This is a genomic window from Moraxella sp. 179-F 1C4 NHS (genome assembly GCF_045370505.1).
Taxonomy (GTDB): domain Bacteria; phylum Pseudomonadota; class Gammaproteobacteria; order Pseudomonadales; family Moraxellaceae; genus Faucicola; species Faucicola tetraodonis.
Map to the genome: position 1 here is coordinate 1 of NZ_JBIQEC010000005.1, position 57,671 is coordinate 57,671.

At 43.8% G+C, this 57,671-nt stretch carries 44 protein-coding genes and 1 pseudogene (1 of these 45 running past the window's edge); 20 read left to right on the plus strand and 25 right to left on the minus strand.

Translation table 11 applies throughout. The features are described 5' to 3' along the window. Nucleotides 1-189: 189 nt before the first annotated feature. Nucleotides 190-1,854: a fatty acid--CoA ligase gene (locus ACH0AB_RS03510; protein WP_406877195.1), complete on the minus strand. Its 1,665-nt coding sequence runs from the start codon at nucleotides 1,852-1,854 to the stop codon at nucleotides 190-192. Between the two features lie 273 nt (nucleotides 1,855-2,127). Between ACH0AB_RS03510 and ACH0AB_RS03515 the strand changes: the two genes are divergently transcribed. The 3 genes from ACH0AB_RS03515 to ACH0AB_RS03525 all read left to right on the plus strand — a co-directional run bounded on the left by ACH0AB_RS03515 (nucleotide 2,128) and on the right by ACH0AB_RS03525 (nucleotide 4,637). Further along, a complete protein-coding gene (locus ACH0AB_RS03515; RefSeq protein WP_406877196.1) occupies nucleotides 2,128-3,315 on the plus strand; it encodes a JmjC domain-containing protein in 1,188 nt (395 codons plus the stop codon). Between the two features lie 12 nt (nucleotides 3,316-3,327). After that, nucleotides 3,328-3,999 carry a hypothetical protein gene (locus ACH0AB_RS03520; RefSeq protein ID WP_406877197.1) on the plus strand — a complete coding sequence of 224 codons (672 nt, stop codon included), beginning with the start codon at nucleotides 3,328-3,330 and terminating at the stop codon, nucleotides 3,997-3,999. 80 nt (nucleotides 4,000-4,079) lie between these two features. Continuing rightward, nucleotides 4,080-4,637, plus strand: coding sequence for a hypoxanthine-guanine phosphoribosyltransferase (locus ACH0AB_RS03525; RefSeq protein ID WP_135889207.1), 558 nt, complete (start codon nucleotides 4,080-4,082; stop codon nucleotides 4,635-4,637). Between the two features lie 100 nt (nucleotides 4,638-4,737). On the opposite strand, the gene recD is transcribed toward ACH0AB_RS03525, so the two are convergent. Genes recD through ACH0AB_RS03540 form a run of 3 tightly spaced genes read right to left on the minus strand, consistent with a single transcriptional unit; the run spans nucleotide 4,738 to nucleotide 15,810 of the window. Further along, nucleotides 4,738-6,702 carry an exodeoxyribonuclease V subunit alpha gene (gene recD / locus ACH0AB_RS03530; RefSeq protein WP_406877198.1) on the minus strand — a complete coding sequence of 655 codons (1,965 nt, stop codon included), beginning with the start codon at nucleotides 6,700-6,702 and terminating at the stop codon, nucleotides 4,738-4,740. A 29-nt stretch (nucleotides 6,703-6,731) separates the two neighbouring features. Then, nucleotides 6,732-11,207, minus strand: a complete 4,476-nt coding sequence (locus ACH0AB_RS03535) for a UvrD-helicase domain-containing protein (RefSeq protein WP_406877199.1) — start codon at nucleotides 11,205-11,207, stop codon at nucleotides 6,732-6,734. Nucleotides 11,208-11,232: 25 nt separating this feature from the next. Then, nucleotides 11,233-15,810 carry an exodeoxyribonuclease V subunit gamma gene (locus tag ACH0AB_RS03540; protein ID WP_406877200.1) on the minus strand — a complete coding sequence of 1,526 codons (4,578 nt, stop codon included), beginning with the start codon at nucleotides 15,808-15,810 and terminating at the stop codon, nucleotides 11,233-11,235. Between the two features lie 360 nt (nucleotides 15,811-16,170). On the opposite strand from ACH0AB_RS03540, the gene ACH0AB_RS03545 reads away from it, so the two are divergent. Then, nucleotides 16,171-16,377, plus strand: a complete 207-nt coding sequence (locus ACH0AB_RS03545) for a hypothetical protein (protein ID WP_188874220.1) — start codon at nucleotides 16,171-16,173, stop codon at nucleotides 16,375-16,377. Between the two features lie 24 nt (nucleotides 16,378-16,401). Here the strand turns inward: ACH0AB_RS03545 and ACH0AB_RS03550 are convergent, their stop codons facing one another. Together ACH0AB_RS03550 and ACH0AB_RS03555 are read right to left on the minus strand one after the other, a co-directional pair. Further along, on the minus strand, nucleotides 16,402-17,073 hold the full coding sequence (locus ACH0AB_RS03550; RefSeq protein ID WP_096488953.1) for a YoaK family protein: 672 nt from the start codon (nucleotides 17,071-17,073) through the stop codon (nucleotides 16,402-16,404). A gap of 188 nt (nucleotides 17,074-17,261) precedes the next feature. Continuing rightward, a complete protein-coding gene (locus ACH0AB_RS03555; protein ID WP_219332845.1) occupies nucleotides 17,262-18,065 on the minus strand; it encodes an enoyl-ACP reductase FabI in 804 nt (267 codons plus the stop codon). Between the two features lie 190 nt (nucleotides 18,066-18,255). Here ACH0AB_RS03555 and folE point away from each other — a divergent pair, with 190 nt between their 5' ends. Together folE and ACH0AB_RS03565 are read left to right on the plus strand one after the other, a co-directional pair. Next, nucleotides 18,256-18,834: a GTP cyclohydrolase I FolE gene (folE, locus tag ACH0AB_RS03560; RefSeq protein ID WP_007115330.1), complete on the plus strand. Its 579-nt coding sequence runs from the start codon at nucleotides 18,256-18,258 to the stop codon at nucleotides 18,832-18,834. A 230-nt stretch (nucleotides 18,835-19,064) separates the two neighbouring features. Then, a complete protein-coding gene (locus tag ACH0AB_RS03565; RefSeq protein WP_406877201.1) occupies nucleotides 19,065-20,123 on the plus strand; it encodes an NAD(P)H-dependent flavin oxidoreductase in 1,059 nt (352 codons plus the stop codon). A 79-nt stretch (nucleotides 20,124-20,202) separates the two neighbouring features. Here the strand turns inward: ACH0AB_RS03565 and ggt are convergent, their stop codons facing one another. From ggt to ACH0AB_RS03590, 5 genes are all read right to left on the minus strand, one after another. Beyond that, nucleotides 20,203-21,972: a gamma-glutamyltransferase gene (gene ggt / locus ACH0AB_RS03570; RefSeq protein ID WP_406877202.1), complete on the minus strand. Its 1,770-nt coding sequence runs from the start codon at nucleotides 21,970-21,972 to the stop codon at nucleotides 20,203-20,205. 223 nt (nucleotides 21,973-22,195) lie between these two features. Then, entirely contained in the window at nucleotides 22,196-23,596 is a 1,401-nt protein-coding gene (gene cysG / locus ACH0AB_RS03575; RefSeq protein ID WP_406877203.1) for a siroheme synthase CysG, read from the minus strand. Nucleotides 23,597-23,684: 88 nt separating this feature from the next. After that, a complete protein-coding gene (locus ACH0AB_RS03580) occupies nucleotides 23,685-24,320 on the minus strand; it encodes a phosphoadenosine phosphosulfate reductase domain-containing protein (protein WP_007115334.1) in 636 nt (211 codons plus the stop codon). Nucleotides 24,321-24,543: 223 nt separating this feature from the next. Then, a complete protein-coding gene (locus tag ACH0AB_RS03585) occupies nucleotides 24,544-25,119 on the minus strand; it encodes a DUF934 domain-containing protein (protein ID WP_406877204.1) in 576 nt (191 codons plus the stop codon). Nucleotides 25,120-25,122: 3 nt separating this feature from the next. Continuing rightward, nucleotides 25,123-26,832: a nitrite/sulfite reductase gene (locus ACH0AB_RS03590; protein WP_406877205.1), complete on the minus strand. Its 1,710-nt coding sequence runs from the start codon at nucleotides 26,830-26,832 to the stop codon at nucleotides 25,123-25,125. Between the two features lie 267 nt (nucleotides 26,833-27,099). Here ACH0AB_RS03590 and sat point away from each other — a divergent pair, with 267 nt between their 5' ends. Beyond that, complete coding sequence (sat, locus tag ACH0AB_RS03595) at nucleotides 27,100-28,356, plus strand: sulfate adenylyltransferase (protein WP_406877206.1); 1,257 nt, start codon at nucleotides 27,100-27,102, stop codon at nucleotides 28,354-28,356. 177 nt (nucleotides 28,357-28,533) lie between these two features. On the opposite strand, the pseudogene ACH0AB_RS03600 reads toward sat, so the two are convergent. From ACH0AB_RS03600 to ACH0AB_RS03615, 4 genes and pseudogenes are all read right to left on the minus strand, one after another. Beyond that, nucleotides 28,534-29,244: pseudogene (locus tag ACH0AB_RS03600) on the minus strand (sulfate/molybdate ABC transporter ATP-binding protein); the annotation flags it as partial. Between the two features lie 41 nt (nucleotides 29,245-29,285). Further along, nucleotides 29,286-30,140 (minus strand): sulfate ABC transporter permease subunit CysW, encoded by an 855-nt coding sequence (gene cysW / locus ACH0AB_RS03605; protein WP_076776614.1) that lies wholly within the window; start codon nucleotides 30,138-30,140, stop codon nucleotides 29,286-29,288. Next, nucleotides 30,137-31,048, minus strand: a complete 912-nt coding sequence (gene cysT, locus ACH0AB_RS03610) for a sulfate ABC transporter permease subunit CysT (protein ID WP_198001245.1) — start codon at nucleotides 31,046-31,048, stop codon at nucleotides 30,137-30,139. The genes cysW and cysT overlap by 4 nt, the downstream gene beginning before the upstream one ends. Nucleotides 31,049-31,281: 233 nt before the next feature. Continuing rightward, a complete protein-coding gene (locus tag ACH0AB_RS03615; protein ID WP_406877207.1) occupies nucleotides 31,282-32,430 on the minus strand; it encodes a sulfate ABC transporter substrate-binding protein in 1,149 nt (382 codons plus the stop codon). A 277-nt stretch (nucleotides 32,431-32,707) separates the two neighbouring features. On the opposite strand from ACH0AB_RS03615, the gene xseA reads away from it, so the two are divergent. Continuing rightward, entirely contained in the window at nucleotides 32,708-34,225 is a 1,518-nt protein-coding gene (gene xseA, locus ACH0AB_RS03620) for an exodeoxyribonuclease VII large subunit (protein ID WP_406877208.1), read from the plus strand. 21 nt (nucleotides 34,226-34,246) lie between these two features. After that, nucleotides 34,247-34,441, plus strand: a complete 195-nt coding sequence (gene xseB / locus ACH0AB_RS03625) for an exodeoxyribonuclease VII small subunit (protein ID WP_076776608.1) — start codon at nucleotides 34,247-34,249, stop codon at nucleotides 34,439-34,441. A 69-nt stretch (nucleotides 34,442-34,510) separates the two neighbouring features. Here the strand turns inward: xseB and ACH0AB_RS03630 are convergent, their stop codons facing one another. Further along, complete coding sequence (locus tag ACH0AB_RS03630) at nucleotides 34,511-36,559, minus strand: potassium transporter Kup (protein ID WP_007115344.1); 2,049 nt, start codon at nucleotides 36,557-36,559, stop codon at nucleotides 34,511-34,513. Nucleotides 36,560-37,058: 499 nt separating this feature from the next. Here ACH0AB_RS03630 and ACH0AB_RS03635 point away from each other — a divergent pair, with 499 nt between their 5' ends. Then, nucleotides 37,059-37,616: a TetR/AcrR family transcriptional regulator gene (locus tag ACH0AB_RS03635; RefSeq protein WP_060995771.1), complete on the plus strand. Its 558-nt coding sequence runs from the start codon at nucleotides 37,059-37,061 to the stop codon at nucleotides 37,614-37,616. Between the two features lie 22 nt (nucleotides 37,617-37,638). Here the strand turns inward: ACH0AB_RS03635 and ACH0AB_RS03640 are convergent, their stop codons facing one another. After that, a complete protein-coding gene (locus tag ACH0AB_RS03640; RefSeq protein ID WP_406877209.1) occupies nucleotides 37,639-38,751 on the minus strand; it encodes a metallophosphoesterase in 1,113 nt (370 codons plus the stop codon). A gap of 271 nt (nucleotides 38,752-39,022) precedes the next feature. Here ACH0AB_RS03640 and mnmA point away from each other — a divergent pair, with 271 nt between their 5' ends. Beyond that, nucleotides 39,023-40,198 carry a tRNA 2-thiouridine(34) synthase MnmA gene (mnmA, locus tag ACH0AB_RS03645; RefSeq protein WP_406877210.1) on the plus strand — a complete coding sequence of 392 codons (1,176 nt, stop codon included), beginning with the start codon at nucleotides 39,023-39,025 and terminating at the stop codon, nucleotides 40,196-40,198. 83 nt (nucleotides 40,199-40,281) lie between these two features. On the opposite strand, the gene ACH0AB_RS03650 is transcribed toward mnmA, so the two are convergent. The 3 genes from ACH0AB_RS03650 to ACH0AB_RS03660 all read right to left on the minus strand — a co-directional run bounded on the left by ACH0AB_RS03650 (nucleotide 40,282) and on the right by ACH0AB_RS03660 (nucleotide 43,384). After that, entirely contained in the window at nucleotides 40,282-41,160 is an 879-nt protein-coding gene (locus tag ACH0AB_RS03650) for a metal ABC transporter permease (protein ID WP_007115351.1), read from the minus strand. 63 nt (nucleotides 41,161-41,223) lie between these two features. After that, a complete protein-coding gene (locus ACH0AB_RS03655) occupies nucleotides 41,224-42,018 on the minus strand; it encodes a metal ABC transporter ATP-binding protein (protein ID WP_406877211.1) in 795 nt (264 codons plus the stop codon). Between the two features lie 202 nt (nucleotides 42,019-42,220). Continuing rightward, nucleotides 42,221-43,384, minus strand: coding sequence for a metal ABC transporter solute-binding protein, Zn/Mn family (locus ACH0AB_RS03660; RefSeq protein ID WP_406877212.1), 1,164 nt, complete (start codon nucleotides 43,382-43,384; stop codon nucleotides 42,221-42,223). 262 nt (nucleotides 43,385-43,646) lie between these two features. Here ACH0AB_RS03660 and ACH0AB_RS03665 point away from each other — a divergent pair, with 262 nt between their 5' ends. Continuing rightward, on the plus strand, nucleotides 43,647-44,417 hold the full coding sequence (locus tag ACH0AB_RS03665) for a MipA/OmpV family protein (RefSeq protein ID WP_406877213.1): 771 nt from the start codon (nucleotides 43,647-43,649) through the stop codon (nucleotides 44,415-44,417). A 79-nt stretch (nucleotides 44,418-44,496) separates the two neighbouring features. Here the strand turns inward: ACH0AB_RS03665 and ACH0AB_RS03670 are convergent, their stop codons facing one another. Beyond that, nucleotides 44,497-44,766, minus strand: coding sequence for a hypothetical protein (locus tag ACH0AB_RS03670; protein WP_096488973.1), 270 nt, complete (start codon nucleotides 44,764-44,766; stop codon nucleotides 44,497-44,499). Between the two features lie 44 nt (nucleotides 44,767-44,810). Further along, nucleotides 44,811-45,686: a DNA/RNA non-specific endonuclease gene (locus ACH0AB_RS03675; protein WP_406877214.1), complete on the minus strand. Its 876-nt coding sequence runs from the start codon at nucleotides 45,684-45,686 to the stop codon at nucleotides 44,811-44,813. 278 nt (nucleotides 45,687-45,964) lie between these two features. On the opposite strand from ACH0AB_RS03675, the gene queC reads away from it, so the two are divergent. The 5 genes from queC (at nucleotide 45,965) to rlmKL (ending at nucleotide 51,264) form a co-directional block, all read left to right on the plus strand. After that, a complete protein-coding gene (queC, locus tag ACH0AB_RS03680; protein WP_219299395.1) occupies nucleotides 45,965-46,675 on the plus strand; it encodes a 7-cyano-7-deazaguanine synthase QueC in 711 nt (236 codons plus the stop codon). 107 nt (nucleotides 46,676-46,782) lie between these two features. Beyond that, a complete protein-coding gene (locus ACH0AB_RS03685) occupies nucleotides 46,783-47,097 on the plus strand; it encodes a hypothetical protein (protein ID WP_036589692.1) in 315 nt (104 codons plus the stop codon). Between the two features lie 145 nt (nucleotides 47,098-47,242). Next, the gene (locus ACH0AB_RS03690) at nucleotides 47,243-47,743 is read left to right on the plus strand and encodes a peroxiredoxin (RefSeq protein WP_406877215.1); all 501 of its coding nucleotides are present in this window, start codon (nucleotides 47,243-47,245) and stop codon (nucleotides 47,741-47,743) included. Nucleotides 47,744-47,813: 70 nt separating this feature from the next. Beyond that, on the plus strand, nucleotides 47,814-48,935 hold the full coding sequence (locus ACH0AB_RS03695; protein ID WP_406877216.1) for a mechanosensitive ion channel family protein: 1,122 nt from the start codon (nucleotides 47,814-47,816) through the stop codon (nucleotides 48,933-48,935). A gap of 82 nt (nucleotides 48,936-49,017) precedes the next feature. Continuing rightward, a complete protein-coding gene (gene rlmKL / locus ACH0AB_RS03700) occupies nucleotides 49,018-51,264 on the plus strand; it encodes a bifunctional 23S rRNA (guanine(2069)-N(7))-methyltransferase RlmK/23S rRNA (guanine(2445)-N(2))-methyltransferase RlmL (protein ID WP_406877217.1) in 2,247 nt (748 codons plus the stop codon). Between the two features lie 57 nt (nucleotides 51,265-51,321). On the opposite strand, the gene ACH0AB_RS03705 is transcribed toward rlmKL, so the two are convergent. The 3 genes from ACH0AB_RS03705 to dusB form a co-directional block, all read right to left on the minus strand. Next, nucleotides 51,322-52,176 carry an META domain-containing protein gene (locus ACH0AB_RS03705; protein WP_406877218.1) on the minus strand — a complete coding sequence of 285 codons (855 nt, stop codon included), beginning with the start codon at nucleotides 52,174-52,176 and terminating at the stop codon, nucleotides 51,322-51,324. Nucleotides 52,177-52,357: 181 nt separating this feature from the next. Then, entirely contained in the window at nucleotides 52,358-52,996 is a 639-nt protein-coding gene (locus ACH0AB_RS03710) for a peroxiredoxin (protein WP_095355362.1), read from the minus strand. 172 nt (nucleotides 52,997-53,168) lie between these two features. Further along, entirely contained in the window at nucleotides 53,169-54,167 is a 999-nt protein-coding gene (gene dusB / locus ACH0AB_RS03715; RefSeq protein WP_406877219.1) for a tRNA dihydrouridine synthase DusB, read from the minus strand. A gap of 609 nt (nucleotides 54,168-54,776) precedes the next feature. Here dusB and rlmN point away from each other — a divergent pair. From rlmN to ACH0AB_RS03730, 3 genes are all read left to right on the plus strand, one after another. After that, on the plus strand, nucleotides 54,777-55,976 hold the full coding sequence (gene rlmN / locus ACH0AB_RS03720) for a dual-specificity RNA methyltransferase RlmN (protein ID WP_406877220.1): 1,200 nt from the start codon (nucleotides 54,777-54,779) through the stop codon (nucleotides 55,974-55,976). Nucleotides 55,977-56,285: 309 nt separating this feature from the next. Further along, complete coding sequence (pilW, locus tag ACH0AB_RS03725) at nucleotides 56,286-57,143, plus strand: type IV pilus biogenesis/stability protein PilW (RefSeq protein WP_406877221.1); 858 nt, start codon at nucleotides 56,286-56,288, stop codon at nucleotides 57,141-57,143. A gap of 1 nt (nucleotide 57,144) precedes the next feature. Beyond that, nucleotides 57,145-57,671 carry the 5' portion of a helix-turn-helix domain-containing protein gene (locus ACH0AB_RS03730; RefSeq protein ID WP_099808110.1) on the plus strand. 382 nt of this gene lie beyond the right edge of the window, so the window shows 527 of its 909 coding nt (coding positions 1-527); the start codon lies at nucleotides 57,145-57,147; its stop codon lies off the right edge, out of view.

A 57,671-nucleotide genomic window follows, 5' to 3' on the forward strand; every position in this document is an offset into this window, starting at 1 on the left:
TGTCCAGTATCATTTGTCGGTAGTCGGTTGAGTATGCCATTTTGTTATTGTAGCACTTCTATATTTCTTTAACTATAGTTTGATGGATTGCTTGATTATTTGATTGCTTGGATAATAAAAAAGGTAGAAAAAATTCTACCTTTTTTACTTTTACGCTGTTTTTACCCTGTCATCGTTGAGAAAAACAGTCTAAGCAAATAACCCTTGGGCATATTGATCGCGGATGACTTTTTTGTCAATTTTACCCACGCTGGTTTTTGGTAATTCCGTGATAAATTTCACGTCCTGCGGAATGCCGTATTTTGGCAAATGACCGCGCTCATACGCTTGCTGCGCAATCGCGATGATGTCTTCAGCTTTGGTGTCTTGATAATCGGGTTTCAGCACAATCAGCGCCATCGGACGCTCACCCCAGCGCGCATCAGGAATCGCAATCACAGCAATGTCGGCAACGCTTGGGTGTAATGACATAATGGTTTCTACTTCAAGCGAAGAGATCCATTCGCCCCCCGATTTGATGACATCTTTTAGACGGTCGGTGATTTTGACGTTGCCTTTTGCGTCCATCCAACCGATATCTTGGGTATGCAGATAACCACCTTCCCACAGCTCGTTGCCTGCGTCTTGGTTTTTGTAATAACTCTGCGTCAACCAAGGTGAACGCACCACGATTTCGCCTGTGGATGTGCCATCGTTTGGCATACGTTTGCCATTATGCCAGATTTGCAAATCGACCAATGGCACTGGTGAGCCAGACAAGCAGCGATGCTCAATTTGTTGTTCTTCACTCATGTGTTGGAATGTTTCATCAAATTTGACAATGCTGATAATAGGACAAGTCTCTGACATGCCATAACCCGTAGACACTTCGATGCCGCTGGCTACAGCCATTTTGGCAAGCCCTTGATTGAGTTTAGAGCCACCGACGACCATTTTTAAGCCGTTGAATTTTTCTTGGCGTTTGTTGATTTCACCCAGTAGCATTTGCAAAATCGTTGGCACCCCATGGGTGATGGTGACATTGTGTTTTTTTACCAAGTCAACCATGGTGGAAGGCACATAGCGACCTGGATAGATTTGCTCCAGCCCGAGCATGGTTGCGACAAATGGAAACCCCCAAGCATGGACATGGAACATAGGCGTCATTGGCATATAGACATCTGAATAGCGCACCCCTTGACCTTCGACATTCAGCGCACAGCCAATTGCGACGACGAGCGTATGCAGGACGATTTGACGATGGCTAAAAAATACGCCTTTGGGATTGCCGGTTGTACCGCTGGTATAGAAGGTTGTGGCAATGGTGTTTTCATCAAAATCTTCAAACTCGTACTCATCGCTGGCTTGTGCTAGCATGGCTTCATATTCGCCTTGGGCGTATGATGGCATTGGCGTGTTGTTATCATCTAACCAAATCACATGCTCGACCGATGGCGCATCTTGGGTGTGGCTTTTAATCATCGGTGAAAATTCTGAATTTAACAGTAGCGCTTTTGGTTTGGCATGATTGATGGTATATAGCACTTTGTCTTCTGACAAACGCACATTGACGGTTTGCAAGATATAGCCACACATCGGGATGGCAAAATAACATTCCAAATAACGGTGTGTATCCCAATCCATGACCGCAACCACATCGCCTTTTTGTAGATTTAAGCCTTTTAAGACATTGGCTAAGCGATTGACACGTTTGAAAAACTCTTGATAGGTGTAACTGGTTTTGTCAGCGTAATGGATTTTTTTGTCGCCAGAGACCACTTTGGCGCGAGACAATAAATTTTTGATAAGCAAGGGAAAACCATAAGCTTGGTCGGCTTGTAGGTAGTTTTCGTGCTGATTTAAAATAGCTGTCATAGAACATTCCTTTGTTGTGGTATAACTGTTGTTGTATAAACAACGAGTCAATCAAATATTGCTCGTCTAACTTTCCTGTGAGTACTTCCTTGTGAGTATTGACTATATACGAGCGTTATAACCAATACAACAAAAAATATGAAACTTTCCAGTTCAATATGTTTCATATTTTTACGCTTTTTTTACACTTTGGTGAAATAATTTTTATTATAGGATTTTGTTATACTGCCTTTGCTATAATGCGCGTTACATCTCCCCACTGAATGAAAAAATATGACCCAGCATTTTTGTTTGCCTAGCGATATCAGCCCCGAACAATTTTTGAGCGAATACTGGCAAAAAAAACCACTGCTAATCAAGCAGGGCTTGCCGCAATTGGTTGGTATGTTTGAGCCAGACGATATCATCGGACTTGCCCAAGATGAAGACGCCACTGCCCGACTCATCAGCGAAAATAACCAGCAATGGTCACTTAAAACCAGCCCTCTTACCGCCAAAGACTTTCAAAAACCGCCAAAACATTGGACGGTGCTGGTGCAAAATATGGAACAATGGTCGCCAGCGCTTGGCAACCTATGGCATGCGTTTGATTTTATTCCGCAGTGGCAACGTGATGACATCATGGTGTCGTATGCGCCCTCAGGTGGCAGCGTTGGCAAGCATTATGACAATTACGATGTCTTTTTGGCGCAAGGGTACGGCAAACGCCATTGGCAATTGGGCAAGTATTGTGACCAAACCACCCAATTTGAAGCAGGTCAACCGATTCGTTTGATGAATGAGATGGGCGAGCTGATATTTGATGAGGTGCTTGAGCCGGGCGATGTGCTGTATGTACCGACCAATCTATCCCATTATGGGGTCGCCGTTGAGGATTGTTTGACTTTTTCTTTTGGCTTTAGGCGACCTACCCCATTACAGCTGCTCGATAGTTTGGCAGATGTGGCTACCCATTTTGATGATTTAGCCATTCCCCTCAAAATCAACCAACCGACGGCAGTTGCAGGCGAGCTGTCGATAGCAAGCATTCAAGATATCAAAGCGCAGCTGATTGCGCTGCTAAACTCTGAACTTGGCGATGAAATAATCACTCAAGCGATTAGCGAAACGGTAAGCAAACGTCAATATGAGCTGATGCTCCCTGACGCGTATGCCGATATTGATGAGATACAAAGCGCCTTGGCAGCGGGTGCAGTCATCAGACAAGACATGTCTAGCCGCATTATCTTTACCCAAACCCAAGCGGATTTAAAAACTCAGATAAAAATTTATGTCAATGGCTGTGCCATTGACGCGGATGATATACCCGCTAATGCGCAATCACTCCTCATTCGGCTCGCCAATGGCGAATCAATCGATGAGCAAATTTTGCAAGCATCCCATGTCGAAACTGATATAATTTGTGATTGGATAGAAAATGGCTGGGTAATGCTTGATTACCCTGAAGACATCATTGGATAACGAAAAAATATTATGAGCTATTATTTTGGGTTTACCCCTTCCGTAGAATTGAGCGCTACCATTGATAAGGCGTATGAGCTGATTGCTAGCAAAAGCAGCGAACGTTATGACGTTTATCGCGATAAAATCACCCAGTTGACCAGTAAAGAGCTGATGGATGCGCTACTGATTAAATTAATCGAATCGCTACCGGATGATTCAGAACGAAAAGCGCATTTGATTAAAACCGCAGAAACCATTGAAGCGACTAGCGATAAACTCATTAACACACTGTTAAGCCCTACAAAAAATGAAGATGTGTTACCTAGCTTTGATTTTTTTGACCAAAAAGTATTAAAAAACACCCAATCGGGTGAACGTCGTATCTCAGTGCCACTCACTGACGAGCTAGCAAAGAATTTACTGGCTACCATAGAAAACGTTCAAGCAGGTAACGGGCTTGAAGAGCAGCAAAATTTGATTCGGTTATTTGGCGAGCTAACCAAAGCCTGTTTGCAGCATTTTTTGGTCGACTTTACCAAAACGCTCAATTTAAATATGCTGAAACGTGCGGCAATTCCAGTGACCGATGGCGTCATCGTCAAAGTAATTGATATCGCCCTACGCCGTTTAATCCCACAAATGCCGCAAGAATCACTTGAGCGTTTTACCAAACATTACCAAGCGTTAATATTTAACGATTAGGTATTGCTAACCGTTATTATTCAATTAGCTAAAACTGCGTTACAATAGCCCACTTATTTTTTTAAATTAATAGGTCCACCATGAATCAACTTAGCAATCAGCAAATCGAAGAAGCGCTACGCAATTCTGAATGTCTTATCAGTAGTTTTGAAGTGAGTAGTGCTTACGAGCGTTTGGCAGCCAGTGTCAACCTGCACTATGCAGGTCAAAATCCCATTGTGATGGTGGTGATGAATGGCGGGTTGATTCCAGCAGGTCAACTGCTTACCCAGTTTACTTTTTATCATCGTATGTACTATATCCATGCGACCCGCTATCGCAACAACCAAGGCACCAATGAACTTGAGTGGAAATTCAAACCTGATATTGATTTGGCGGGCGAAGATATTTTATTGATTGATGATATTTTTGATGAAGGCATTACCCTAAAAGCGGTGGTGGATGAGCTGGCAAAAGAAAATCCAAAATCTATCCGCACCTGTGTGCTACTCAATAAACTCCATGACCGAAAAGTTCAAGAGTTTAAAGTCGATTTTGTGGGTCTAGATGTGGCAGATCGTTATGTGTATGGCTGCGGTATGGACTATCACGGCTATCTACGCCATATGCCAGGGATATATGCGTTAAAAAATGTGTAAAACTGCTTGTCATAAATAAAAAGGTATCGTTGGATACCTTTTTTTATGGCGTATTTTTTAGAAGATATCTTTTTATAATGCCTGTTTTATGACCTATCCTTTATGGCATGTTGTTGAGATGCTCAAATTGTAATTGCAAACCAGTTTGCCGCACCGCTTTTTGCGTCACAGCTAACTCAAAATTCTCTTTAGCGCTATATATGGATAAAGCGGATTTACTGCGCGTCACCGCTGTATAAATCAGCGCTTGGCTTAGTAGCCTTGTATGCGCTTTATCAATACAAATGGCGACCGTATGAAACTCTGAGCCTTGTGACTTATGAATGGTCATCGCATAGGCATAGTCGCAACTTTCACGGCTTAACCGCTGAATAGGTATCACTTTTTCTGCAAAACACGCGTATAGCTGCCCTTGATACAACAGACAAATCGCAATATCGCCATTAAATAACCCCAACTGATAGTCATTGTTTTGGATGATAATCGGTAAACCGTGATAAAAGTAAGCTTTGGTTCGAGTGATTTTGGAAAATTCGGTAAAAGCTAGGCTCATCTTTTGGTTGATTGATTGGGTGCCCAATTGTCCTTGATGACCTGCACACAGAATGCGATACCTATCAAATACTTCAAATAACCCTTTTCGATTATCCGCTTCAAAAATATTGACAGGCTGGCTGTACCATTGCTGCATAAGCGCAAAAAATGGATGATAAGGTTTCGCTAATTGGCTGAAAACAGCAGGCAAACTCGAAGACGCATCAATTGGGTAAAAAGGAATATTGGCTATTTGCTGTTTTTTACCAGCCAAATCTGATGGATTTTCACTTTGAGATAGCTTGATTGATTGTAAATCAATGGGTTGTAATAATCGCTGGATTAACTTTATTTTTTTAGGTGCAGGCAAATTTTGCTGAATGGCGAGAGCAAACTGACCGACAACTGAATTTGAATCAAAGCGTTTTGACTCGGTCAATTCCGTAATATAAGGCTGCAAACGCGTCACCGCGCACAAATCTGATAGAACCGACCCTGCGTCTACTGCCGCCAGCTGGTTTGCATCACCCAACAAAATCAGCCGACCCGTGGGTTTGATAGCATCAACCAACTGACTGGCGAGCTCAAGCCCTAGCATGGACGCTTCATCTACGATAATCAAATCATCAGGTAATGGATTTTTGGCGTGATAGCGTGGTATCCCATCACTACCAATACCCAAAAGCCGATGTAATGTTTTTGCATTGTCCAAAGTGATTTCTTCATCTTGCAAGCTTTTTTGCAAGCTTATACGTAATGACTCTTGCATACGCTGCGCCGCCTTCCCTGTGGGTGCAGTCAAGGTGATAGATAAAGGCGGTAAATTAGGGTCTTGTTTTCTTTTGTGCTCGTGCGCCTTTTGCAAACTGGTTACCAGCTTCGCCACGGTAAAAGTTTTGCCGGTACCAGGGCCACCGATAATAATACTCAGTGCGTGTTGGCTTGATTTTTCGATAGCGAGTTGCTGCATCGCATTGGGCTTGGGCGCCAAACTGTTATCGACCTCTTGTGATGAAGATATACCATTGAATGCCGCCACTTTTCTATGGGCAATTTTCATCAACTGTTTGGCTAATGATTGTTCTTCATACCATTGCCGATGCAGCCAAACAATGTAGCTAACTTGCGTTTCACCAACTCCATCAACTGCTTGGGTAAGCTTTTGAAGAATGATAGGCGCATTGGTATCATGGTTGCGTAATTCATCATCCGCCCCTATTACGCTTGCCCAGTTATCGTCCGTTAACTCTGCAATGAGTGATTTTTCATATTCATCATTGACCGTCATTTCATACATAGTATGACCTTCTGACAGTTGTTCATTGATTTGGTCAAAAATTTGTAGGATTTTCGGTTCTTCTTTTGTTTTTTGGTCGTTAATTTGATTTTCTTTGCTTAGGCTATTTTTATTGATCTCTGTATTGATTAGCTGTGATTTTTGCTGCTTGCGGTATTGAATAAAACTGGCTAATTGGGTTAATTTAGCAGTTTCTTCAATTGTAGCGGTTGGCTCAGTCGTGTTTGTTTTCATAATAACTTCTTTATGCTTAATGGTTAATTTTAATTGCCGTTGGGATACCCGAACATATCATCGAGTGCCAAGATAAAGTCACTATCAAACTGCTTTACTAGTTTCCCACAGATAGCGTGTTTGGGTGACATACCGCGTAAAAAAGCATACTCGACCGCACCCAAATGGGTATTGATATCATAATTGGGTAGTCGTAACTTTAAATAGCGATGTAGCGCCACTTGGTAAATGCTGGCTTGTAACCAATAACTATGCGTGGTCATCGCGTCATATAATGCCGCTGGGTTATAATTGTCGAAATCACTGCCGAGATAATTGCTTTTATAATCGACGATAAAAAACTGTATGCCGTGCTGATACACCAAGTCAATTTCCCCTTTGAGATACTGCCAAACCATGGTGTTGACTTCTTGGCTCTGCAATTGCAGGGGGATATCAAATTGATGGAACAACCTGTTTAAGTCGCTAAATGACAAATGCTGATTTAAGCGTAAATTAAACCCTAATTCAGCAACTTTTTGGTTATATTTGATATTGACCAGCGGCACTGCCGAAGCGGATAACGGTGTATGAATGATATCATCCAGCCAATCCACCAACGCGACATAATCAGGCTGCAAATCATCAATGTTGATATCATGCCAGTTGCCATACTGCCCTGCACTACTCTCTTTTGTAGAAAAGTAATTGCTCGGCATTTGGTAGCGTCTTAACGTGCGATCCACCATGACTGACCAGCGTTTTAACTTATCTGCTCTGGAATCTTGCTGTGGTACAGCCAACTCAGGGGTTTCATTGTAGTTATTGGCAATATCTTCTAAGATACTATGTAAAAAAGTCCCCGGGTTTGTGCCTTTTTCAAAGTTAAATCTAATGGAATTAACCTCGTTACTCGACTCCCCCGCTAGCCTACTATTGGGGACAGGCAACAAATTGGTTTGCGCCGCTGCTAAAATATCATCATCTTGCCTGTCTTCCGCATTAACCACTGTGTCAACGCTGGTATGGTCAATATAACGAGACAATGCAGTAAAACTGGTATTCGCCCATCCTTTAAAGGCGTCGATGGTGATGACTTTGATGATTTCATCGTAATCAATCTTAGCGACCGTAGCATTTTGTTCATTTTGCTTATTCGTTTTGGAGGTGAACTTTAGCTTTGAGTCATAGTATTTACTTAGGCTATTTGAATCTATGATATGGGTCGTTTCAGTCAACGTTTCTTTGACAGCAAATTTTGCTAAATCGTCCATGAAAGGCGCCAAAGCAGAATTTTTCACTGCAGATTTTTTGGCGACAGTAACAAGATACACTTGTTCTTTTGCGCGGGTAAGGGCAACGTACAATAATCGCAGTCGTTCCTCGTAGGCAGATTGGTCTTCAATGGCGACATAATTGATTGGGTTGTTATCGGTTATTTGGCTGGGCAACGCGGTCAATCGGCGGCTTAACAACGGATTATCATGATTTTGGGTCAATTGCGGCGTTGCTTGATGGGTGCTTTGTATGGCATACAGATATAACGGCGCACCATGAAACTTGGCTTTACTCTCCCCGGTAAATCCAACCACAAACACTATCGGAAATTCCAAGCCTTTAGACGCGTGAACCGTCATCAGTTGCACCCCTTCATCGGATGGCAAGCGCTGCTGCGTTGACCAATCTTCTTTTGGCTGCTGCTGCACTTGGGCGCAGAACCACTCAAACAGTTGATGCTCGCCTACCTGTCCATTGAACTGGTCGCTAATAATATCTAACAACTGGCGCAAATCGATGAGCAATCGCTCGCCATTTGGATGTTTGGCGAGGCGCTGCCAAAAATTGAGGGTGATTTGGTTGGGTAAAGTAAGCGGTTGATTGAGTAGCCACTGTATCGCAACCAAAAAACTGTGTTTTTGCCACAATTCGCTAGCGGTCAATACCAGTTGCTGAATCTCAGCCAGACTGGTGTTTGTTGACGCTTGATGAGCTTGTCCTTGCGCCGCTTGGGCGTTAGTTTGATTAAGCGCATCATACAACTGGTTGATTTGTTCAAGGGTCAGCTGAAAAAAACTAGACAACATCAAGGATTTTAATTTTGATTCGCTAAATGGTGTCAATAGCACGCTTTGCAAGGTCATCAAATCAACACTCATACTATCGCCAAAGACACTTTGACTACCACCTCTGACCGTCGCAATCCCATGATGATGTAAGCGTTTTTCGATGGTATGAAGTTCATTGTTTTTGACTGCCAACACACAAATATCACTTAGCGTCAAGCCACGATTTTGGTAGCTTAATAGTTTGCCATCATCAAATAAATCAAAAATTTGCGCGGCAATCGCATCTGCATAATCCACCGTTTTTTCATCACTTGATGAGATGATGTCATTCGAGGAATCAGTATCATTTGATATGGCGTCATTCTCGGCTACTGCCACCACTTGCTGACTATAAGGCGCTTTATATTCGATAGCAATATGATTGAACGCAGGTAATCTAGCAGCTTCATTGCCTACCCCATTACCGATAACCAGCTCAGCGGTTTCGCGCGTGGCAGAGATTTTACGATAATAAATTTCACGCCCCATAAAATACGGCTGTTGGCTGATATTGGGCAGCTGGTCGGCTTGATTTGGGTCAATATCTTGCTCGCCAACGCCATACCAGTGATTGAGGCTATCAATCAGCGCAGCTGACGAGCGATGGTTTTGGTTGAGTGACTTGGGCTGTTCCGGAAATAATTTTTTTAGCGTGGTGTAGTTTTGTACATCCCCGCCGCGAAATCCATAAATTGCCTGTTTCGGATCCCCTACCAACAGCAAAAACTGCGAGGGTGTGTGATATTTTTTAGCATTTGATTTTTCTGCTTTATCTGCTGTCTCTGGCTCAAAATCTTGTAAATAAACCCTTTGAATCAGTAACGCTTGTTCGGTGTTGATATCTTGCGATTCATCAATTAAGGCGATGGGATACTGATGGCGAATATAACGCGCTAACGACTGACCTTTTTTGCCGGATAACGCATCGTTTAACCGCGCCAATTGTAAGGCAAAGGTAGTTAGCCGCTGTGATTCAAGGCGTTTTGGTAGGTGGGTACGCACATAACGGCTGATAAACTGGATAAAGTAAAAATTTACTTGTTTAAAGTAGTCTTGCAAGGCTTGCGTTTGTTGGATAAGCTGCCAAATGTTGTCCACGATATCAAAGGATTTGAATGTAGCGCTTTGCTGTTCTTTTTTGCTATTAAAGCCTTTATCGTTGGCGTATAAATCTTCAATGCCTTCTAGCACCTTGACTATATTGCCAACTTTGTACATAGCAAAAACATTGGTAATGTCACCTGTGCTGAGTAAATTTTGCAGATTTTTAATTTCGTTAAAGTGTTTATGAAGTTTATTGCTAGCACTAAACCCTTGGGCTTTACGAAAGTCGCTATCGAAATATACCTCAAACCCACTATCATTATCATCTGCAATCGACTGCATCAGCGCCTTGATAGCAGTAGTATCAAACGTTGTCAATGTTACCGTATCGATGTCAGCGGTATAAAAATTCAGCGCGCGATTGACCGCCTCATAGTAATCATCAACCGGTAAAAACACGTTATTGTCAAACATCATCGGATACAATTCAGGCATATTGGCATTGACCTGCGCCATAAATGCCCTAATTTGGTCGTGAATCATACCCTTGATGATGCCGCTGACATCATTACTGATTTGCACCTCTGCAGAAAACCCCGTTTCGCTACTGTATTCTCTTAGCCACTTTTGACACAAACTATCAAGGGTGCTGACAAATAAGCGATCAAGCTGGTTGAGCGCCAATGTGGTGCGCTGCAGTGCGATACGAAAATTGACGGTATTTTTGGCAGGTTTATGGGTGCTGTTTTCACTATCATCGGCGGTTGGCTTTGGGGTACTTATACTTGCTTTCGGGCTTGCTTTCAGGCTTTCTGCTGGGGTTACATCTACCGGCAAACCAAAGACTTGTTTGGCGATCCACTCAATTAAGTGTTTATTGATAGGGTCTTGGTACTTACCCAGTAAATTTTTTTGTGCCGCAAGCGCTTGTACCTGCGCAATAAAGTGCGCATATTTTTGCACGGCGATAGCTTTGTTGCTATCCAACTCACTGTCATTTAACGGTGTAAATGTAGAATGATTAATCATTTGCAGCAATTGATAAAAATCTTGCAAGCGCTCACGAATCCGCTGGCGCATTTCGGCAGCGGCACTTCGCGTAAAGGTCGTGGCGATAATTTTTTCACACGGCTGCCCCGCTTGCACGATTAGTCGCAACATCACGCCCGTCAGCGTCCATGTTTTGCCTGTGCCTGCTGAGGCTTCAATCAAATGACGCCCCGTCAATGGCAAAGTGACTGCAGGAGGTAGTAAAGATTCAGCGTCTTCTTTAATGCGTGCTTCGTCGATGTTTGTTTGAGTGTTTGTTTCGATGTCTGCCTCGATATTTGTTTCACTACTTACTTTTATGCTTAGGGTATGAAGATCGTGTTTCATAAGATTTCTTTGATAAAAATGCGTGTCATGCTTCAATGAGTTGGTGCAATTCTTTGAGCATAGATAACATAGGCTCATAAATCAGCGCGCCCAACGTCTGTGCAAACCCAATAACCACCGATGGTTTATAATCGCCGATTAAATGCTGCCAAATCGGGTAGTTAAACTGGTTCACATCCACAAAATTAAAGTTACTGTCTTTTAGCCAATCACCTAGATGCTGGCTGGCTGGCGCCTCTGGCTGTTTTTGTTGTTTTTGTAAAAATGACAGGCAAAAAGCGGGCGGTACAATGGTTACGACGCTATCGATGAGTTGATACACCATCACAATGTCCTGCAAATAACCACAGGCTTGCTCACAAGGGATGGCAGGTAGATACACGGTTTTTTTATTGCTAAACTGCCATAGCGAAAATCCATCATTCAGCTGTGCTTGTTGAGCCGTGGTGCGGCGAAGCACTTGCCAACATAAATGATGCAGCCAAAATTGCAATAGGTATTTTTCTTTGCCAGACGTTGGCAAATAATTTAACCAATAGCTGGGATTGGCAGCTGCTGCAACCTGATCTTCAATTGATTGATACGGTTTATATAATGGCAAGTTGGCAGTGATGACCCAGCTTTCTTTACTGTCCATCAGTCCCGCTTGTTTATCCAGCGCCAAGGCGTTAATGGCGATTCGCTGCTCTTCACAGGGGGTTAACGCCGTTGCCACCCAGTGGATGACCTCGTCCGTATTTTGTACATCTAATGCCTCAAATTTTTGTGAATAAAAATCCCCTAATAACTTTGCTTCAGTAGCATCGAGCTGTTGGCTGATGGTTTTTAAGTGATGAACAAAGTCCTGCAAATCTTTTTTGAGTTGTTGCTGATTTTGCTGCAACGATTGGTAACGGTTCACCCCGGCTGGCAATAACTCATTGATAGCGATGTTGATTGATTCTTGAATGATTGGCTTTTGCGCGTTTACTGCCAGTTTCATCTCGTTTTGATGTTTATTATCGTCCTTATCGGACAAGGCTTGGGCAAAAAAAGCATCTAACAAAGATTTACGCAATAACCAACCATCTAACGCATCCAAGGTTAACGATTCAAACTCGTTATCACCACTATCATTGTCACCTTGGGCAGCGATAGCAATGTTTTGTGCTTTCACAAAGGCTTTGGCAGGATCGGCTAGGTTGCCAAAGATTTTACTCAAGTTGACATAATGCTGCTGCGACTGTTCAGGCATATCAGACAGCTGCTGTTTTAGTTGTTGCCACTGCGATAGCCAGTCAGTTAGTTGCTTTGTATCCCAGACTTGCACGATTGGCTGAGTGGACATAGCGTTTTTATCTTGCAGCGCTGTATAAAGATTGTGCCAAATTTTGGCCGGTGGGTACAGGGCAGTTTTTGACAGCTTGATTTGCTGGTCTAAGCTGGCTGTGGTTTGTTGTAAATCAGCGGATACCCTATCGTCATTAATTTGCTCGGGACTTTGAATGCTTTTACCTTTATGCTCGCTTTTTTGCTCGTTTTTTTGCTCAGCTTGCGGCAATTCAAAATAACTTTTATCAAATGGCAAGGCGGCATGATGGGTGACCAAATACGCTTTTACCCATTGTTCAAAGTTGGTTGACTGGGGATTTGGGGGATTTTGAGAATTGTTGCTTAGGCTATTTTGGTCGTTATTGGGGTCAAGAATAGCGTCATCACTTGCCATTCGGTTTTGCAAAAAGTCGAGTAATTCCTGTACGGGACTGGCAGGTAAATGCTCGTGGGTATCTGTGGTACTTTTACCATTATAAAATATCCAGCACGCTTGCTTGGCGCACAGCAGCGCATCCAAAAACGCACCTAAATCGTCATCTTCTCGAAATCTGTCACCGCGAATCGGCAACCCTGCCTGCATCAAGTTATAACGGTTTTGCTGCTCTTGCTTTGGAAACTCAGATAAATTCAAATTGAGCATCACCACCAACTTATACGGCAGGCTGCGCACTGAACCGATACGGGCAAAGGTAATTACGCCAGAGGGCTCGGCACTTACTTGCTGATTGATAATCGATTGGGCGATGTTTTCGAGTACAAAAGTGAGTTTAAGTGGCAAATTCTCGGTGTCAATTTGCTGCACTGGCTCGGTAGCTGGGTTGGGGTTTTTTGCGGTTTTGATTTTCACCGTAGCGAGGTATTTGCTATTGGCTTCGATATTTTCTTTTAGGTCATTTTGTGCGGCAAAAATCGCGCGCCACGCATTGGTTTGATTAAATAGGCTAAATTTTTGTTGAATGAGTTTTTCTATTTGGCTTAGCCAGTCAGGCAGGGTTTTGACGTCATTACCTAGGTGACGATTGTCATCCAACGTTTGATAAATATCACACAGCACAGCGACGATGTCGGCATCCGCCATGGTCAAGCTTGTCAGTGGTACAAACTTCTCTACCACGCCAAAGCTATTGGTATACTCGCCAAAACTGACCAGCGTGGCTTTGGGCATCATCACGCCAGCGACCAAGCGCTCAAGCGCATAAGCAAAGGTGTATCGATAGTCATCATCGGCGGCACTTAAGGTTTGCTGCAAATGCAGCTCGTCAAACCCGCGAATAAATCCTGCCTGAGTCAGCAAATCACAAGCACGGGTCATCTGCTCCAAATTAAGCCCAAAGCTTTCATATAGTGGCGCTAGCATCAACCAATCAAATACTTCACTACGCTGAAACCGAGCGCCCGCACGATTGAGCAGCGTGTAGTACCCTGTAATCGCTTGCCAAAGCAGGTTGATATCTTTTGCCACCACGCCTGTCACTTTGGCGGGCAACTGATAGCCATCACCGCCCACATGTTTGGGGAATGTGGCTTCGATGATGTTTTGGTGGGTTTCGATATCGGGCAATAATACCAAAATATCTGACAATGCCCGTCTATCCCAAGGATCGGTGGGAATCTGCGCGGGTGTGGCTTGCATGTCGCTATAATTTAGCCACCCGATAATCATACTGCGTAGCACTTCAAGCTGGCGCACCATGCTATGACAGACATGAATGGCAATACTGGTATCAAGTGGTTTGGGTCGCCATTTCTCTACGTTTTCAAGTTGCTTATTGGATTCATGCTTAAGTTTGTCTTTGATGGCTTTGTATAGACCCAGCGTGGATTCGATATCTTTCAGCCCATTACTTTGAATATTGGCAAGCTGCTGCTGTAAAAGCTGGGTTTGCTGCGCGAGGTTTTGGCGGCCATCTTCACTCGCTGCTTTTGCTGCCTTTGCTGCTTTTGTTTCATCGCCTTTCACCAGTTTAAGCATGTCATTGATTTTGGCAGTGGTCGCGACTTCTTCTAGCATTAAGATGTCATGTTGGATAAATTCAAGTAACGTATTGGGCGGCGTGTTATCAAAATCATCTTGCCACAGTACATGTTCATATTCATTACCCGATAAGCTTGCCAGCATGGCAAACACTTCACGCGATTGTTTGCCAAACCGTGACAATAAAGTATGACCATAATCCTTTAGATACCAAGCGTCATGCTTGCTGGCATCGTCTTCCATTTGCATTTGCATGAGCCAATTTTTATCGACGATATCTGCCCAAAATTGCTCTGACGGGTTAAAGTGTAAAATCGTGACGTCGGTGAGCACCCCTAAGCGTTGCAAATCCAGTAACTCTGTCGGTGGTAACTGCTGCAAAGTAAATAAAAAGATGTGTTTTGGTAACTTGCTACGGCTGATGTTGCGGATACGGGTCTCTGAATGGTTTAATGCTTGCCAAAACTGCTGATGCAGCAGCTCGCGAAACCGGTAGTCATCATCAAACAGCTGCCGCCATAAAAATCGCTGCGCGGCTTCTAACTGTTCGTAGTGCTCAACGAGCCAGTCTGGTGTGTCAATGGCGTTGGACGCATCCCGCCCGTTTAAGCGGTTATGCAGCGCATCTTTTTTGGCAATCATGTCACTCACCGCCACAGGCTTGTCCTGCCCCCAATTACTGAGCCACTGCGGACGATAGGTCATATAGCGATTGAGCATATTTGCCATATCACTGGCTAGCTGCCAGATGCGTTGATCTTGGGTTTGCAATTCAGCAGATTGGCTAATCACGTCATTAGACAGTAGCGATTGGTTATTCGCCCAGCTTAATCTGTCAAAGATGGCGGGCGTATCAGGTGCAAAACCAGTCGTATTTGGGCTATCCGCTTCTTTGTCTTCAACGTCTTCAACCAACGGCGATAAAAATGGATAAAGCGGATGTTGCGGCTGCTCCACAATGGCTTGCCGGTACTGGGTTAAATAGCCAAATATTTGCCACTGCATGACGTTTTTGGACAGCATTGCCACTTCTGGCACGTCTAATATATCGTCGTCTTCCGAGATGCGCGCATAAGTTCTTAAAACCCGCTGCATCAGTCCCAAAAAATAGCGACCCCAAAATTCAGTAGTCACTAAGGTGCTGATGCCTGCCTTATCTGCGACTTGTTTTTTTAACCACTCCCCCATGACTTTAGATGGCACAATCACCTGAAATGGCTCAAAAATTGAGCCTTGATAACTGGGATTTTTGTAGGCGTTTAACAGATGGTCAAATAGCTTATCGACTTTATTGCTTTGTACAATCGTTAGCATGCAGTAAATACTCAAGAATTTTATAGATAGTGAGTGGGTCGCTCAAAAAATTATACAGCAAAAAAATGCACCACCATCACCGCTCAATGAAAAAATCGCCCGAATTACAACATTCGCGACAGCCAGTGTCGCCTACAATCTATTAAACTCTGTAACTCACTTAGCTGTCATACAATACAAAATATGCAATACGCGGCGAACAAAGTGATAAACTTATCCCTACGTCACTCATGAGTATGTTTTTGGTTACGTTTCATTTTTAAGTGTTGTAAGCCATTTATTTTACTTATAATATTAAGCTTACTAGGTCTAACGTATAAAAGAAAAAACCGTATAAGAGAAAACAATAAGGAGACGATCATGACTGACAATACTAACGCTAACCCTATCGACAAATCTCAATTAGACAACGCCCAATCTGATGTTGCCAATGAAGCGATGGAAGGCATCAATCGTACCGACATCAACCAAGATAATGCGAGCACTCCTACCTCTAAGGGCTCTGATGAATCGCTACTTGATATGTTACATGAGGCGAAAAAATTCGAAGATGAAGATGAAGAATAAGATAAAATCAAACGGTTAAGGTCGCTACTTAGCCGTTTTTTTACGGGTTAATAAATATGTTTGATAAGCCAACGCTGACGATAACACAATCACAATGGGTAACATCAGCGTCATGTATTTGTAGTGGATATAACCCAAAGCACCTAATACCCCGCCGCCGCAAAAGCTATACCATATCATCGCTTGAAACACGAACATCTTCTTATTAATCGGTCTGCCTGCCAGCCAATTCCCCAAGGCTGAGCCCATATCTGAGGTCAATCCTGTCAAATGGGTGGTGCGAATCACGGCACCGCTATAGGTCGCGACCATCGAATTTTGCAGTCCGCAAGCCATCGCGGCAAACACCTGTCCCCAAAATGACTGATAGCTAAATAAAATTAGACTGATGATTAATAAACTTGCTTCAATTAACAGAGCCTTGCCATAGCGTTTACCTTCTTTTAATGCCGTACTACCCACCACAAAGCCACTGATAACTGCCCCAGATAAAAACGATAACAGCACGATACAAACCATCGCCATCTGCTGGTAGTGCTGTTCCGCCAATGCTGTGGCAAATAGCGTCACATTGCCCGTTACATGCGAAGCGGACAAATGGGTGAAGCCGACTAATGCGGTGCTATTGATACACCCTGCATTAAACGCCAGCACGCAGCCACCCCATAAAATCCACTTAGGTAATTTATTAATCATTATATACCGCCATTTATCAGTCTTTAGCTGATTTGCCAAACATGTTAAGCCTGACAAAAAATGGTAAGCTTAACCAGACGGCTTTGCAATCCCTATCCAAACATCAAGCAAAAAAAGTAAGCAAAAAAACAGCAAGCAAAAAAAAGAGCAACCATGGTCGCTCTTTTATCAACATAGCAGTCTAAAAATTAGTCTTCTACCTGCATCATCACTTGTTCAGAGAGTGCCACGGTATTAAACCCAGCATCGACAAATAAAATCTCGCCGGTAATACCAGACGCCCAAGGCGATAACAAGAACATCGCGGCATTACCGACTTCTTCAATATTGACATTGCGCTGTAGCGGTGACATTTTGGCGTTGGTGTCGAGCATTTTACGAAATGATTTGATACCGCTTGCCGCCAAGGTACGAATCGGACCTGCAGAAATCCCATTGACACGGATACCATCGCTACCCATTGAGCTCGCAAGGTAGCGAATACTCGCTTCCAGACTCGCTTTGGCTAAACCCATGACATTGTAGTTTGGCAACACATGGATACTGCCTTCATACGTCAAGGTTAACAGCGAGCCTTGGCGTTTTGCCAGTAACTCACGGCTGGCTTTAGCAAGTGCTACAAAGCTGTAGCTACTAATATCATGGGCAATGGCAAAGCCTTCACGGGTGGTCACTTGGGTAAAATCACCATCTAGCTGATCGGCAGGGGCAAAACCAATGGCGTGTACGACCCCATCAATGCCCTCTGGCCAGTGTGCAGCAACTTGGGCAAAACACGCTTCGATTTCGCTATCTGATGCTACATCACAGGCCAATACCTTCTCTGCACCAAAAGTTTCGGCTGCCATATCCACGCGTTTTTTCATTTTTTCATTCGGATAGGTCAAAATTAAACTCGCGCCTTCACGATGTAACGCTTCTGCGATACCCCAAGCAATCGATAATTTACTGGCGATACCGGTAACAACGAAACGCTTCCCTGTTAATAGCATGGTTTTTCCTTATTTTTCAGTGAACGAATATGCACTATAATAGCTCAAAATTAGGCGTTAATTCTAGCAAAAAAACCTAAACAAAGCAAATTTAGTGATTTTCATCCCGTTTGTGACAAAAATCGCTTTACAAATAGTGGTAAAGCGTTAAGCTATGCCTATTTTTTTAAACTTAAATGTTATCATGACTATGCCTGCAAATTTTGACGAGATTATCCAACAAAACAGTGATGCCTACCGCACCCTAATTGCATCGACAGGGGAAGACTTAACACGTGAGGGACTGCTTAATACCCCAGAACGTGCCGCTAAAGCCTTTAGTTTTTTGACCCAAGGCTATCATCAAGACTTGGTCGAAATTACCAATAACGCGATTTTTCCAACTGACAATAATGAATTGGTCATGGTAAAAAATATCGAGTTTTATTCGATGTGTGAGCACCACATGTTGCCTTTTTATGGCGTGGCGCATGTGGCGTATCTGCCCGATGGCAAAGTGATTGGACTGTCAAAAATGGCACGTATCGTGGATATGTACGCTCGACGTTTGCAAATTCAAGAAAACTTAACCCGCCAAATCGCGCAAGCGGTGATGGATATGACAGGGGCAAAAGGCGCGGCGGTGGTGATGGATGCCGCGCATATGTGCATGATGATGCGCGGCGTGATGAAACAAAAATCTGATACCCGCAGTATGTCACTCCTGGGAGAATTCAAACACAATACCGAGGCAAGACAAGCGCTGTTAATGGCGATCCCAAGCGCCTAGTGTCTAAACTTAATACCTAAACTTAGCGCCTAAACAGCCAACCAAAATTAACTAGTCAAAAAAGCCCCAGTGATGTTACTAGGGCTTTTTTATATTCAGTCGATTTATAACGGGCATATAGTACTTTTCAATGTCAGCTATTGGCGATACACTAAAATGGTTTTCGATTTTTGCCCTGTAAGTTAATAGCATTAAGACAAACACATTAAGATAATAACAAGGAACATAAAATGATCCATCATACCAAGGCAATTAACAGCTATCTTGATTACGTTAAAGTTCAATTGCCCATCATCCAAGCGCCGATGGCAGGTGTTCAAGACAGTAAACTTGCTATCGCCGTGTGCCAAGCAGGCGGACTCGGCTCACTCCCCGGCGCCCTGCTCAGCCTACAAAAAATTGAAAGTGAAATTGTGAGTATCCGTCAAGCGACTGATGCCCCCTTTAATGTCAATTTTTTTGCGCATCAACAACCTGACTATACCCAAGCGATGCAAGAAAAATGGTTGAATGCCCTACAACCTTATTATCAAGAATTTGGTTTGACGCAAGACGAGATAGCCACGACCGGTGGACGTCAGCCATTTACCCATGAACAAGCAGCACTATTGGCGGATTTAAAAGTCCCTGTAGTGAGTTTTCATTTTGGGCTACCGGACAAAAATTTGTTAAATATCGTCAAAAAATCCGGGGCGATTGTGATATCGTCCGCCACCACGCCTGCAGAAGCGCGCTGGTTGCAAGCCAATGGGGCGGATATGATTATCGCGCAAGGGTTAGAAGCAGGGGGGCATCGGGGTATGTTTTTAAGCCAAGATGTGACGCTGCAAGCGGGCACTTTTAGCCTATTGCCCAATATCATCCGCTCTGTCAGTTTACCGGTGGTTGCGGCAGGTGGTATCAGCGACAACGCTACCGCACAAGCAGCATTTGCTATGGGCGCTAGCGCAGTACAGGTGGGTACGGCATTTTTGCTGGCAGAGGAGTGTGATACCAAAGACTTTCACCGCAAGGCGCTGCAAAGTGAGCGAGCCGAACACACCGCTTTAACCAATCTATTTAGTGGCGGCTTAGCACGCGGGATTGTCAATCGCTTTATGCAAGAAACGGGGTATATTAGCAAGTCTGCACCGCCATTTCCCCATGCATCGTTCGTCAGCAACCCCATTAAAGCCAAAGCCGAAAGCCTGGGAAGTGATGAGTTTAGCTCACTGTGGGCAGGGCAAAATGCAAGATTGGCGAAAAGTGGTACAGCAGATAAAATTATTCAAGATTTACTGGGCTACTAATTGCAAAAAATAATCTTGATATATTTTGTTAGTAAAAAAAACGTGAGTCGCAGCACTCACGTTTTGTTGAATGAACAATTTAGAAACCTAATGTTTTGCCATCAGGATTTCTTGGGTCAGAATAGCCATAAAACCCAGAATCATCAGCTTGAATAATCTGAATACGTCCCATTGGTGCCTTAGTAACAACTTTATGACCTTTGTCTTGCAACAATTTTATCGTATCAGGACTAATGCCTTCTTCAACTCTAAGCTCATCGGGTAACCATTGGTGATGAACGCGTGGTGTAATTATCGCTTCTGCGGGATTCATTTCATGGTCAATCGTATTAACCACACTTTGCAATACAGTCGTGATGATACGAGCCCCACCTGGACTACCTGTCACAAGCCAAGGTTTATTATTTTTCATGACAATCGTTGGTGTCATTGAAGACAGTGGACGTTTTTTTGCTTCAATCGCATTGGCAGTACCGCCCACTAGACCAAACGCATTTGGCACACCTGGTTTCACTGAGAAATCATCCATTTCATTATTGAGTAAAATCCCTGTGCCTTCTGCAACAATGCCACTACCAAAGTTAAGATTTAATGTATAGGTGACAGCAACGGCATTGCCCGCTTTATCCATGACGGAAAAATGCGTAGTCTGGTCACTTTCATAAGGTTGTGGTTTACCAGGTTTAATGGTTGATGAAAGTCTTGCTTTATTATCATCAATCGTTTTGACTCGTTCATTAGCATATGCTTTCGATGTTAAACCTGTGACAGGGATTTTGACAAAATCCGGGTCGCCCAAATATTCTGAGCGGTCAGCATAGGCTAATTTCATACTCTCTGCCATGTGGTGAATATTTTTGGCACTATTTACCCCATCTTCTTTGATAGGGTAATGCTCAAGCATATTTAATATCTCAATCAAGTGTACACCACCCGAACTTGGGGGTGGCATGGTAACAACTTTATAGCCTCGATAATCACCAATAATTGGCTGCCGCTCAACAACTTTATAGGCTTTTAAATCTTCAAGTGTCATTGTGCCACCATGTAATTGCATTTCTTTGGCAATTTTTGTAGCGATTTCACCTTGATAAAATGCTTTTGCCCCTTGTTTGGCAATCAAACGCAATGATTTCGCCAAGTCTTTTTGTACCAACAAATCACCAGATTTAAGCGGTTCACCGTTTTTGAAAAAAATCGCTTTGCTAGATGACCATTTACCCAGTGTTGATTTTTCTTCTTTTAACGTCTGTGCCAATACATCACTGACAATAAAGCCTTTGTCTGCAAGCTTAATCGCAGGCTCAAGTACTTTAGATAATGGCATTGTACCCCATTTTTTTAGCGCGTATTCCATCCCAGCTACCGTACCAGGCACACCTGAAGCGTCATGCGTGAACAATGATTTTCCATCAATAACATTACCTTGATTATCAAGGTACATATCACGGCTAGCTTTGGCTGGCGCAATTTCGCGAAAATCAATCGCAACATCTTTGCCAGTTTTATCATCATGCAACACCATGAAACCACCACCACCAATGTTGCCTGCATTTGGCAAGACGACTGCTAAGGCAAATCCAACCGCGACCGCCGCATCGATAGCATTCCCGCCTTGTTTTAATATATCCAAACCAACTTGCGTTGCTAGCCCTTGCTCGGAAGCCACCATACCATTTTTACCATAGACAGGATGAAAGATATCATTACTGCTATCGTAGCGATTTGCCGCTAACTGGCTAACATTGGTGGCTGGTTGTGGTAATAGTTTGCTTTGGGCAATGGGTGATATCACCAACATTAAAGCCAATGACAGATTGGTTAAAATCAGTTTAGGTTTTAGTCGCATGTCCCTATCCTTCTAAATTACTAGTTGATGTTGTAGCAGATACAAATAATATGTATTGCTACAATATACAGAATCCTTTCACAAAAACGTCATATTAAATTGTGACAAAAATATTTTTGTTATCTGACCAATTTGTTAATTTTTCTAACGGATATCTAAGTTATAAGTATTTACCACAATCTGCAAGCTTTTTTAACTGCCATACCCCATCAATTAAAGATTGCTATCGTTTATTAAGTCTGTGATGTAGCTTAACCACATTGCCCATAATTAAAATCGCTGGGGCGGGCAAGTTCGCCTCACGTTGTTTTGCCACGATGGTCTCAAGCGTGCCTGTCAAAACTTGCTGATGCGGCAAGCTGGCATTTGACACAATCGCAATCGGCGTACTAGGATTTTTTCCTGCGTCAATCAAGCCACTCGTAAGTTTATCAAGCTGTTTTAACCCCATATAAAAAACCACGGTTTGGTTATCATCAAGCCAGCTGGCAAAGTCTTCATTGATGGTATCGGTCTTAAGAGAGGCGGTAACGAACTTGACAGAGTGCGCATACGCACGGTGAGTCAATGGAATACCGGCACAGCTTGCCGCCGCAGTGGCTGCGGTAATGCCAGGCACGACTTCAAAATCAACCCCAGCTGCAACCAATTGCTCGGCTTCTTCGCCGCCCCGCCCAAACACATACGGGTCGCCACCTTTGAGACGTAACACGCGTTTTCCTTGCTGCGCCTGTTCGACCAGTAGCTCATTGATTTTTTCTTGCCTTACCGCATGATCACTGGCTTTTTTGCCCACGTAGATTTTGGTAGCATCACGCCTGCACAGATCGAGAATCTGCGCTGAAACCAAATTATCATAAAATACCACATCCGCTTGTTGCATCAATCGTAGCGCTTTAAAAGTTAGCAAATCAGGATCGCCTGCCCCTGCACCCACAATATACACTTTGCCAAGCTGTGCTTTATCGGCAGGCTGGTTGTTGGCGTGCTGCTGTAGCAAAGTTTCAAGTTGGCTTTCAGCTTTGCTTAGGCTATTTGTATTGCCTTCAAATACCGATTCTGCGACTTGTCCTTCAAAGGCTTGCTCCCAAAACTTACGTCTAGCCGTCACATTGGGCAATGCAGCTTTTACTTTATCGCGAAATCTACCTGCCAACCCTGCCAATTCACCATATTGCGGTGGCACCACTGTTTCGATTTTGGCTCGCAGCAGTCTTGCCAGCACAGGGGCTTTGCCTGCACTGGATACCGCAATGGTAATCGGATTGCGGTCAACGATGGCAGGAAAGATAAAGGTACATAGCGGTGGATTATCGACAACATTGACTGGGATAAAACGGGCTTCACAATCATGAAAAATCTGTGCATTCACCGTTTCATCATCGGTACAAGCAATGACGATGGTTTGTTTATCCAAATATTTTTGCTGATAAACATCGTTAATCAATTGATGACGAGAATCACTAAATTGCTCGGAGAGCCTTGGCTCATAGCTCGGTGCGACAAAGGTGATTGTCGCGCCAGCTTTATCGAGCAAATCCGCTTTACGCAGTGCCACTTCCCCACCGCCAACCACGAGTACGGGGCGATTTTCGAGTTTAAAAAATAGCGGTAAGGTATTCATAGACATTCTCAACATTAGATAGTGACAAGAACAATTAAGCCGAACCGAAGTTCAGCTTAACATTATCATACATACTGCCCATCAAAAATTATAATTGTGTGTGTAGACCACATTCACGGTTCTCTTCTACCTTGGTAGGGTCAAAGTAATCATGTTCATTTGGCAAATCATGCTCTTTTAAGTAAGCTTCTAAGTCATCTTCTGACCAATGGAACAATGGCGCTACTTTTAACACGCCGTCTTTGCTTTCTGACAACACGTCAAGCGATTGACGAAATTCCGTTTGGTCTTTACGAATCGCATTAATCCACACATCAGGGGCAATTTCTTTTAACGCACGTCCAAATGGCTCAAGTTTCACTTGTTGGGTGAATTTTTCGTGCGCTGGGTTGTTGACGCTAGGTACACCATTGAACTCGACATCACGCCAAGCTGCGGTTTGTTGTGGCAAGTAGGTAATCACGTTTAAGTTTAGACGTTTAATCAAATCTTGCGCATGGCGGTAAGTGGCTTCAGTGTTGTAGCCAGAATCCACGAACAATACTTTGATATCAGGACGTTGTTTGGCAACCATCTCTAACAGTACCACTTCGTAAGGGCGAAAGTTGGTAGTGATGATAGGATTACTACCTTGTGCCAGTGCCCAAGCAATGATTTCCTCTGGGGTTTTGCCATTCAATTCTGCGTTGGCTTTGTCTAGATCGATATTTAATTTATTGCTCATTGGATTTCCTGATGTTTTATGGTGAAAAATTGGGATACGCTATGCTAATCAATTATGCGATGTTTAAAAAATGATTTTTAATGATATTATTATGAAAATTTAGAATTAACAAATTGACTGGCAGTGCATCAACAAAAACAGGGTTAGAAACAAGAAAACAGCCACTTGCGAAAATTAAAAAAGCGAACCCTTAGATTCGCTCAATCTTAGCATGATTCAACAATTAATTAGCAAAAATCGGTAATTGCGTCACACTGCGACCTGTATAACGGTGTTTGATATCGACAAAATAATCAAACCAACTGGGGTTAAAATCGCTGTCATCAATATCAAACTCACTAAACCCTACTTCGGTGAGCAGCTGCAACGTATCTGGCAAGATATCACCGCTAGCGCGCAACACAATAGCGGAGTTATAACTAGGGTGTTGCTGAATCTTTTGCGCCAAACTATAACCGCGTCCATCACGAAAACCATGAAAATCAATCACAATCACCGACAATAGCGGCATCACTTTGGCAAAGTCCTGTTGCAAAAACTGATAATCACTCGCGCCCGATAAAATAATACCCAGTTTTTTATCGCCCAACCGATGAGACAGTGCTACCAAATCATCCGCTTCTAACTGTGGTTTTGGCGGATTTTTCTCGCTAAATTCGACAGGGCGATAGTCCACCAAAATTTCAGTGATATCTGAGGCATACTGGGATGGGTCGATATGCTCGATTTTTTGCTCATGAATACTCACGCTCACTGACTTGACATTATCAATCACTTGGCTTTGGTTAATGAGTGCCATGGCTTATCCCTCCACCGGCTGTTCTGATTTGTCACGATATACATACTCTTTAAATGGCTCAATACCGATACGATCGACCACTTCGGCAAATGTTTCACTACCAAAGTCGGTATCCGCCGCTTGACGGTATTGAAGATAGACTTGCAGGATATCATCCACTGTCGCCGCAACCGCATCGACAGGCACGGATTTGCCCAAAATATCGCCTAATTTGGCGTTTTGACCCGATCTACCACCCAGCGAGATTTGGTACCAATGTTCGCCTTTTTTATCAACGCCCAAAATACCGATATCGGCGACATGGTGATGCGCACAGGCATTCATACAGCCTGACATGTTTAGCCGAATTTCACCAATATCATGGACAAAGTCTGCGTCTTGGAAATATTGGTTGACTTGGTTGACGATATTTAAGGTACTGGCATTGGCCAATGAGCAATAGTCAAAGCCTGGACATGAGATAATATCCGTCAATAAGCCAATATTTGGGCGGGCAAGGTCGTATTGTTTGAGCACCTGATAGACGTCATATACTTCTTCAAGTTTGACATCCGTGAGCACCAAGTTTTGATGATGGGTGCCGCGCACTTCACCAAAGCTGTATTTATCCGCCAAATCAGCCACCACGCGCATTTGGGTGGCGGTGATATCGCCGGTGTCTTGCATAAAGTGTTTGAGTGAGATAATCACCACGTGATAGCCTTTGACTTTATGCTCGCGGGTATTTTGATTAAACCAACGCACAAACTCGCTATCTTCAAACTGGGCAGCCAATTTGTCTTGGCTAGCTTGTAATTGTTGTTGGCTAAATGTTTGATACGCTGGCTGTGGAAAGAAGGTTTTGGCGTGTTCAATTTGTTCAGCTGTCAGTGTTAATGCACCATCTTTATTGTGTTTTTGCCAATCTTCTTCCACGATTCGTGAAAACGCTTCGGCGCCCATACTTTCTACCAAAATCTTGATACGGGCTTTGTATTTATTGTCACGGCGACCGTATTGGTTGTAGACACGTAAGATGGCATCTAAATAAGAGAGTAAATGGCGTTCAGGTAAAAACGGACGAATCACTTTGCCAATCACAGGCGTGCGCCCTAGACCACCGCCCACAATCACTTCAAAGCCGATGTCACCTGCGTCATTTTTGACGACATGCAGGCCAATGTCATGCAGCTGGGTCGCCGCACGGTCTGAGCGAGTACCGATAACCGCAATTTTAAATTTACGCGGTAAATAGGTAAATTCTGGGTGAAACGTTGACCATTGGCGAATGATTTCACAATATGGGCGCGGATCGGCGATTTCATCAGCCGTCACACCGGCAAACTGATCGGTGGTGGTATTGCGGATACAGTTGCCCGAGGTTTGAATCGCATGCATTTGTACCGATGCCAATTCTGCCAAAATATCGGGTACTTCTTCTAATTTTGGCCAGTTAAATTGCATATTGGTACGGGTGGTGATATGACCATAGCCACGGTCGTATTTTTCGCTGATGTCGGCAAGTTTACGCAGTTGATACGTCGCAAGCAGACCATAAGGAATCGCCACGCGAAGCATCGGCGCATGACGCTGAATATATAGACCGTTCATCAGGCGTAATGGCAAGTACGCTTCTTCACTGAGCTCGCCAGCCAAAAAACGTCGGGTTTGGTCGCGAAACTGCTCGACCCGATCGTCTACCAATTGTTGGTCAATTGCGTTGTATTTATACATGCGGATTCCTATGTCACTAATACAAATTCTAATTACAAATTAAATTTAAAACTTTTAGCTTTTGCAGCCATTTCAACTGGGTGAAATTTTAACCTGCCTATCATAAATGCCCAAGGGGTTTTTAGTAAATTCCATTTTTACATAAATATATCGAGTTACTGCATTTATTATTGCGAACCGTAATATTCTATTATACGCTACCTTAATTTTTTTGAACCGTCTGTTTTTTTGACACGTTAATTTTGACCCGCTAATATAGGAAATCCGATGAGCCAAAGCGCCACTTCAACTCTCCATTCTCTAAGCCAACTAGTACCACCGCACGGTAGTGACACATTAAAAGAAAAATTACTTAAAGGCGATGCGCTAACCGCTGCCCAGCAAAAAGCCAAAAATCTCCCAAAAATCCAAATCAGCTCCCGTGAAGCCGGTGATTTGATTATGCTCGGTATTGGCGGCTTTACCCCGCTAGATGGTTTTATGAACCAAGCAGACTGGCAAAGCGTATGTGACAATATGCATTTAACCACTGGCGACAATGCGGGCGTATTTTGGCCCATTCCTATTACCCTATCGACCGATACTGCCACTGCCGATACGCTAAACCCAGGTGATGACATTGCGCTGGAATACCAAGGTGAAATCATGGGGATTTTGACCTTAAGCGAAAAATACCGCATTGATAAAGCGCACGAATGCCAAACCGTCTTTGGCACCACAGAAATTGAGCATCCCGGCGTTGCCATGGTAATGGCACAAGGTGATGTCAATCTAGCTGGCGATGTGGTGGTGTTAAGCGAAGGCGAATTCCCGAGCAAATATGGTGATATCTACCTCACTCCGGCACAAACCCGTGACATCTTTACTCAAAATGGCTGGAAAACCGTCGCTGCTTTCCAAACCCGTAACCCGATGCACCGCTCACATGAATACCTTGCCAAAATCGCCATTGAAATCTGTGATGGCGTACTCATTCATTCATTGCTTGGCACATTAAAACCTGGGGATATTCCTGCGGACGTCCGCCAAGAAGCCATTGGTACATTAATCGACCATTACTTCCGTAAAGACACCGTCATCCAAGCAGGCTATCCACTGGATATGCGCTATGCAGGTCCGCGTGAAGCATTACTACATGCCTTGTTCCGTCAAAACTACGGCTGTAGCCATTTGATTGTCGGTCGTGACCATGCGGGCGTGGGTGATTACTATGGCGCGTTTGATGCGCAGCATATTTTTGATACACTTAAACCGAATGATTTAATCACTCAACCGTTAAAAATTGACTGGACATTCTGGTGTGACGCTTGTGACTCGATGGCATCGACCAAAACTTGCCCACACGATGCCAGCCATCATGTCAAAGTCTCAGGTACCAAATTGCGTAAAGCCTTATCTGAAGGAGAAGACGTGCCTGATAACTTCAGCCGTCCAGAAGTGTTAGCGGTACTTCGTAACTACTATGAAGGCTTAGAAGATCATCAAAAACATAAAGTTGAGCTAACAGGGCACTCTGCAAAATAACTATTGCGCGGTTTAACGCTTATCAATCGATTAAAAGGGTATGTCATAATACCCTTTTTTTTATCCAGCCTTTAGCAAAAAAATTAGCAAAAAAAAGAAGCACGCGGCTTCTTTTTTTATTGCTTAACTAAGCTAAATTTAACTAGGCTAAATCACATATTCGACATGCGAATCTTGCAGAAAATTGGCAACAAAATGACTCGAGGGATGATTGACTAGCGTCTCATAATCACCAATTTGCACGATTTGACCTTGGTTCATCACCACAATTTCATCGGATAATTCTGCCGCTTCTTCTTGGTCATGGGTCACTAAAATACTGGTGACACCGAGCTCATGATGAATTGAGCGCAGCCAAGCGCGTAATTCTTTACGCACTTTGGCATCGAGTGCGCCAAATGGCTCATCGAGTAACAACAGCTTTGGCTCTACCGCCAACGCACGCGCCAATGCGATACGCTGACGCTGACCGCCTGAGAGTTGATGCGGGTATTTTTTTGCGGTTTGGGATAGTTGCACGAGCTCCAGCAGATGATTGACCTTTTTGCTGATTTCCGCGTTGCTTAGGCGTTTGTTTTTTGGCATGACGGTCAAGCCAAACGCCACGTTATCAAACACGGTCATGTGGCGAAATAACGCATAATGCTGAAACATAAAGCCGATATTACGCTGCTGCACAGGCACATCGGTCACATCTTCACCATCAAACAAAATACGCCCCGTATCGGCAAGCTCAAGCCCTGCGATGATGCGCAGTAAGGTTGTTTTACCACAGCCTGAAGGTCCCAAGAGCGAGGTTAATTTGCCCGTCGGTACGGTTAAATTAATCGGTTGTAGTGCAGTAAAGCGACCAAACTGTTTGGTGATATCACGGATTTCGATACTCATGGTATTCTCTTAACTTTTTTACTTTTTAAATTTCATCAATGTTATTCATCATTGGCAGACTGACGTTTAGTCAACGCCTGCTGCACGATTAAGGTAACGAGCGCCAACAACGCCAACAAACTCGACAACGCAAACGCCGCCGTCATGTTGTATTCATTGTAGGCAATCTCAACCAATAGCGGCATGGTATTGGTTTCACCGCGGATATGACCTGAGACCACACTCACCGCGCCAAACTCACCCATCGCACGGGCATTGGTCAAAATAATACCGTATAGCAATGCCCATTTGATATTAGGCAGCGTTACCCGCCAAAACATTTGCCAGCCTGACGCGCCGAGTGTTAATGCCGCTTGCTCTTCACTGCTGCCCTGCGACTGCATCAGCGGAATCACTTCACGCGCCACGAATGGAAAAGTCACAAACATGGTGGCAAGCACGATACCGGGAATGGCAAAAATCACCTGAAAACCAAAGTATTCTAGCCAGCCGCCAAGCCAAGTATTGGCGCCCAGTAGTGCCACAAACATCAAGCCTGCGACCACCGGCGACACCGAAAATGGCAAATCTAGCAGCGTGGTGAGGAATTGTTTACCTTTAAAATCAAATCGGGTCAATAGCCAGGCCAATGCAATCCCAATCACCGTATTAATCGGCACCACAATCAGCGCCGTAATCAAGGTAAGCTTAATGGCCGATAATGCCTCGTGATCTGTCAAGGCAGCCACATACAACTGCCAGCCAGATTTTAAGGCTTCATAAAACACCGATATCAGCGGAATCACTAGCATCAGCGTCATAAACGCCACCGCAATACCAATTAAGGTATAACGTAGCCATTTCGGCTCACGGGTTGCGGCTTGGGTTTGGTAAGGATATTGGCTACTGTCTATCATACACTTGCCCCGCCCATACGTTTGGTAAACAGCCATTGTAAGGCATTAATGGCAAATAAAATCACAAACGAAATCATCAACATAAATAAAGCAACCGCAGCAGCCCCTTGCACATCAAAGCTTTCAAGCTTACCAATAATGATTAACGGTAAAATCTCAGATTTCATCGGTAAATTACCCGCAATAAAAATCACCGAGCCATACTCCCCCGTCGCCCGCGCAAACATCATGCCTGAGCCCATCAGCAAGGCAGGATACAACTCTGGCAAGATGACCCGCCTAAAAGTTGTCAATCTCCCAGCGCCCAGCACCGATGCCGCCTCCTCATATTCTGGCGACAGCTCCGCAAGCACAGGTTGCACCGCACGCACAATAAACGGCAAACTCACCACAATCAGCGCCAACCAAATACCAATGGGAGTAAAAGCGATTTTAATGCCGAATGGCGCAAAAAACTGCCCGATTAAACCATTGGGTGCATATAAGGTTGCTAGCGAAATACCCATTACCGCCGTTGGCAAAGCAAACGGCAAATCCACCAGCGCATTTAAAATCGACTTTCCCCAAAACTCATAGCGCACCAATACCCATGCAATCAGCGTACCAAATACCAAATTGGTCAATGTCGCTAGCAATGACATTTTTAGCGACAGTTCAATCGCGGCCTTGACGCGCGGCTCGGCAATGGTTTTAATAAACCCTGCCACGCCAATATCGGCGGTCGTCATTACCATTGCCACAAATGGCAACAGCACGATAATCGATAATGCCAATACACTGATGCCCAAACTCAAATTAAAAAACGGCATGATATGGCGCTTTTTATTGCGTTTTAAGGGTGAGTTGGGTGTTTTAGGCTGATTGTTTGATGTTAAATCGGCTTGATGGTTAGCATTGATGCTTGCCATGCAGGGCTTCCTTTACTAATAATCGGTAGGCAACGTGAGAATTTAAAATAATAAACATACAAAAATAAAAATTCAAAAATAAAGATACAAAAAGCTCTGTATCCAAAATCTTAAGCACGGCTATAGTACCATCTCACTTTGATTTTCCAAACTATATTTATGCGCTTTAAATATTCTTAGCTAGAATAAAAAACCAGAGCCGAACTCTGGTTTTGTGAGGTAAAAACAGCGAACTATTTTGCCGCAGGTGCCGATGCTATGGTGCTCGTTGGGCTGGCTAGTTGGTCAAAGACTCCCCCATCTTTGAAGTATTTGGTCATGATATCCGTCCAGCTACCAAATTCGGCATTGGGGCTAAAGGTGGTAAGCGCGGGTAATTTATCTTGATTTTTAGCCAGTACCGCTGCATCACTTGGGCGCAGGTATAAATCTGCCGCCAATTGCTGGGCAGGCTCACTCCATAAATAATCAAGATAGGCTTTCGCTGCGTCGTTGGTGCCTTTTTTATCGGTCACTGATTTGACAATCGCCACGGGGTTTTCTGCTGATATGGTATAGCTTGGATAGACGATTTGCACATCGCCTTTACCAAACTGTTTGACCGCGAGATTGGCTTCATTCTCAAAGGTGACTAACACATCGCCAATTTGACGTTGTAAGAACGTCGTAGTCGCCGCACGCCCACCATTTTCATACACCGGCACGTTTTTGAGCAACTCTTTGACAAAGCTTTTGGTTTTACTTTCATCTTTATTAAAACTATGTAAGCCGTAGCCATACGCGCCTAAGAAGGCATAGCGCCCATTACCCGTGGTTTTTGGGTTGGCAAGTACGATTTGTACACCTGGTTTTGCCAAATCAGACCAGTCTTTGATTTGTTTTGGGTTGTCTTTACGCACCAAAAACACGATGGCACTGGTATAGGGTACTGCTTTATTTGGGAATTGGCTTTGCCAATCTTGCGCTACCAAGCCTTTTTTCACCAACAGCTCTACATCTGAGCCTTGATTCATACTCACTACGTCCGCTTGCAGACCGTTGGCCACTGCTAACGCTTGTTTACTAGAGCCACCATGCGATTGCTGAATATCGATGGTTTTGCCGCTATTTTTTGCTTCATAGTCTTTGATAAACATTGGATTGTAGCTTTTATAAAAGTCACGAGCGACGTCATAGGAGACATTGAGCAGTTTAATACCGCCTTTATCGCTCGCGCCTGCATTTGATTGCGTAGCGGCTTGACCTGAAGCGGCTTGTTGGTCTTGCTGGGTGGGCGCACGTGAACAGCCCGCTAGACTCACGCCTAATAACGCTAGACTTGATAGCACGGCTACGGTTTTGTGTTGAACCTTAGTTTTTTTTTGAAAATTAATAGTCATCATGGTCACCCCTCATCTCAATGTATAAAAATCAATATATAATGTTAAATGTTAAATTCATTCATACTATTTTACAAAAAAAGCGTCGTCAAGCAAAAACAATATTATTCTTTATCCATATTCCACTTCTGAATATTACATCATAAAATATAATGTAATATTTAAAATTAAAGATTGAGCAAACTGAATCCCATTTGCATCACACCTAAATCACAAATGTCACGTTGTCAGCGTTATCATTTTCCCCTACAATTTTATTTTTAATTATCAAGAATTCTCCATGGCAAAAGCTTCCAAAACTGTTATCAAATCAATTGAAGAACAGCTCGCACGACTGGATTTGCAAACCACCTCATTAAATCAGGCTGATGACGTATTTTTGGCGCTGCTTGACGATAGTGAGCCTGATAATAAAGCAACTGCAAAGCGTGGCAGTGTTGATAACTTAAGCGTTGATAACTTAAGCGATTGTGACTTTAGCGAACAATTAGCCATTCAAGATCGCGATAGCCAACTGCAACAGGCGTTAAGCGATACTGTATTGTCACTGAGTGATTATCTATCCGCTGTGCAGTTGGTGATTAGTGAAACGTTTGCCCATACCGTTTGGGTAAAAGCTGAAATCCGTAGTCTGTCAGCCAAAGGCGGTCACTATTATTTTGAATTGGCGGATAAAGATATTGATGGCAAAGTCACCGCCAGCTGCCGCGGCACGCTATGGCGCGGTCAAGCAGCCAAAGTACTGTCAAAGTTTGAAAAAAACACTGGCATGAGCCTTGAGCGAGGCTTGAATGTATTGCTCAAAGTCTCAGCCACGTTCCATGCCCAATATGGCTTTTCGCTAAACATCGTCGATATCGACCCCACCTACACACTGGGCGATTTGGCAAAGCAATACCAAATGATTTTAACCAGACTGCATGAAGAAAGGCTGCTCGATCTCAATAAATCGCTCCCCATGCCGTTTGATATTGAGCATGTGCTAGTCATCGCGCCTGAAAAAGCTGCAGGGCTAGGCGATTTTCGCGCGGATGCCGACAGGCTCGCTAGCACAGGGGCGTGTATTTTTCATTATGAGCACGCCACTTTTCAAGGCAATCACGCCCCTGAAGACATCCGCCAAGCCATCATTAAAGGCATGAAAAATCTGAGCAAGCAGCATATTACCGCAGATTTGATAGTGATTATCCGGGGTGGTGGCGCGGTGGGCGATTTGGCCTATCTCAATGATTACGAACTTGCCGCGCTGGTGGCAGAGCAGCCGATACCGGTATGGGTTGGCATTGGTCATGAGCGTGACCGTGTCATGCTAGATGAAGTGGCACATCAAAGTTTTGATACCCCATCGAAGGTTATCGCAGGTATTCGCAATCATTTGCTCACTATTACCCAAGGTGCCAAACAACATTTTTTGACCATCGAGCAAATTGCTAAATCTAGCATCTTGCAGGCACGCCGTGATAGCGAACAACAACTTACCAAGATACAATCGGCAGCGCAGCGACAATTATCTGCCGCTAAACTTGCCATGGACAACCAATTTGTACAGATTCGCCAGCTTGCCTATCAACAAATCACAACGGCTCGTCAATCGACCGATCGACTGCGTGAGATGACATTGTTACAGCATCCGTCAACTGTATTAACCCGTGGCTATGCGATTATCAGAACCTCGCATCCTGCATCAAATACGGTGATGACTTCGATTGCCCAAGTTGAACCCAATTCAACCATAACCATTGAACTACAAGATGGCTATCTACAAGCCACCGTCAATGCCAAACAATCAAAAAACTGACCTATCCATCAAGGAATAACCATGACCGAGCCAACCGATTTTAAAAGCGCCTATGAGGTGTTAAAAACAAATGCACAGCGCTTGCAAAATAGCCAAGAACCCAACATCGACGCACTGATGACCATTGTAGCGGAGTCCATTGACGCCTATAAAGTATGCCAAGCGCGAATTGATGCCGTCGAAGCCTCGCTTAATCAAGCATTTGAAACAGACTAAGTCACAATCAAGCAGAAAAGCAAAATAAAAAAGCCACTATCGAAGGATAATGGCTTTTTAGTTGGGCATTTAAATTTCTACTTTGGCACCCATTTCTACCACATTGTTGCTAGGAAGTTTTAGAAACTCAGCCGCGGTGCCGGCATTACGGTGCATATGGGCAAACAATTTTTCACGCCATAACGCCATACCTTTAATACTCTCAGATGCCACCACCGCCTCATGGGATAAGAAATAACTCACCTTGGCAGGATCGAAATCAAAGTTAAATTGCTGAATGTGTTTGAGTGAGTCTGGCACATCAGGGTCATTTTTAAAGCCAAAATTGAGCACCACCTTCCAGCAATTGTGTCCCAAATAGGTCACTTCACTACGTTTGCTAAGACCCACCCAAGGGGTTTCTAAGGTATTAACGGTGACAAAGATATTGTACTCATGCAAGCATTTATTGTGCTTTAAGTTTTGTTTCAACGCCACGGGTACGATATCGACTTCAGAGACCATAAATACAGCAATGCCTTTGATTTTTTTGATATTTTCAAACAGCACTTGGCAGCGCTGGTTGATTAAGATTTTCTCTTGCAGTACCGCTTGCTGATTTTGCAGCTCTTGGATATTCTCAAGTGGCGCGTTTTCAATATCTTGGGTCAGCTTTTCTAATTTGCCTTGCGTCGACTCCAAAGCTATTTGTAAGCGTTTATTGGTAAAACTACCAAACAAGTCATCCAAGAAATTTTTTAAGTTAATTTGTCTTGTGGTATGGGCAATTCTCACCAAGTTACGCCCATCTCGCCAAGTCATCATTAACACAAACATGACGCCCCCTAACAACAATGGGAACCAGCCGCCTTTGAGGAGCTTCAGCAGATTTGACGCCCAAAACAAGAAATCCACCACAAAGAACAATGAGGTCGCGGCAATACACAGTAGCAATGGGTATTTCCACGCATAGCGAATCACAAAGAAGGTCAATATCGTGGTAATTAGCATATCCGTACAAACCGCAATACCATAAGCTGCCGCTAATGCACCCGATGATTTGAACATCACCACAGCAAACGCAATGGCGATAAATAAGCCCCAGTTAATCGCTGGAATATAAATCTGACCCACTTCTTTGACATTGGTATACACAATACGCATACGCGGTAAAAAGCCAAGTTGCACCGCTTGTTTAGTGATACTAAACGCCCCAGAAATCAGCGCTTGTGACGCAATCACCGTCGCTAAGGTTGCCATCACCACCATCGGGATACGCATGGCATCTGGAATCATCAAAAAGAAGGGATTGGATTTGCCATCGGGATTGGCGAGTAAAAATGCGCCTTGACCAAAATAATTGAGCAGCAAGGCGGGCATGACAATGGAAAACCACGCGATACGAATCGGTTTTTTGCCAAAATGCCCCATATCGGCATACAAGGCTTCACCGCCTGTCACACACAACACAACTGCCCCCAATATGATAAAGGCGAGTGTCGGATTGGTCATCACAAACTGATAAGCATAGATGGGATTGATGGCTTGTAATATTTCGACATTGTGCTGAATATGATAAACCCCAATGCCAGCAATCAACAAAAACCATAGCACCATCACAGGTCCAAACAGCTTGCCGATACCTTTGGTACCAAATTTTTGCACAAAAAATAACAGGAACAAAATGGTCAGCGTGGCAGGAATTACCACACTATGCAGCCGTGGCGATACCACCGTCAAACCTTCTACTGCCGACAGCACTGAGATGGATGGGGTAATCACCCCATCGCCATAAAACAAGCAAGTACCAAATATCCCCATGGTCATGATGATTGCGTGCAATTTTGGGCGATGTTTCACCGCGCTTGATGCCAAAGCGAGCATCGCAATCAGACCACCTTCCCCTTTATTGTCGGCGCGTAGCACCAACGAGATGTACTTGAGACTGACGATGATGGTGATAGTCCATACAAATAATGACAGCACCCCATAGATATTGGCAACATTAAAGGCGACATGACCAGAATTAAAAACTTCTTTTACTGAATACAGTACACTGGTACCGATATCGCCATAAACGACCCCGATTGCCCCTAATGTCAGTGCAGGAACCGAGGTTTTAGCATGTGCTTTACTCATAAATTAACGACGCAATTTGATAAGATGGATTATTATAAGTCGAATTATAAAATTGCGGTTAAATTATATTTTGTAACCAAAGTTATCTATGTACTTGACGATAGTAACATTTTATCAGGTTGAAATTAAACTGCGTTTGCTTTGCCTAGACATTATGTCTATTAGCAGAATATTTTCAACCCCAGTCAGCGTGGCTTCAGCCATTTTTTCGTCCTTATCGCTAAACTTGAGTGGCAAAATCTAAAAAATCTGACGGCAGGCAGACGGATTTATGCTAGAAAATAGCTCGATTATGTAATTTAATATGCTTAACGGGTGGCAATATAAAACTATCCTAAACAGCCATCAAGCATCAAATAAAACATAAATGTTGCATAAGAATACAGTTAGGTAGATAATGTTGTTTATTATAAAAATTTTGCGCAATTCATGCGATTGCTAAAATTTAAAGGGTAAGACATAAAGCGTAAGATGAAGAGCGTAAGGATACCAAAAAGCGATGAACGAAAATGATTTACGGGTCATTAAGACTGAACAACATATCGAGCAAGCTTTTCTGGCATTACTGCAGCAGAAACCTTACCGCGCCATCACGGTCCAAGATATTTTAGATACTGCAGCGATTAATCGCTCAACCTTTTATCGTCATTATGCCAGTAAAGAGGCGCTGGCGGAGAAAATGGTGAGTAATTTTCGCCAAGTGTATGAGAAGTTTTTAACTGAACGCTTTAGTGTCGCCAGTCAAGAAAATTTACTGATGTGTTTGGAACAATTTTGGGCGTTTATTCACGCGCAAAAACAACGCATACTGGCTTTTTGGCAAATCAAAACCCCAAATATCCATTTATATGATGATATGTATGCGTTAATCAAACAAAATTATATTGAGCATGCTAAGCGTCATGGACGCCCAGGCGACTTGGAGTTTCAAGGGCATACGTATGCAGGGATTATATTAAATAATTTAAGTTACTGTCTGCAGCAAGACCACCACATATCACTCGAGGATATTCGTAGCAACATACAACTGATGATGCAGACAGTGTCTATACAGTAATCTCTTATGGCAATAATCGTATTTAGGATTTTTTACCGACTAAATCAATCACCCAAAGCTCCGCTTGCGAGCCCAGCCGAAATGGCACACCCCAAAAACCATAACCCGAGCTTACAATCACATCGGTATTGTTGATACGTTCATAGCCGTAACCCAAACGATTTAAGAATTTGACAATGAAATTGGCAGGAAATATTTGCCCATTATGGGTATGTCCAGACACTTGCAAATCAATCGGTAATTGTACGTTTTGTTCAATCTCATTGGGCTCATGGTCAAGTAAAATTATCGGCTTATCCGTATTTGACGGTATTAAGTCCTTGGTCGCTTTACGATAACTGGCATGATTATCCAGTCGTCCTACCAACCAAAACTGATTATCAACCAACACTTTGTCATCTGCCAATAAGGTAATATTGGCTTTTTGGATCGCATCGCGAATCTCGCCTTCATGCCCATACATGTCATGATTACCTAGTGTGGCATACGCGCCCATTGGCACTGCTCTTGCTAGTTGTTGCAGCGCGGGCTGCATATTTTGCGAGGTATAATAATCAACATTATCATCCATGATATCGCCAGGCATGAGCAGCAGTTGCACGTTCTGTGCTTTTACAATATCGGTTAATCGGTTAATTTGCCGCTCACCGACCATTAGACCCAAATGCAGGTCTGAAACCATCCCAATCCGAATAGGTTTAGCAAGTGGCTGATTGGCAGTCAAGGTGATATGACGAATGGTGGGTGTATAAGCATTATAAATACCCATCAACACCATGCCAAAAAACACCAGCGGCAACAAAATGCGTTCCCCGTAAATTTGATAACTCACGGCATTAAAAAATTGCGGGGCAACTTTCATCAACACCAAATTGATAATGCCCACCGCCACCATCGACATGATGACAAACCACAAAATAGTCAGCCAAGTCATAGACAGCTTAAGCCCAAAGCTCGTCAATCGTGCGATGCCAAATACCAATAACGCATTACTTATCACAAATAGACTAATCATCAAATAGCGAGAAGAGCGATCGGATAACCAAGACCCTGCCCACCACTGCAGCCCCCGCCCCGCGCCATAAGTAAACAATTCAAACAACAATACAATGACGGTCAGAAATATCCAACGCATACCAGCCCCAAATTTTTTATCATAAGTAAAGGTTATATAAAGAATGTTTGTGAATTTACAATGTCGCTTTATATATTCTTTATCTATTAAAGCCAATCAGTGAATTTGAAAAAATCAATTAATATAATTTGCGCATTAAAAAACCCAACTTACGAGAATAAGTTGGGTTTTTTCGATATCGGCTCATCCGATAACGGTATTGTGGCAGGTTTATTGATTTTTAACAAGCAATAAATTTGCTATAATAACCCTTTTGGCACTTTTAAACATTATGACTTATTCAACTGCTGTTAATTTATCTGATATTGCCAAACCTGCCCAAACCCGCGTCATTGTGGGGATGTCAGGGGGCGTTGATTCTTCTGTCACCGCCGTTTTGCTCAAACAAGCGGGCTTTGACGTTGAAGGCTTGTTTATGAAAAACTGGGAAGAAGATGACGGTACCGAATATTGTACCGCCATGACTGACCTTGCCGACGCGCAAGCGGTCGCCGACAAAATCGGTATTAAACTGCATACCGCCAACTTTGCCATGGAATATTGGGATCGCGTATTTGAGCATTTTTTGGCGGAATATAGCGCAGGTCGCACCCCAAATCCTGATATTTTATGCAACAAAGAAGTCAAGTTTAAAGCCTTTTTGGATTATGCGCTAACCTTGGGGGCGGATTATATTGCCACCGGTCACTATGCACGCCGCGGTTTTAGCGATGAAAATGGCAAAGCGCCACTGCTACGCGGACTTGATAACAATAAAGACCAAAGCTATTTTCTACACGCGGTGGCAGGCGATAAAATCGCCAAAACCTTGTTCCCTGTGGGTGAGTTAGAAAAACCTGAAGTACGCCGTATCGCCGAGCAATATGATTTAGCAACAGCGAAGAAAAAAGATTCTACGGGTATTTGTTTTATCGGCGAGCGACGCTTTAAAGACTTTTTACAGCAGTATTTGCCCGCTCAAAAGGGCGATATCTATACCGATGATGGCAAAAAAATCGGCACCCATGATGGCTTAATGTATTACACACTCGGTCAACGTGGCGGTATTGGTATTGGTGGGGTCAAAGATAGAGATGAGGCGCCTTGGTTTGTGTTGCACAAAGACTTGGATAATAATCGCCTGATTGTCGGTCAAGGGCATGACCATCCGATGTTACAATCCACTGAATTGACTGGCTATAAGCTTGACTGGGTGGTTGATGCACCCACCCAACTGTTTACTGCCCAAGGTTATCGCTGTACCGCCAAAACGCGCTATCGTCAGCCCGATCAAGCCTGTACAGTTTTTGCCCTTGATGAAACGGGCGACACTATAAAAGTGGTGTTTGACGAGCCACAGCGTGCGGTGACGCCCGGTCAGTCTTGTGTGTTTTATCAAGATGACATCTGTTTAGGCGGTGGCGTGATTGAAACCATCGATGCCCCTACTAGCCTAGCTGAAGTTTAAAGTTTAAAGTTTAAAGTTTAATACACAGTAAGACACAAACAGCGCAAATTGATATCATTTGCGCTTTTTTTATACCCTATTGATTAAGAAAAGTTTGCGGCTAGGCGTTTGTTCCACCCCGCTTTTTTTCGTAGGTAGCCAATTCCCCAGCAGCTTAAATAAATCACAAATGAAATGGTAGTGATATAAGGTGAAATCGGCAGCCCAGGTCCTAACGATAGTAATATCCCGCCGACCCCAGCGATGATAGCAAACAGCATGGACAACAAATAGACATAGATAGGTCTAGCCGTCACTTGACTCGCCGCTGCGGCAGGCGTGATGAGTAACGATAATAACAGCAATGCACCGACAAACTGCACACTCACCGCCACCACAAGACTCAGCGCAAACATAAACAGCAAAGATAAAAATGTTAAATTTAAATGCTGCGCTTGGGCAACTTGCGGGTCGACTGCGGCAAATAACATGCGCTGACCAAATATAGCAATGATTGACAGTACAATCACCGCGACCACTAACATTGACTGCAATTCAGCGGGCGTGATTGCAACAATCTGCCCGGTTAATAAGCCAAATTTATTGGAGGAGCGCCCTTGATACAAGGATAAAAACAACACCCCCAGCCCAAGCCCGAATGGCAACAAAATACCCACCACTGAATTGCGGTTTTTGCCATCAATCCCCATGACCCCCAGCACCATGCCAGCCGTCACCGCCCCAATCACGGCGCCTAGGGTGACTGAAGACCCTAACCATAAGGCACACGCCGCCCCTGCAAACGACAGCTCTGCTGTCCCATGCACGGCAAACGCCATATCCCGTGCCTGTACCATCGGTCCAATGAATCCCGCCATCACACCCAGCAATACCGCGGCCACGATGGACGTTGATACCAAGGGCAACAGCTCAGCAAAGTTATCAAAATTGATGATGGTATGTAGCCAAGTCGTGAGCAGCATGTAAATTCCAAAAGTTAAAAAACCATCGAATGTGATGGCTTGTTTTTGATTGAAGCAAATAAATTAGCGAAATCGTCTGATTAAGTCGACACCACCGAGGTTGGCAGTCGCATTTTCAAGGCGCAGCACTTTATCTACCAAAGGTATAATTGGTTCGAGTTCATGGCTAATCATCAAAATCGCGGTATGATGTGCTTGTTTGCGATGGGCTAAAATATCACTGACCACATACTGGCTTGCCACATCAAGGCTCAGTAGCGGCTCATCCATCAACAAAACATCAGGCTCAGCGACCAAGGCTTGGGCGATACGCATGCGCTGCTGCTCACCACCCGAGAGCATGGTAAGCGGTGCATCACAAAATGACTCACCGCCGACTTCCGCAATGGCTTTATCCACCAAATATTTTTTTTGTTTTGCCGTCTGCCAAAAACCACCCAAGGTTTTTTTGGGGCTAAACAGACCAAACAGATAATTTTCCCCATCCAGCCCTAGCTGTACCAAGTCCCTACCCCGAATCGGTAGTTTTGGCGCAAAGTCTTTGAGCTGAGGCACATAACCCACTCGAATATCTTTGCCAAGCGTGATTGAACCACTGGATAGTGGCACAAGTTTGAGTAAACTTCGCAGCAGTGTGGTCTTGCCTGTACCGTTGGCGCCGAGCAATGCCACAAATTCACCTGATAAAATCGAAAAATTGACATCCTGCCATAGCAGACGTTGTCCAAAGTGCATACTGCCATCTTTGACTTGCAAAACGACTTGCTGTGATTGGGGCAGTTTGACAAACGATTGGCAATGAATGGCCTGCGCAAACTGCCGCTCGCTATTGGCTATTTTGGTGGTTGACATGGGCATGGTGGCTACTTCTTCATCCTAACAGCAAGATTAACGACAAGATCCTAAAGGCAAGGATGGTTGATTGGCAATATCACATTGCAAAAAATCTGGGCTAAAAATTACGCATTATAAGGGATAACCAGTCAACACTATACCCATTAACGCAAATTTTTACTCAAATGCGTTAATGGGTAATCTAAAATTTTCAGGCTAGTTAAAATTAGCGCGTCGCTGCCGCAAAATCATCCAGGGTTTTTTCAATAAATTGCGTATAGCTTGTCACGCCATCGGGCAGGGTTTCATAGACCGCCACAACTGGGACTGTTGACGCCTTCGCTAATGTGATGAGTTGCTTTGAGGTAGCATCCTCGGTCTGGGCATTGACCACCAACAAGCCGACTTGTTTATTGCTCAGCAGGCTTTTGCTGTCATTGAGCACTTTGACCGACACCCCTGCATCCGTCTCTGATTGCACGACATAGGCTTTTGGCGTTACATTCTTGATGCCCATATCGGCTAGCAAATACCCAATGACAGGCTCAGTAGCAAAGGCAGTGATGGCTTTTTGCTGTCCGATTTGTTTGGCTTTGACTTTAAGCGCATCAATTTGCTGGATAAATTGTTGGGTATTTTTTGCATAAATTGCTTGATTGGCAGGTGATGTTGCCGCCAATTGCTTGTTGACCGCTTCAGCCACTTTTTTTGCTGTATCAAGGGAGAAAAACACGTGCTCATTGAAGTCACCGTGCGAGTGAGTATGTACTTCGCTATGCCCTGCACTGGGCACGTGAGGATGATCATATGGTTGCGGATCAGCGGTCTTTATTTCGTGTTGGTGTTGTTCACCGGTAGACTCATCTGCCGCATTGTCCGTGTTAGGCGACAGTCCTGAAAGTGCCACCGCATTAATCACCACAGGTTTGTGACTCACCGACTCAGCTAAGCTCATACCCCAATCATCATACCCGCCACCGTTGACCAGCATGATAGCGGACTTAGTGATATTAAGCTTGTCGGTCGCTGTGGCTTGATAATCATGCGGATCTTGTGATAAATCATCGACCCCCACAATCACATTGACTTTATCCCCCCCGACCGCTTTAGCCACCGAACCCCACACATTGGTAGTGGCATAAACGGTGGGTAATTGGGTATTAATAACGGTGTTTGATGAGACTGTTGTAGCTGAGCTATTTGATGCGGATTGCTTTGAGGCTGATTGATTTGAGGTGGATTGATTGTCAGTTTGTTTTTGGCAGCCTGTTAATCCTCCCAATAGGCTCATCGTCAATGTTACCCCTGCAATCGTGGGGTTTTTTAGTAGCCTTAGTAGCAAAAAAGGTCGGCTAAAAAAAGCATATTTGTTAATCAATGCGTTTATCATGCTGGGTCGCCCAATCAAGTATTGAAAATAGTAAAAATGTTATATTATAACATTTTAATGGTGTTCTCAAGATAGCTCAATGATTTATGCTGGCTTGGATTTCATCTATCGCACCTTTAAATTCAACTATTTGCGCTGACCTTTTTATGCCATAATAAATTTATCACCTTGCTGTATGGTTCACAGGCGAATCGGTTGTTATTTTCTACGCTTTACGCCTGTCAGCACTTTTTTGTATGACCCACTCTCACAGGATGTTTTTATGAAACAATTTTTCGCGCCTTGTCTGGTACTTGTCAGTATGTTGGGCACAACATTTGCCCATGCAGCCTCTATGCCAGTGGATACCAATGCCCGCTTTAAACTAGGGTTAAACGCGTCAATCAACAATTACGCGTACGACAAGGACAATGATGTTACGATAATGCCACAGGCATTTTATGACAACAATCGACTCTACATTGAAGGCAGTGAAGTAGGTTATTATCCCTACAAAGACGCACAAAACGAATGGCGATTAACCGCAAGCTACGATAGCCGTTCATTTGATCCAGACGATGCGAGCACAGCGGCTTTAAAAGGACTTGATGAGCGTAAATGGTCTGCTATGGTAGGTACAAGCTATATGCGCATCACCCCGTATGGTGGCTTTAAAGCGCAAGTGGAAACTGATGCATTAGGTCGCAGTGATGGTACTAGCGCAAAAGTGGCGCACTTGAGCAGATTTAAAGCAATGGACGATAAAATCACCATTTACCCTGAGTTAGGACTGCAGTGGTACAATGACAAGTACAATAATTATTACTTTGGTGTTTCTGAGCAAGAATCGCTACGAACAGGGATAAAAGCTTATAACGCTGATAGTAGCGTTACCCCCTATGTGAATGTCAGTGCCAGTTACGCCATTTCACCACGCTGGAGTGCATTTATCAGTCAGTATTTAGAGTATTTGAGCGATGAGCAAAAAGACAGCCCACTGGTTGATAACCGTGTCGATAGCAAAACTAAAATTGGCTTTAACTATCAGTTTTAATGCCTAGTTTGATGCCTAGCCTGCCCATAAATAGCTTGCCCATAAAAAGCGCAAATTGTTTGATTTGCGCTTTTTTTCTTTATAAGAAAGGGTTATTCACTTCGTCCACGTGCGATGCTTGCTGCTGTTGCGTGGCAGATTTTTCCACCGTTTGCGCTTGATGGGCTTCTAAATATTCAATGATTTGGTTCAATACATCTTGCAATTGTTTTGCCGTGGCTAAACTTTGTTTATCCAACGTAAACGTCGCACTGCCGTAGAGATTGACTTGCTCTCCTTGATTCTCAAGGGTAAATTCGCCCAAGCCCACGCTTTGGCTATCATTTTGAAATGGTTTAAAAGCACTCATCTTTTTCCCCTGTTTAGTCACTGATTTGCTGTTACTGATTTTGGTTATGGTGAAATAGTCGCTACATTGCTCGGCAAACTGGGAAACGCATTGACCCCGGTGCGTTTTTTAAGTGTGCTTAGGCTAATTTTTTCAACAGTTCCGCTATCATCATTTGGGCTAAAAAATGCCATCGCTTGATGTTGTGATGGCAAATATACCGCTTTAAAAAAATGCGATGGCACTAACACGCGATTTTTTAGCCGTTTGATTTCCGGTGTTAAGAACGCCACCCCTGTCACTACATAAGCTGAGCCGTATTGGTTGGTCAGGTTGCGAGTTTGTGTTTCAATTTTTACCCAAGTTTTACGGTTGTTGTCAGGTGTTTGTGGGGCGATATTGGCTAAACTAAAACTATCAAATTGTGAGTCCGGGTTTGCCATATCAGCATTGGGCGCTAAATGCCCTCTGTCAAATCCGGTACGGGTATAATCGCTCAATAGACTACGCACCTCGGTTGGCAGGCGAGTTTCTTCATGAAAGTTATCCTCTCTGACCAAGGTTTTGGCAGCCGTTATTCGTTGTCGCGTCAAATGCTCAGCGACCCAAATCGGGGTTTTGGTGACCCCCGAATACATCACCGCAAAGCCATTAAAGCACAGTGGGTAGGTTTTTTGCGACAGCTTAGCAGTCATTGTCGGCTGGGTTTTCTCCAAAAACTCGCTGGCGCATTGTTGTAGCGCCTTGTCTAGCGGGCGCGTGGTGAGTGCTTGGGTAGCTGTGTTCGCTTGGGCGGTAGGAATAGTAGTAGGGATAGTAACAGTATTGCTATCGGGCTTGGTGGCTGAAGGCGCAACACTACAACCTGTCAAATACAGCAAGCCAACGCTCATGGCTGATAAGATGGCAGTACGGCTAATAAAATGGGTTTGAACTATCATGAGTGACCTTAAAAATGAAAAAATGAAAAATGATGCAATGACGACAATGGTATGGTTCGGGCTAAAGTGATGTATAACGTAGTTTAAAGCTCGGTTTAAAACTTTTTGTTATTTTATAAGTTTTTTTAGTGGAATAGGCAAATATTTACTGGCAGTGATAGCAGTTTTTTGAAATGTTTTTTGGCTAATATTGCGTTGACTATTTTTATCCCAATATTTTCCCATCAACAATTGCTTAAGTTCTGATAAAATACACCTTTTGTCGTTAGTAAATTTTTATGAGTACATCAACCACATCACAAAACGCCGTCGTCTTACTCTCAGGCGGGCTAGATTCCGTGACTTGCCTTTACTGGGCAAAAGCCAATTATGCCAACGTCACAGCGGTAAGCTTTAACTACGGTCAGCGCCACAATAGCGAACTGAATGCCGCCAAAAAAATCGCCGCGACTGCCCAAGTTAACCATCGTATTATCGATATTGATTTGGCACAGCTAGGTGGCTCAGCGTTGACCGATGCTTCGCTGGTGGTACCCGATGCCAAACAAACAGATTTTAGCGATAATCAGCATAATGACAGCATTCCAATCACCTATGTACCTGCGCGTAATACCATCTTTTTGTCGTATGCGCTGGCATTGGCAGAGGTGACACAGTCCAATGCCATTGTGATTGGCGTCAATGCAGTCGATTACTCAGGCTATCCTGACTGTCGTCCTGAATATATTGAAGCCTTTGAAAAGATGGCAAATCTCGCTACCAAAGCCGGTGTGATGGGCAATCATCTCCACATTGCAACGCCATTGTTGCATTTAAGTAAAGCAGAAATCATTAAGTTGGGGGTATCGCTGGGGGTGGATTATGCTTTGACCGTGTCATGCTACCGCGCAGATAGCGAAGGGCGAGCCTGTGGGCACTGCGATAGCTGTTATTTACGACAGCAAGGTTTTTTACAAGCTGAAATAGATGACCCGACTATTTATCAGTAATCTATCATCATCAAATCCTGCCAGCTTTATTGCGTCAACGGTAAAGCTAGCCATTGTACGATTGAACACCTGCTGTTCTATACTGCTGTCTCTTATGAGGATAAACTATGAAACATTCAGCCATCGTGACCCTATTTGCTAGCATGGTTTTGCCGTTTGCCGCGCATGCCGCCAACCCACAATACGTCAATGCTTGCGCCACCCAAATGACCGAAAAACACATCACTGATGCCGCTTCTGCAAAAAAAGTATGTACTTGTGTGGTAGATGAACAAGCAAAAATCACCCAAGCGCAAAAAAATGAGCTTGATACTTGGGTAAAAAGTGGAAAAGATGTTCGCCAAAACAAAACTTTCCAAACCATCAGCGCTCGTATGAAAGCGTGTGGCAACGGCGTTAAATTTAATAAAGCCCGTCCCTAATCGGCTACAATCAAGTCAATAATCGATAGCGCCGCACCACCAGACCAGTTGTTTACTGGTCTTTTTTTGTTTTGTCGCATGAAGAAGTTTGTACTCAATCTGGCTTTCTGATATTGTTAGTTCAATTTTTGCTTGGGAAATGCCCATGACTCAACTACCCAATTTTTTGGTCACCACGGTTGAAGCGGATACCAGCCGTCATGCCACAGCGCAGCCGCAATTTATCCAGCGTCAAATCAACCTGCCAGCATATGCCAAACAGTCAGAGAAAGGCTTGATTCTGTACTTTTATCCAAAAGACAACACCTCAGGCTGTAGTGTACAAGCGCAAGATTTTAGCCAGCATTTGACTCAACTGCAGCAGCTTGGCTATCAAGTCATTGGCGTATCAAGAGATAGTGTCAAAAGCCATGAAAAATTTATCAGCAACCAACAGATTAATTTTGCACTGGTGAGTGATACCGATGAACAACTTTGCCAATATTTTGGCATCATTGCCGAAAAAAAACTGTACGGCAAAGTCAGCCTTGGCGTGGTACGTTCAACCTTAATTTTCGACAACGCCGGCAAGCTGATTCATGAGATGCGCAATGTCCGCGCCAAGGGACATATTGATAAATTACTTGCGATATTGCCCACCCTTTAACCCAAACTAACCTAAATTAACCCAAACACCTTATTTTATTTTGATTTTTTGACTCGAGATCACTCATTGTATGTCCGTGAACCAATTTTTTAAAAATATCTATCACGACTTGTATTATGACGTCTATAAAGCAGTCGGTGGTTCGCTCGAAGATGAAGCGGTTAATTGGCCGCTGTATCTCTCCAAACTTGCCAGTACAGGCATCAAAATTATGGTACTGTTGGCTATTTTGGGCGTGGTCTATCGGTTAAGTTTGTTGCTCATCAATTCTGCCCGTTTTATCGCCAAAGACAGTAAATACAGCCAATCGTTAAGGCTTATCGCACGGTTGATGTGGTTGTTTTCAAGTTTGCTTGCGGTGATGAGTCAGCTTAATTTTGAACCTGAAACAGTCAAAGCCACTGCCAAAGCCGGTATTTGGTCAGTGATTTTTTATATGGCGTGGTACAACCTCGGTTATTTGATGCAAAAAATGCTCAAAAATTATGGGCTAAATGCGTCGATTGAACAATTACTGCACAATTTGTTGTCCATGCTCATCATCGTATTGTGGATTGCCTCGGTGATGTCACAGTTTGGTTTTGATATTGTGTCTGTGGTCGCAGGTCTTGGAATTGCAGGTATCGCAGTGGGTTTTGCGGCACAAGCCACACTTGCCAATTTTATTGCCGGTATCACCATTTTGATTGAGCAGTCATTTCAAGTCGGTGATTGGGTCAGCATCAATGAAAAAGAAGGTAAAGTGGTGCAAATCGCCTTGCGCACTACCCAAATTTTGACCCGTGACAATATCACCGTGATTTTCCCCAATTCAACCGTTGCTTCAGCGGAAGTCATTAATTTGACTGCCAAAAATCTGATTCGTTTTGATATTGAAGTGCGTATCGCGTTGGAAGCTAATATTGAAAGCGCTCGCGCTATCATTCTTGATATTTTAGCCAACACCAAAGAGGTATTAGAGCGTCCTGCGCCCACAGCGACGGTGGATAAAATTGGCGATTTTGGGGTATTTTTTATTGTGCGGTTTTGGGTCAATCCGCCACACGTGTCTCGAATGCCATTTATCAAAGAAAATCTACGCGAACAAATCAAAGTAGCTCTAGATGATGCCAGCATTGCCACACCTTACCCTCATATGCAGCTTTTAATGCCAAGCGATAAAGCCACCCCATCGGTAAAAACTTCCCCATAATTTCAGACATTCTGTCATTTGTCGTTTGCTAATCATGCTAAAATACGCCATTAATCAACTTTGACTTTTTTTGGCAGTATTTATGACAGACAGCAATACAACGCCCGTTGGGCAAACTTTTCACATTGTCATCACTTGTGCGGATGGACTAGAGACTCCCTTGCAAACTGAGCTGGCAAGCTTTGGTATAGATACACAAATTGAGCGCACGGGTCGGCTGATGGCGACATTGACGTTGGCGCAGATTTATCAAGTTTGCCTATGGTCTCGTGTGGCATCACGGGTGTTGTTACCACTGGGCAAAAAGAACATCAATCCCGAGTACGATATTGCAGATCAGCTCTATACCTTTGCCAAAACTGTCAAATGGACCCAGTTATTTGATTTGGAGCAGACCTTTGCGATTCGTTTGACCCTAGATAAGCGCGTACAAGCCAACCAGCAATTCACCATGCTTCGTGTCAAAGATGCGATTGCCGACCAATTTAACGAGCAGTTCGGTCGTCGCCCCAATGTCGATAAAAACCCCGATTTTGGCATTGTCGCTACTGTGGGTGACAAACAAGCTGAATTGTATCTAGACTTATCAGGGACCAGTTTGCACCGCCGTGGTTATCGTGCTGCGATGACTGAAGCGCCACTCAAAGAGAACTTAGCGGCCGCCCTGCTCTATAGCGTGAATTTTCACACCACCCAATTTGACAGTATCGTCGACCCGATGTGCGGCTCAGGCACGCTGATTATTGAAGCCTTACTGATGAGCGCAGATTATGCCGTGGGACTGGATAAAGCCGATAGCCAATTTGGGTTTTATGCATGGCAACATCATGATACTGCCCTTTGGGAGGCTATGGTGCAAGACGCGCAAACCCGTTTTCATCATCGCTTAAATGCCATGGCAAATGGCGAGATGCCCGCGGTATTTGCTTTTGATATGGACTCAGGCGCGGTTCGAGCCACGCATAAAAATTTAATCGCCGCAGGTTTGACGCCTATCATCAACCGTATTACCTTGCAGCAGCGCTCACTGGCGACCCTTAATTTGGCATTAGAAAAACAAGTCAATGGCTGGGTCAATCCCCTGTTTATTACCAACCCACCCTATGGTGAGCGCTTGGGTGAAGAAGAATTGATTAAACCCTTGTATCAAGGTTTGGGTAAAAAATTACAAGCCCTGTTTGCAGACAGCCCTGCCAAAGTGACTTTGGGTGTCCTCGCTGCCAAAGTTGAACAAGCCGACGTACTACCCCTTGCCGAGCCAAAAACCCTACGCTGTCATAACGGTGCTATCACCGTTTATTTTCGTTATGGTGAGCTGTTAAAGAGTAAAGACACACCGTTAATTACGCGCTTTGAAAAACGTGAAATCGCCGTAGAAGAAGGTCAAGATTTTATCAATCGACTACAAAAAAATCTTGCCAATCTGCGTAAGCTTGCTCACAAACAAGCTGTAACCAATCTGCGGGTGTATGATGCCGACTTACCTGATTTTAAAGTAGCAGTGGATGTATATGGCGAATTTGTGCATGTGCAAGAATATGCCGCCCCTAAATCAATCCCGTTAGAGACCGCCAAAAAACGCTTTAATCTAGCGCTGCATGGCGTGCGTGAAGCCTTGCAAGTAAACCGTGAGCAAGTGTTTATCAAAACCCGCGCCCGCCAATCCGGCAATGAGCAGTATGAGAAAAAAGCCAATTCGGGTAAATTCCATGTGGTCAGCGAGCCAACCGCCAACAACCAACGGGCGTATTTTTTGGTGAACTTTAGCGATTATTTGGATACAGGGTTATTTCTTGACCATCGCAGCATCCGAAAAATTATTGCAGAAAACTCACGCGGTAAAACGGTGCTTAATCTGTTTGCTTATACTTGTACTGCCAGCGTTCATGCGGCATTGGGCGGGGCAAAAGCGGTGACATCGGTGGATTTATCACAAAACTATCTGGATTGGGGACGCAAAAATTTTGCCCTAAACGGCTTGCCAGATTTGCCAAGCTACCAGTTTGTTGCCCAAGATATTTTTGAATGGATTAAAAGCAATACTGAGCAGTACGATGTGATTTTTATCGATCCGCCGACTTTTTCTAATTCCAAAAAATTTCAAGGTACTTTTGATGTGCAGCGCGACCACGTACCACTCATCAACCGTGCCATGAACCGCTTATCCGCTGAAGGCGTGCTGTATTTTTCTAACAATTTTACCAAGTTTGTGCTAGATGACGAAATCAACAACCGTTATCACGTTGAAGAAATGACCAGCCAAACCATCGGCTTTGATTTTGATAGTAAACGCCCTATTCACCAGTCGTGGGCGATTCGCCACAAATAATTTGCCAATAAAAAAGCGATGACTCGTGTTAGCCATCGCTTTTTTTGATGAATTCGGTTATTTTGCCATAGTCTTGGTTTCAATCACACTATCAAGCTGATAAAGGTTGCCATAGCCTTTGGTATCGGTCGGTGGGGTACGATAGCGAGTCAAGCGCAAAACCCGCTGTGCAGTTTCATCATGACGATAATTGATGATAGGCGCATCGAGCAGATGCCATTGACCCACCGCTGTTTTTAGTCCCTGCGTGTCATAATTGATGTCACGCACTTCTAGGCATTTTCTATCGGTGACATTGTCGCAATACTGCCATTTGGGTTTGACTTCCAAAAATACGGTTTCCCCTTTGCCGTATTTTACTTCAGGCTTTAATATACCATCCCAAATTAACGCAGTGCCGTCTGCCAAATCTTGTTGCAACATTGCATGTGTTTGCCAGCTCATTATCATCATTGATAGTTGACTTTGACTTTGCATTTGCTGAGCCAACCAAGTTTCACTTTGTTGTAGAGAGCCGCAACCCATCAAGGTAGTCACCGCATTGGTGCTTGCCTGTAGCTTGTCCCCTTGTAACCTATAGCCACTCGATAATTGATTACAGCCTACACTGTAACTGATTCGATTTTGGGTGAAATCAAGTGTTACCTTGTGGTTATCAATTTGCGGCTTCAACTGTTCCGATGGCGGTGGATTGGTACTGTCCGGATAAGCATTCACGCCAGACAGTTGCCAATGATAACTTTGCAAATCATCCACAGTGGGTGCTTTACCAATAAATATCGCAGGCTGGGCATCAGGCACTCTTTCACTAGGTGCTGATAGGTTAGTATTCACCGTTTGGCAACCAGTCAGGGCAAGCATGAGCAATGCGCTCGTTTTAAAGCTACCTTTAACCACTCGATTGTTTATCATTCTTTTATCCATTATTACGCCATTAATTGAAGTTTAGCCAAATATTTTTAGTTATTCAGCATCCGTTCTGTAAATTTAGTTTAGTACCTTTAAATTTAGTTTAGTACCTTTAATGGAATAGTTGGCATAAAAAAACCCAGTCAAGCGACTAGGTTTTTGATTTCAAACTTAAACTACACGGTTATTTATTCGGTTGTGGCGTGGTGCGTAGATAAGGTTTGATTTCTGTATGCCCTTTTGGGAATTTCGCGGCGATTTCTTCATTTTTGACGCTCGGCGGGATAATCACATCGTCCCCGTCTTGCCACTCAACCGGCGTTGCAATGCCATAATTATCTGACAATTGCAAGGCATCAATCACCCGTAAAATTTCATTGAAGTTACGACCTACGGCAGCTGGGTAAGTGAAAGTTAACCGCAGTTTATGCTGTGGATCGATAATGAATACACTACGAACCGTGTGCGTGGTTGACGCATTTGGGTGAATCATGTCGTAAGCTTCCGATACTTTTTTGTCAGCATCTGCAATGATGGGGAAATTCACCTCGCAGCCTTGGGTTTCTGAGATATCGCCTGCCCAAGCTTTGTGATCTTCGACGCTATCGACTGATAAAGCAATGGGTTTGACATGGCGCTTTTTGAACTCATCACCCAATGATGCCGTGCGTCCTAACTCCGTGGTACAAACTGGGGTAAAGTCTGCCGGATGTGAGAATAAAACCACCCAGTTATCACCTTGCCAATCGTAAAAATTGATATTGCCTTCGGTGGTTTGTGCGTCAAAATTTGGTGCCGTGTCGCCAATTCGTAATTGTGCCATCGCTGACTCCTTATAATTTGATTAATAGTATGGTTATTGTTTGATATCGGTCTATCACAGAGACTCAGCAAAATTTTAACAGATTTTAAATTCATCAATAATGACTTTTTGCGAATCTTTGTTTCTAAAAAGTCATAAGCGCGCTACGATTGACTGTTTTATAGTGGAGGTTTTAATCAAATTCCGCGGTCTTTAAAAACCGCGCGACCACGTTAAACTGTCCAGCGGTGGTATCTTCTTCATACATGGCTTGGCGAAACGCATTGGAATTGGCAATGCCTGAGGTATACCAAGCAATATGTTTACGAGCAATACGACATCCCGAGTATTCGCCATAAAACGCATAAATCTCTTGCAAATGGCTTAATACAATCTCTTTTAACTCATCCATCGTTGGACTGGGCAGGATTTCACCGGTCTCTAGGTAATGCGCAATGTCGCGAAAAATCCAAGGCTGCCCTTGCCCTGCCCGCCCAATCATAATGCCATCGGCGCCTGTTTGCTCGTATACTTGTTTGGCTTTTTGCGGGCTGTCGATATCGCCATTGACGATAACAGGAATGGTGAGAAGATTTTTGACTTCTTTAATTAACTCATAGCGAGCGCGGCCTAGATATTTATCTTCGCGGGTACGTCCATGTATTACAATCATGGCGATACCTGCCTCTTCTGCCATTTGTGCGACACGTAAAATATTTTCTTCACCATTGGCATAGCCTAGACGGGTTTTTAGCGTGACTGGCACATCCACGGCATTGACCGTGGCATCCAATAGTCGCTTGACCAAATCTTCATCTTTGAGTAGCGCTGAACCAGCAAGCTTTTTGCATACTTTTTTTGCCGGGCAACCCATATTGATATCGACAATTTGCGCCCCATTGGCAACTTGATAGCGAGCGGCTTCGGCGATTTTTTCTGGGTCTGAACCAGCGATTTGCGCAGAAATAGGCGCGATTTCGCCATCAAAATTGGCACGATACAGTGTTTTGTGATGGGCAAACAAAGTGGCATCAGAGGTCATCATCTCCGACACGGCATGCCCTGCGCCAAAGGACTTAGCCAGCATGCGAAAAGGCTTATCAGTGACCCCTGCCATCGGGGCAACGATGATGCGGTTGGCGATGGTCTGGTCACCGATACTGAGGGGGGTAAGTAATGGATGGCTGGACATAAATACAAAAGAATGACGAGCTCAAAAATGGGGGAACATTATAACTTTTATTGTCCATGCTTTGGCTAAAAATATTACGCATTTATCATACTCCCCATTTCCCCCTCTTTTAAACAATCGGGTGAGTTTTTATATCAATTTTTTACGATTTTTTATCTGTTTGTCATATAGACTTAACCCAATAGAAGTTTAATAGTGTCATACTCATCAATTTGTTAGGCATAGATTTAGATGTAGATTTAGACATAGAAATGGGCATAAACATATGTTAAAACAGCTTAAACTTTGGTATCGAGGCGGTAAGCATGTCAATGGCGAAGTGATTTATCAGCTACCCCATTGGTCTGCTAGGTTAGTCCGTCGCACGGTTGATTTTGTTTCGCTTGAATGGAAGTGGTTATTGGCATTTTTATGCCTAATCATGATAATTCTTGTTATCGCTATTTGATTTGTCGATATTTTACCCATTTCGCCATGCCAATTTGGGCAACATATGTGAGGTAAAGATATTGTATATAAAGCCGCTAACAAGTCACTATGTTTTACCATGACAAATAGTTGAGATTTTAGTATACTATCTTGTTTATTTGACACGCTTATACGACCGCTATGACCCAAATTCCTGTCATTCAAAACCCAGAAATGGTTAATCCCCAAGACCTTACCGCAAAAACCAATTTACTTGGCATGAGTAAGGCTGAGCTTGGACAATTTTTTGCCGATTTGGGCGAAAAACCGTTTCGCGCCACCCAAGTCATGAAGTGGATTTATCAGTTTGGCGTGACCGATTTTTATCAAATGACGAATTTGTCCAAAAAATTACAAGAAACATTGGATGAAGTGGCAACTGTGTCGCCCCCAACGGTCAAGTTTAAACAATTTAGCGAAGATGGCACCCGCAAATGGGTGTTTGAAGTAGCAGGTGGCTCGCTGGTGGAAACTGTACTTATCCCAGCTGACGATAATAAACAGTTTGGACGTAAAACCTTGTGTATTTCATCGCAAGTCGGCTGTGCGCTTGACTGCTCGTTTTGTAGCACCGGCAAGCAAGGCTTTGAGCGGGATTTATCCCCTAGCGAAATTATCGGACAGCTGTGGGTTGCCAACCAGTCTTATATGGAAAATGTGCCAGTCACTGAGCGTGAAAATCGGGTGACCAATGTGGTGATGATGGGCATGGGTGAACCCTTGTTAAATTATGAGCCTGTGGTAGCCAGTATGTCATTGATGCTCGATGACTTTGGTTTTGGATTATCCAAACGCCGCGTCACCCTATCAACATCGGGTATTGTGCCAAAGATGTATCAGCTCGCCAAAGACATTGATGTGGCACTTGCCATCAGCCTACATGCACCCAATGACGAACTACGTAACGAACTGGTACCCATCAATAAAAAATATCCACTCAAAGAGCTGATAGCCGCCGCCAAATCTTATGTATATGACGAAAATCCCCGTCATAAGAAGCATGTCACCATCGAATATGTGATGTTAAAAGACGTCAATGACACTGATGAACACGCCCGCCAGCTAGTCAATCTGCTCAAAGATTTGCCCTGCAAAATTAATTTGATTCCGTTTAATCCGTTCCCGCATGCGCCTTATGGACGCTCTAGTAACAATCGCATCCATGCGTTTAGCAATATCTTGAACCAAGCAGGCTTTGTCTGTACCATTCGCCAAACCCGCGGCGATGACATTGATGCGGCGTGTGGACAGCTGGTCGGACAAGTCACCGATAAAACCCGCCGAGCAAAACAATGGCAAGAAAAAGTGTCCAAAACATTACAATCTAAAGCATCTCATTAAATCTTTTATCATTATAATAGTTTGGCGTGATAAAGGCGCAAATTAGCCTTAACGGTTGGTGTTATCAAACTTTTTTTGCTATAGTAATAGCCATTTTTCCATTTTTAATGCTAGGCTTGTTTTGCTATTGGGTTGTATCGACCATTAAAATTGGTTAGCTACTGTCAAAATTTTTAATTATTCAATTTAGTTCATTTGATTATGAGTAAGTTTGTTATGCCACCATGTCACTCACGTCAAACTCATTTATACCATAGTCAACCTGCTATTTTTTGTCAATTACACGACAACGATATAGGTGACGATAAAATGCCGGGCAAATCAAATTTTTTATCGAAGGTTTTTGCGGTAAGTATAATTGGCTTTTCAAGCCTCACCCTTTGCCTAACCGGTTGTACCACTACCCGACAAGTCACCACGCAGACAGTCACCGCGAGTGACCCAAGTCGTTGGGAAAAAAATCCACAAGAAATCGCCAAAATTCGCACCGCGATTGCCGCTGAATATATTCGTGGTGGTAAATTAGACGATGCCAAACGACAGTTAGAAAGTGCCTTAAAGTCTTATCCAAAGTCAGCAGAAGCCAATGATATGATGGGCGTGTTGTTACAGCAAGAAGGCAGTCCGCGCAATATGCAAAAAGCCGAAGCTTATTTTAAAAACGCCATTGCACTCAATCCTGACTTTAGTCAAGCAAACAACAACTATGGCGTCTATCTCGCCCAACTCAATCGTAACCAAGAAGCGATTGCCCAGTTTCAAATTGCGGGTTCTGCCTTAGGGTATGACGGTCGTGCCAGTGCGTTAGAGAATTTAGGTCGTACAGCATTAAAGGTCAAAAATAAACCACTGGCCGTACAATCATTTATCAAAGCACTCGATGCCAACCGCCAAAGCATTGTTGCCCGTACAGAGCTGATTGATATTTTATTGACCGATGGCAAATTTTTGGAGGCGCAGGCGCTGTATAATGATTTGGTTAAAATTATTGGTCAATCCAACCTTGACCCGCGCACTTTATCGCAAGGGATTAGGCTTGCCAAACTTGCGAACAATACCATGGAAACGCAAAAATTAGCGCAGCAGCTTTTGGATCGCTATCCCCTTAGCGATGAAGCAAAGCAGATTCGTTCTGGACTTTTAACCCCAACGTCAACTTGGAAATAAGATGGAAAACAGCAATAACACCGACAATCAACAAAACTCCACCCCTGTTCATGACACAACCCAGCTTTTGGGTCAGCGTTTTAAACAAGCCCGTGAGAAAAAAGGCTTATCGATTGACGATGTGGCTGCCAAAACTTTCATTTTAAAAAGTCATCTTCGGGCGCTAGAAGCCAATGATTTTGACGCCTTACCACAGCCTACTTTTGCACGCGGTTTTGCCACTACCTATGGGCGTTTTTTGGGTTTGGATAAAAATCTGGTCGCGCAAAGTTTTGATGCCCAGTACCCCGCTACCCTCAAACAAAAATATGCCACGGTCATCAATGCCCCGATGCAGCCGATGGGCACGCTTAATCGTGAAGCACGTCCCAGTGTGCGTATTAACCCTTTTGTCATTGGTGGAATTTTATTGGTATTGGGGCTTGCGATTTTTATTTTTAATAAAGTTAGCAAAGCACATAATGACTCGGTTGAACAAGCGCCCGCTAGCGCTGTTGCCAGTATGCCAACCCAAGACCAAGTCAGCGG

Bases quoted from the DNA above. Each gene is read 5' to 3' on its own strand.
- ACH0AB_RS03510 (WP_406877195.1), bottom strand. From the start codon at position 1,854: ATGACAGCTATTTTAAATCAGCACGAAAACTACCTACAAGCCGACCAA.
- ACH0AB_RS03515 (WP_406877196.1), top strand. From the start codon at position 2,128: ATGACCCAGCATTTTTGTTTGCCTAGCGATATCAGCCCCGAACAATTT.
- ACH0AB_RS03520 (WP_406877197.1), top strand. From the start codon at position 3,328: ATGAGCTATTATTTTGGGTTTACCCCTTCCGTAGAATTGAGCGCTACC.
- ACH0AB_RS03525 (WP_135889207.1), top strand. From the start codon at position 4,080: ATGAATCAACTTAGCAATCAGCAAATCGAAGAAGCGCTACGCAATTCT.
- recD (WP_406877198.1), bottom strand. From the start codon at position 6,702: ATGAAAACAAACACGACTGAGCCAACCGCTACAATTGAAGAAACTGCT.
- ACH0AB_RS03535 (WP_406877199.1), bottom strand. From the start codon at position 11,207: ATGAAACACGATCTTCATACCCTAAGCATAAAAGTAAGTAGTGAAACA.
- ACH0AB_RS03540 (WP_406877200.1), bottom strand. From the start codon at position 15,810: ATGCTAACGATTGTACAAAGCAATAAAGTCGATAAGCTATTTGACCAT.
- ACH0AB_RS03545 (WP_188874220.1), top strand. From the start codon at position 16,171: ATGACTGACAATACTAACGCTAACCCTATCGACAAATCTCAATTAGAC.
- ACH0AB_RS03550 (WP_096488953.1), bottom strand. From the start codon at position 17,073: ATGATTAATAAATTACCTAAGTGGATTTTATGGGGTGGCTGCGTGCTG.
- ACH0AB_RS03555 (WP_219332845.1), bottom strand. From the start codon at position 18,065: ATGCTATTAACAGGGAAGCGTTTCGTTGTTACCGGTATCGCCAGTAAA.
- folE (WP_007115330.1), top strand. From the start codon at position 18,256: ATGCCTGCAAATTTTGACGAGATTATCCAACAAAACAGTGATGCCTAC.
- ACH0AB_RS03565 (WP_406877201.1), top strand. From the start codon at position 19,065: ATGATCCATCATACCAAGGCAATTAACAGCTATCTTGATTACGTTAAA.
- ggt (WP_406877202.1), bottom strand. From the start codon at position 21,972: ATGCGACTAAAACCTAAACTGATTTTAACCAATCTGTCATTGGCTTTA.
- cysG (WP_406877203.1), bottom strand. From the start codon at position 23,596: ATGAATACCTTACCGCTATTTTTTAAACTCGAAAATCGCCCCGTACTC.
- ACH0AB_RS03580 (WP_007115334.1), bottom strand. From the start codon at position 24,320: ATGAGCAATAAATTAAATATCGATCTAGACAAAGCCAACGCAGAATTG.
- ACH0AB_RS03585 (WP_406877204.1), bottom strand. From the start codon at position 25,119: ATGGCACTCATTAACCAAAGCCAAGTGATTGATAATGTCAAGTCAGTG.
- ACH0AB_RS03590 (WP_406877205.1), bottom strand. From the start codon at position 26,832: ATGTATAAATACAACGCAATTGACCAACAATTGGTAGACGATCGGGTC.
- sat (WP_406877206.1), top strand. From the start codon at position 27,100: ATGAGCCAAAGCGCCACTTCAACTCTCCATTCTCTAAGCCAACTAGTA.
- cysW (WP_076776614.1), bottom strand. From the start codon at position 30,140: ATGATAGACAGTAGCCAATATCCTTACCAAACCCAAGCCGCAACCCGT.
- cysT (WP_198001245.1), bottom strand. From the start codon at position 31,048: ATGGCAAGCATCAATGCTAACCATCAAGCCGATTTAACATCAAACAAT.
- ACH0AB_RS03615 (WP_406877207.1), bottom strand. From the start codon at position 32,430: ATGATGACTATTAATTTTCAAAAAAAAACTAAGGTTCAACACAAAACC.
- xseA (WP_406877208.1), top strand. From the start codon at position 32,708: ATGGCAAAAGCTTCCAAAACTGTTATCAAATCAATTGAAGAACAGCTC.
- xseB (WP_076776608.1), top strand. From the start codon at position 34,247: ATGACCGAGCCAACCGATTTTAAAAGCGCCTATGAGGTGTTAAAAACA.
- ACH0AB_RS03630 (WP_007115344.1), bottom strand. From the start codon at position 36,559: ATGAGTAAAGCACATGCTAAAACCTCGGTTCCTGCACTGACATTAGGG.
- ACH0AB_RS03635 (WP_060995771.1), top strand. From the start codon at position 37,059: ATGAACGAAAATGATTTACGGGTCATTAAGACTGAACAACATATCGAG.
- ACH0AB_RS03640 (WP_406877209.1), bottom strand. From the start codon at position 38,751: ATGCGTTGGATATTTCTGACCGTCATTGTATTGTTGTTTGAATTGTTT.
- mnmA (WP_406877210.1), top strand. From the start codon at position 39,023: ATGACTTATTCAACTGCTGTTAATTTATCTGATATTGCCAAACCTGCC.
- ACH0AB_RS03650 (WP_007115351.1), bottom strand. From the start codon at position 41,160: ATGCTGCTCACGACTTGGCTACATACCATCATCAATTTTGATAACTTT.
- ACH0AB_RS03655 (WP_406877211.1), bottom strand. From the start codon at position 42,018: ATGCCCATGTCAACCACCAAAATAGCCAATAGCGAGCGGCAGTTTGCG.
- ACH0AB_RS03660 (WP_406877212.1), bottom strand. From the start codon at position 43,384: ATGATAAACGCATTGATTAACAAATATGCTTTTTTTAGCCGACCTTTT.
- ACH0AB_RS03665 (WP_406877213.1), top strand. From the start codon at position 43,647: ATGAAACAATTTTTCGCGCCTTGTCTGGTACTTGTCAGTATGTTGGGC.
- ACH0AB_RS03670 (WP_096488973.1), bottom strand. From the start codon at position 44,766: ATGAGTGCTTTTAAACCATTTCAAAATGATAGCCAAAGCGTGGGCTTG.
- ACH0AB_RS03675 (WP_406877214.1), bottom strand. From the start codon at position 45,686: ATGATAGTTCAAACCCATTTTATTAGCCGTACTGCCATCTTATCAGCC.
- queC (WP_219299395.1), top strand. From the start codon at position 45,965: ATGAGTACATCAACCACATCACAAAACGCCGTCGTCTTACTCTCAGGC.
- ACH0AB_RS03685 (WP_036589692.1), top strand. From the start codon at position 46,783: ATGAAACATTCAGCCATCGTGACCCTATTTGCTAGCATGGTTTTGCCG.
- ACH0AB_RS03690 (WP_406877215.1), top strand. From the start codon at position 47,243: ATGACTCAACTACCCAATTTTTTGGTCACCACGGTTGAAGCGGATACC.
- ACH0AB_RS03695 (WP_406877216.1), top strand. From the start codon at position 47,814: ATGTCCGTGAACCAATTTTTTAAAAATATCTATCACGACTTGTATTAT.
- rlmKL (WP_406877217.1), top strand. From the start codon at position 49,018: ATGACAGACAGCAATACAACGCCCGTTGGGCAAACTTTTCACATTGTC.
- ACH0AB_RS03705 (WP_406877218.1), bottom strand. From the start codon at position 52,176: ATGATAAACAATCGAGTGGTTAAAGGTAGCTTTAAAACGAGCGCATTG.
- ACH0AB_RS03710 (WP_095355362.1), bottom strand. From the start codon at position 52,996: ATGGCACAATTACGAATTGGCGACACGGCACCAAATTTTGACGCACAA.
- dusB (WP_406877219.1), bottom strand. From the start codon at position 54,167: ATGTCCAGCCATCCATTACTTACCCCCCTCAGTATCGGTGACCAGACC.
- rlmN (WP_406877220.1), top strand. From the start codon at position 54,777: ATGACCCAAATTCCTGTCATTCAAAACCCAGAAATGGTTAATCCCCAA.
- pilW (WP_406877221.1), top strand. From the start codon at position 56,286: ATGCCGGGCAAATCAAATTTTTTATCGAAGGTTTTTGCGGTAAGTATA.